A 57,671-nucleotide genomic window follows, 5' to 3' on the forward strand; every position below is an offset into this window, starting at 1 on the left:
TGCTAATGAAGCAAATGGTGCGTCATCTGTTGATGGACGAACTGTTTCTTCATCAGTTTTAGTATCAATACCTTTAATTGCTTCAACGTCAGTTGGAGCTGGTAAATAATCTAAAACAGCATCTAACATTAATTGGACACCTTTATTTTTGAAGGCAGAACCAGCTAAAACAGGGAAGAATTCAACATTGATTGTCGCACGACGAATCCCTTGTTTTAATTCTTCTTCAGTGATTTCTTCACCTTCTAAATATTTTTCCATTAATTCTTCATCAGTTTCAGCAACAGCCTCAACTAATTTTTCACGCCATTCATTAGCCATATCTACATATTCTTCAGGGATATCAGTTTCTTGGATATCTGTACCTAAGTCATTTGTGTAGATTTCAGCTTTCATTTTGATTAAGTCGATAATTCCAGTGAAGTTATCTTCTGCACCAATTGGTAACTGAATTGGGTGAGCATTTGCTTGTAAACGGTCATGGATAGTTTTAACTGAGTATAAGAAATCTGCACCAGTTTTATCCATTTTATTACAAAATACAATACGAGGTACTTTGTATTCAGTTGCTTGTCTCCAAACAGTTTCTGTTTGAGGCTCAACACCTGATTGTGAGTCAAGTACGGTAACAGCACCATCTAATACACGCAATGAACGTTGAACTTCAATTGTGAAATCCACGTGTCCAGGAGTATCAATGATGTTTACACGGTAACCTTTCCATTGTGCAGTAGTTGCAGCAGATGTAATAGTAATACCACGTTCTTGCTCTTGTTCCATCCAGTCCATTTGTGAAGCTCCCTCATGGGTTTCACCTAATTTATGGATTTTACCAGTATAATAAAGGATACGTTCAGTTGTTGTTGTTTTACCAGCATCAACGTGGGCCATAATTCCGATATTACGAGTTTTTTCTAATGAAAACTCTCTTGCCATTCTATTCTAACTCCTCTCAAACTTGATTGATTTAAATACAACTGTATTCTCTTCGTTTTAAAAAGAGGATCTTACCAACGATAATGAGCGAATGCTCTGTTAGCTTCAGCCATTTTATGCACGTCTTCACGTTTTTTAACTGAAGAACCAGTGTTGTTAGCTGCATCCATAATTTCTTTTGCTAAACGTTGTTCCATTGTGTGCTCTCCACGTAAACGTGAATAGTTAACAATCCAACGTAACCCTAAAGTTGAACGACGTTCTGGACGTACTTCAACTGGTACTTGATAGTTAGAACCACCAACACGGCGAGCTTTAACTTCAAGAACAGGCATAACATTTTCCATTGCTTGTTCAAAAACTTCTAATGGATCATTTCCCGTAGATTCTTTAATAATATCAAATGCATCATAAATAATGCTAGAAGCAACACCACGCTTACCGTCAACCATTACGCGGTTGATTAAACGAGTCACTAATTTTGAGTTATAAATCGGATCTGGTAATACATCACGTTTTGCAACAGGACCTTTTCTTGGCATGTGTAACTCCTCCTTCCAAAAATTTTATTTAATCAGTTTAATTATTTTTTAGGTTTTTTAGTTCCATATTTAGAACGGCTTTGTTTACGATCAGTAACACCAGCAGTATCTAAAGCACCACGTACGATATGATAACGAACCCCTGGTAAGTCTTTAACACGACCTCCACGGATTAAAACCACACTATGTTCTTGCAAGTTATGTCCAATACCTGGAATGTAAGCTGTCACTTCAATTAAGTTTGACAAACGAACACGAGCATATTTACGTAACGCAGAGTTAGGTTTTTTCGGTGTCATCGTACCCACACGTGTACAAACACCACGTTTTTGTGGAGAGTTCACGTTAGTTTGAGATTTTTTGAAACTATTATAGCTCTTTCCTAAAGCAGGTGAGCCAGATTTAGTTGTTTTTGATTTACGAGATTTACGTACCAATTGATTAATTGTAGGCATGATAAGTTCCTCCTTCCTTATAAAGCTTTTCTAGAGCCACACATCCAGGTGGTTCTTTTTTAAAGTTAAAAAATTAATGCAAGAATTCCTGCATCATAAAACAGGCTTTAATACAGTCAATACTTTTAAAAAGACTTGTTCTCAAGCACCTTTGTAATAGTAACATACTCTATTCATAATCGTCAATACTTTAATTTACAAAAAAAATTATTTTAGTCTATCTTTTTTTTAAGATAATGCTTACAATAAATTTATGAAATAAATAGGAGGAATATTTTTGTCATGAATTTAAAACAATTAGTGGGAATTGAATCTGCAAACTATGTAAAGGATGGTATGATAGTTGGTCTAGGAACTGGTTCAACTGCTTACTATATGGTAGAAGAATTAGGTCGTCGTGTAAAAGATGAAGGATTAAATATCGTTGGTGTCACTACTTCTAAAGCAACCGAGGTACAGGCACTAGCTCTAGACATTCCTTTAAAAAGCATTGATGACGTGGATTATGTTGATTTAACAATAGATGGAGCAGACGAGATTTCTGAGGATTTCCATGGAATTAAAGGTGGTGGTGCAGCCCTTTTGTTTGAAAAGATTGTTGGTACATACTCAAAAGGAATCATATGGATTGTGGATGAGTCTAAAATGGTCAAAGATTTAGGGGCATTTCCTCTACCCGTTGAAGTCATTCCTTACGGAAACGCTCAACTATTTAAACTATTCAATGAACATAATCTTAATCCTATTTTACGTTTAACTGACGATGGTAATCCTTTGCTAACAGACAGTAAAAATTATATTATAGACTTACACCTAGAAAAAATTGAGAACCCAATAGAATTAGCCGCGTGGTTAGACTCTCAAGTTGGCGTCGTTGAACATGGTCTATTCTTAAATATGGTGAATCGAGTCATTATCGGTACACAACATGAAGGGGTAAAAACAATCGACGTTTCTAGATGAAAATTTATGAAGGGTGATGAAATAAATGAAAACATTAGTTTTTATTAGACACGGACAAAGTGTTTGGAACTCATTAAATTTATTTACTGGATGGGTAGATGTTGACTTAAGTGAACAAGGTGTAAACGAAGCAAAAGAAGCTGGAAAAAAAATCAAAGATGCTGGTATTCTTTTTGACACAGCTTATACCTCATACCTAAAACGTGCCATTAAAACATGTCATTATGTTTTAGAAGAATCAGATCAACTCTCTACTCCTGAAATTAAATCTTGGCGTTTAAACGAGCGTCACTATGGTGCGTTGCAAGGTTTAAATAAAGCAGAAACAGCAGAAAAATATGGTGCTGATCAAGTACAACTCTGGAGACGTTCTTATGATACACTTCCTCCTTTACTTGATCCAGATAGTCCTGAGTCATCTACTCATGACCCTAAATATCGCTATCTAGACAAACGTGCAATTCCTGAAGGTGAAAATTTAAAAGTTACACTAGAACGAGCATTACCATTTTGGAATGATTATATTGCACCATCACTATTAAAAGACGAAGTAGTTTTAGTAGCAGCTCATGGTAACTCATTAAGAGCGTTAGCTAAACATATTGAAAATATTTCTGATGAAGATATTATGTCTTTAGAAATTCCAACTGGACAACCACTCGTTTATGAATTAAATGATGACTTAAGTGTTTCAAAAAAATATTACTTATAAAACAAAAAAACCATCCAGCTTAAATGCTCGATGGTTTTCTTTTACTTCCAATAGTCAGTAATAATGACACCAATATTCCAATACTAGCAAATATGATCCAACTTAACCCGCTAGTAAAAAATGGAATGGATTGTTCAGAAAAACTTAAAATAGTTGAAATAACATGGTTTTCTTTCATTCCATCAGGCAGTACTCTAATAGCATCTAAGATTGATGAAATCATTGTAAAACCCATAGTTATTTTATAACAATTTGGAATTTTATCAGCCCATTTACTAGCTAATGATAATACTATCAATACCATAGCCAAAGGATAAATAAACATTAATACCGGAATAGATGCTGTAATAATCATATTTAACCCTACATTTGAAATCATTAATGAAACAGCTAAACATCCTACAACAAAAGATAAATAATGCTTTTCAGAGAACATTTCTGAATAAGCTTTTCCAAAAGAAGTTGCCAAACCTATCGCCGTTTTCAAACACGCGATAATAACAATTAATCCTAATAAAATACTGCCAGGAACTCCCAGATAAAAATCAGCTAATTGTGACAGAGTAACTCCTCCATTTTTATTCAGAGACAACGTCCCCAAACTCATAGTCCCCATTAAGGATAATAGTGTATAAATAATTCCCATCAGAACAATACCAAACACACCTGATTTCATTGTTTCAATAGCTATTCTAGATTTTTTTTGAATGCCCAATCCTTTAACACTCTCAATAATTATAGCACCAAATGCTAGTCCTGCTAAAGCATCTAGAGTGTTATAACCTCCTAAAAAACCTTCCACAAATGGAGTCGATGCATATGCGGGTTGAATTGGCGCACTTTTAATAGATCCCATAGGTTTGAAAAAACTAACTATGACTAAAAAACTCAATAATAATAGAAATAATGGCGTTAAATATTTTCCAATATAATCTAATATTCTACTTGGTCTAAATGAAAATAATAAAACCAATAAAAAAAATATTACACTAAATATAAATAATGACAAAGTAGCTTTATCTTCCGGAATAAAAGAAGCAAGTGACATCTCATATGAAGTAGTTGCTAGTCTTGGCATGGCAAATACTGGACCTATTATCAAGTATAAAACAATTGTAAAAAAGTAAGCAAAACGCATCGATACTTTTTGTGCCAATTCAAATATTTTATTTGTACCAGTCGCCCCAAAAGAAATAATGGCTAAAAAAGGAATTCCAATAGCTGAAATTAAAAATCCATTATTAGCGAGTAAAACATTGGCTCCTGCTTCTTGTCCCATTTGAATAGGAAAAATCAAATTACCGGCTCCAAAAAATAAACCAAATACCATGATACCAATATACAATTTCTCCCTATATGAAAGTTTTTCTTTCGTACCCATAAATTACCTCCAAACATGTTTTTATGTAAAAAAAAACTTGAAATTGTATACACAATTTCAAGTTTATGACCCGTACGGGACTCGAACCCGTGTTACCGCCGTGAAAGGGCGGTGTCTTAACCGCTTGACCAACGGGCCTTATTTCTTATTATAGTAATAGTAATGGAGAAGGAGGGATTTGAACCCTCGCGCCAGTTACCCGACCTATACCCTTAGCAGGGGCACCTCTTCAGCCACTTGAGTACTTCTCCTATTATAAAACAATGGGCCTAAATGGACTCGAACCATCGACCTCACGCTTATCAGGCGTGCGCTCTAACCAGCTGAGCTATAGGCCCTATTCTTTTAAAGCGGGTGACGAGAATCGAACTCGCGACAACAGCTTGGAAGGCTGTAGTTTTACCACTAAACTACACCCGCTAATTTAAATGGCGCAAGACAGAATCGAACTGCCGACACACGGAGCTTCAATCCGTTGCTCTACCAACTGAGCTACTGCGCCATTATTGACGGTCCCGACGGGAATCGAACCCGCGATCTCCTGCGTGACAGGCAGGCATGTTAACCCCTACACCACGGAACCTATTGCGGAGACAGGATTTGAACCTGTGACCTTCGGGTTATGAGCCCGACGAGCTACCTAGCTGCTCCACTCCGCGATATTAATAAGGAGGATAAGGGATTCGAACCCTTGCGTGCTTTTACACACCTGACGGTTTTCAAGACCGTTCCCTTCAGCCGGACTTGGGTAATCCTCCACAATAAAATGTTACAAATGACCCGTACGGGAATCGAACCCGTGTTACCGCCGTGAAAGGGCGGTGTCTTAACCGCTTGACCAACGGGCCATACTTAAAATATTTTTGATAATGGGCCTAAATGGACTCGAACCATCGACCTCACGCTTATCAGGCGTGCGCTCTAACCAGCTGAGCTATAGGCCCTATTCTTTTTAAAGCGGGTGACGAGAATCGAACTCGCGACAACAGCTTGGAAGGCTGTAGTTTTACCACTAAACTACACCCGCTAATTTTAAAACGGTCCCGACGGGAATCGAACCCGCGATCTCCTGCGTGACAGGCAGGCATGTTAACCCCTACACCACGGAACCTATTGCGGAGACAGGATTTGAACCTGTGACCTTCGGGTTATGAGCCCGACGAGCTACCTAGCTGCTCCACTCCGCGATATTAATAAGGAGGATAAGGGATTCGAACCCTTGCGTGCTTTTACACACCTGACGGTTTTCAAGACCGTTCCCTTCAGCCGGACTTGGGTAATCCTCCATAATATTTTAACAATGGACCTTGTAGGACTCGAACCTACGACCGCCCGGTTATGAGCCGGGAGCTCTAACCAACTGAGCTAAAGGTCCAAAGGTCGTAATTATCGCGGCGGAGGGGATCGAACCCCCGACCTCCCGGGTATGAACCGGACGCTCTAGCCAGCTGAGCTACACCGCGTAAATAAATACTATTAAAACAACGCGCCCAAGAGGAGTCGAACCCCTAACCTTCTGATCCGTAGTCAGACACTCTATCCAGTTGAGCTATGGGCGCTACGTTTGATGCCGAGGACCGGAATCGAACCGGTACGGTGATCACTCACCGCAGGATTTTAAGTCCTGTGCGTCTGCCAGTTCCGCCACCCCGGCTAGAACTTATAAAAGCGGAAGACGGGGTTCGAACCCGCGACCCCCACCTTGGCAAGGTGATGTTCTACCACTGAACTACTTCCGCTTATAGATGCCGGCTAAAGGACTTGAACCCTCGACCCTCTGATTACAAATCAGATGCTCTACCAACTGAGCTAAGCCGGCAAATATAGTAATGCGGGTGAAGGGACTTGAACCCCCACGCCGTTAGGCGCTAGATCCTAAATCTAGTGCGTCTGCCAATTCCGCCACACCCGCATATATGACCCGTACTGGGCTCGAACCAGTGACCCTCTGATTAAAAGTCAGATGCTCTACCAACTGAGCTAACGAGTCAAATCTTATGGAGGTTAACGGGATCGAACCGCTGACCCCCTGCTTGTAAGGCAGGTGCTCTCCCAGCTGAGCTAAACCTCCATCATGATAAAAATAAAAGCACGGCAACGTCCTACTCTCACAAAGGGAAACCCTTCACTACCCTCGGCGCTAAGAAGCTTAACTTCTGTGTTCGGCATGGTTACAGGTGTATCCTTCTTGCCATCGCCACCGCACTTTTTATTTCTGTTGAGTGTTTATTCACTCAAAACTGGATGTTTTGTTAGTATCAATATATTCTTCCACCGCTATCTTGGTTAAGTCCTCGACCGATTAGTACTAGTCCGCTCCATACATCACTGTACTTCCACTCCTAGCCTATCTACCTGATCATCTTTCAGGGGTCTTACTTCCTTAAAGGAATGGGAAATCTCATCTTGAGGGGGGCTTCACGCTTAGATGCTTTCAGCGTTTATCCCGTCCATACATAGCTACCCAGCAATGCCCTTGGCAGAACAACTGGTACACCAGAGGTATGTCCATCCCGGTCCTCTCGTACTAAGGACAGCTCCTCTCAAATTTCCAACGCCCGCGACGGATAGGGACCGAACTGTCTCACGACGTTCTGAACCCAGCTCGCGTGCCGCTTTAATGGGCGAACAGCCCAACCCTTGGGACCGACTACAGCCCCAGGATGCGACGAGCCGACATCGAGGTGCCAAACCTCCCCGTCGATGTGAACTCTTGGGGGAGATAAGCCTGTTATCCCCAGGGTAGCTTTTATCCGTTGAGCGATGGCCCTTCCATGCGGAACCACCGGATCACTAAGCCCGACTTTCGTCCCTGCTCGAGTTGTAGCTCTCGCAGTCAAGCTCCCTTCTGCCTTTGCACTCTACGAATGATTTCCAACCATTCTGAGGGAACCTTTGGGCGCCTCCGTTACCTTTTGGGAGGCGACCGCCCCAGTCAAACTGTCCATCTGACACTGTCTCCCACCACGATAAGTGGTGCGGGTTAGAATGGTCATAACACAAGGGTAGTATCCCACCAGCGCCTCCATCGAAACTAGCGTTCCGACTTCTACGGCTCCTACCTATCCTGTACATATGTCACAAACATTCAATATCAAACTACAGTAAAGCTCCATGGGGTCTTTCCGTCCTGTCGCGGGTAACCTGCATCTTCACAGGTACTAAAATTTCACCGAGTCTCTCGTTGAGACAGTGCCCAAATCGTTACGCCTTTCGTGCGGGTCGGAACTTACCCGACAAGGAATTTCGCTACCTTAGGACCGTTATAGTTACGGCCGCCGTTTACTGGGGCTTCAATTTTGAGCTTCGCTATTGCTAACCCATCCTCTTAACCTTCCAGCACCGGGCAGGCGTCAGCCCCTATACGTCATCTTTCGATTTTGCAGAGACCTGTGTTTTTGATAAACAGTCGCTTGGGCCTATTCACTGCGGCTGAACTTGCGTTCAGCACCCCTTCTCCCGAAGTTACGGGGTCATTTTGCCGAGTTCCTTAACGAGAGTTCTCTCGCTCACCTTAGGATTCTCTCCTCGACTACCTGTGTCGGTTTGCGGTACGGGTCATTTGTTTCTAACTAGAAGCTTTTCTTGACAGTGTGACATTGAGACTTCGGTACTTTATTTCCCTACTCATCACAACTCGTCCTTAAAGATAAAAGCATTTAACTCTTATCAAGACTTGTTGCTTGAACGTGCACTTCCAGTCGCACGATCCCATAGCCTCCTGTGTCCCTCCATTGTTCAAACAAAACAAACGAGTACAGGAATCTCAACCTGTTGTCCATCGCCTACGCCTATCGGCCTCAGCTTAGGTCCCGACTAACCCTGGGAGGACGAGCCTTCCCCAGGAAACCTTAGTCATTCGGTGGACAGGATTCTCACCTGTCTTTCGCTACTCATACCGGCATTCTCACTTCTAAGCGCTCCACCAGTCCTTACGATCCAGCTTCAACGCCCTTAGAACGCTCTCCTACCATAGAACCAAAGGTTCTATCCACAGCTTCGGTAACATGTTTAGCCCCGGTACATTTTCGGCGCAAGGGCACTCGACTAGTGAGCTATTACGCACTCTTTAAATGGTGGCTGCTTCTGAGCCAACATCCTAGTTGTTTGTGCACCCTCACATCCTTTTCCACTTAACATGTATTTTGGGACCTTAGCTGGTGGTCTGGGCTGTTTCCCTTTCGACAATGGATCTTATCACTCACTGTCTGACTCCCGGATATAAATGAATGGCATTCGGAGTTTATCTGAATTCGGTAACCCAAGACGGGCCCCTAGTCCAAACAGTGCTCTACCTCCATCATTCTCAAATCCGAGGCTAGCCCTAAAGCTATTTCGGAGAGAACCAGCTATCTCCAAGTTCGTTTGGAATTTCTCCGCTACCCACACCTCATCCCCGCACTTTTCAACGTACGTGGGTTCGGTCCTCCAGTGCGTTTTACCACACCTTCAACCTGGACATGGGTAGGTCACATGGTTTCGGGTCTACGACAACATACTCATTCGCCCTATTCAGACTCGCTTTCGCTACGGCTCCGCTTCTTCAGCTTAACCTCGCATGCTATCGTAACTCGCCGGTTCATTCTGCAAAAGGCACGCTATCACCCATTAACGGGCTCTAACTTCTTGTAAGCACACGGTTTCAGGTTCTATTTCACTCCCCTTCCGGGGTGCTTTTCACCTTTCCCTCACGGTACTGGTTCACTATCGGTCACTAGAGAGTATTTAGCCTTGGGAGATGGTCCTCCCGGATTCCGACGGAATTTCTCGTGTTCCGCCGTACTCAGGATACTCATAGGTGTGTTGTCAATTTCGTCTACGGGGCTTTTACCCGCTACGGCTGACCTTTCCAAGTCGATTCGACTATCCACAACAGCTACCACAGCTGAGTCCTACAACCCCAACAAGCAAGCTTGTTGGTTTGGGCTGTTTCCGTTTCGCTCGCCGCTACTAAGGAAATCGATTTTTCTTTCTCTTCCTGCAGGTACTTAGATGTTTCAGTTCTCTGCGTCTACCTTCTAATAGCTATGTATTCACTATTAGATAATATCCTATAAAAGATATTGGGTTCCCCCATTCGGAAATCTCCGGATCATAGCTTACTTACAGCTCCCCGAAGCATATCGGTGTTAGTCCCGTCCTTCATCGGCTTCTAGTGCCAAGGCATCCACCGTGCGCCCTTATTCACTTAACCTTTTCTAACCTAACGGTTAGCTTGTTTTTTATTAATAACTACCTAGCGATAGATAATTATTAACACATTTCACAGTTCTTTAAAAGAAACTATTCAACGCGGTGTTCTCGGTTTATATTGATATCTAACTTCAACTATCCAGTTTTCAATGAACAAATACTTTTTGAGAGTAGACCTCTCAAAACTGAACAAAGTAAAGACAAAATGTGTTTTCCGTAATTATCCTTAGAAAGGAGGTGATCCAGCCGCACCTTCCGATACGGCTACCTTGTTACGACTTCACCCCAATCATCTATCCCACCTTAGGCGGCTGGCTCCAAAAGGTTACCTCACCGACTTTGGGTGTTACAAACTCTCGTGGTGTGACGGGCGGTGTGTACAAGGCCCGGGAACGTATTCACCGTGGCATGCTGATCCACGATTACTAGCGATTCCGGCTTCATGTAGGCGAGTTGCAGCCTACAATCCGAACTGAGAACAGCTTTAAGAGATTAGCTAAACCTCGCGGTCTCGCAACTCATTGTACTGTCCATTGTAGCACGTGTGTAGCCCAGGTCATAAGGGGCATGATGATTTGACGTCATCCCCACCTTCCTCCGGTTTGTCACCGGCAGTCTCGCTAGAGTGCCCAACTGAATGATGGCAACTAACAATAAGGGTTGCGCTCGTTGCGGGACTTAACCCAACATCTCACGACACGAGCTGACGACAACCATGCACCACCTGTCACTTTGTCCCCGAAGGGAAAGCTCTATCTCTAGAGTGGTCAAAGGATGTCAAGACCTGGTAAGGTTCTTCGCGTTGCTTCGAATTAAACCACATGCTCCACCGCTTGTGCGGGCCCCCGTCAATTCCTTTGAGTTTCAGCCTTGCGGCCGTACTCCCCAGGCGGAGTGCTTAATGCGTTAACTGCAGCACTGAAGGGCGGAAACCCTCCAACACTTAGCACTCATCGTTTACGGCGTGGACTACCAGGGTATCTAATCCTGTTTGCTCCCCACGCTTTCGAGCCTCAGCGTCAGTTACAGACCAGAGAGTCGCCTTCGCCACTGGTGTTCCTCCATATATCTACGCATTTCACCGCTACACATGGAATTCCACTCTCCTCTTCTGCACTCAAGTCCTCCAGTTTCCAATGACCTTCCTCGGTTGAGCCGAGGGCTTTCACATCAGACTTAAAAGACCGCCTGCGCTCGCTTTACGCCCAATAAATCCGGACAACGCTTGCCACCTACGTATTACCGCGGCTGCTGGCACGTAGTTAGCCGTGGCTTTCTGGTTAGATACCGTCAAGGTGATAACAGTTACTCTATCACTTGTTCTTCTCTAACAACAGAGTTTTACGATCCGAAAACCTTCTTCACTCACGCGGCGTTGCTCGGTCAGACTTTCGTCCATTGCCGAAGATTCCCTACTGCTGCCTCCCGTAGGAGTCTGGGCCGTGTCTCAGTCCCAGTGTGGCCGATCACCCTCTCAGGTCGGCTATGCATCACGGTCTTGGTAGGCCGTTACCCCACCAACTAACTAATGCACCGCGGGCCCATCCACCAGTGACACCCGAAAGCGTCTTTTATACTTTTGCCATGCAGCAAAAGCAATTATGCGGTATTAGCACCTGTTTCCAAGTGTTATCCCCCTCTGGTGGGCAGGTTGCCCACGTGTTACTCACCCGTCCGCCACTCATTTCTTTTCGGTGGAGCAAGCTCCGGTGAAAAGAAATGCGTTCGACTTGCATGTATTAGGCACGCCGCCAGCGTTCGTCCTGAGCCAGGATCAAACTCTCAATAAAAAGTTGATTAACATCTTACGATGTTTAAGCTCATTTGTTTAAAACTTGCTAGCGAATATTATTCACTAAATATGGTTTGTTTCTACATAGTAGAAACGCCCTACACATTTGGTTTGTCTTACTTTGTTCAGTTTTCAAAGGTCTAAACTTCGTTGCCGTAACAACTTTTATATCATACCAAGTTGTTATCTTATTGTCAACAACTTTTTTTAATTTTTTGAGAAAATTCTCAAAATCGGGAAGACAGGATTCGAACCTGCGACCCCTTGGTCCCAAACCAAGTGCTCTACCAAGCTGAGCTACTTCCCGTATTAAATTAAACGCGCCCAAGAGGAGTCGAACCCCTAACCTTCTGATCCGTAGTCAGACACTCTATCCAGTTGAGCTATGGGCGCTATGTTTGATGCCGAGGACCGGAATCGAACCGGTACGGTGATCACTCACCGCAGGATTTTAAGTCCTGTGCGTCTGCCAGTTCCGCCACCCCGGCTAGAACTTATAAAAGCGGAAGACGGGGTTCGAACCCGCGACCCCCACCTTGGCAAGGTGATGTTCTACCACTGAACTACTTCCGCTTATAGATGCCGGCTAAAGGACTTGAACCCTCGACCCTCTGATTACAAATCAGATGCTCTACCAACTGAGCTAAGCCGGCAAAATTTAATACGAATGCTTTCCCTTCGTATTATAGCTTATTATAGTAATGACCCGTACTGGGCTCGAACCAGTGACCCTCTGATTAAAAGTCAGATGCTCTACCAACTGAGCTAACGAGTCAAATCTTATGGAGGTTAACGGGATCGAACCGCTGACCCCCTGCTTGTAAGGCAGGTGCTCTCCCAGCTGAGCTAAACCTCCATCATGATAAAAATAAAAGCACGGCAACGTCCTACTCTCACAAAGGGAAACCCTTCACTACCCTCGGCGCTAAGAAGCTTAACTTCTGTGTTCGGCATGGTTACAGGTGTATCCTTCTTGCCATCGCCACCGCACTTTTTATTTCTGTTGAGTGTTTATTCACTCAAAACTGGATGTTTTGTTAGTATCAATATATTCTTCCACCGCTATCTTGGTTAAGTCCTCGACCGATTAGTACTAGTCCGCTCCATACATCACTGTACTTCCACTCCTAGCCTATCTACCTGATCATCTTTCAGGGGTCTTACTTCCTTAAAGGAATGGGAAATCTCATCTTGAGGGGGGCTTCACGCTTAGATGCTTTCAGCGTTTATCCCGTCCATACATAGCTACCCAGCAATGCCCTTGGCAGAACAACTGGTACACCAGAGGTATGTCCATCCCGGTCCTCTCGTACTAAGGACAGCTCCTCTCAAATTTCCAACGCCCGCGACGGATAGGGACCGAACTGTCTCACGACGTTCTGAACCCAGCTCGCGTGCCGCTTTAATGGGCGAACAGCCCAACCCTTGGGACCGACTACAGCCCCAGGATGCGACGAGCCGACATCGAGGTGCCAAACCTCCCCGTCGATGTGAACTCTTGGGGGAGATAAGCCTGTTATCCCCAGGGTAGCTTTTATCCGTTGAGCGATGGCCCTTCCATGCGGAACCACCGGATCACTAAGCCCGACTTTCGTCCCTGCTCGAGTTGTAGCTCTCGCAGTCAAGCTCCCTTCTGCCTTTGCACTCTACGAATGATTTCCAACCATTCTGAGGGAACCTTTGGGCGCCTCCGTTACCTTTTGGGAGGCGACCGCCCCAGTCAAACTGTCCATCTGACACTGTCTCCCACCACGATAAGTGGTGCGGGTTAGAATGGTCATAACACAAGGGTAGTATCCCACCAGCGCCTCCATCGAAACTAGCGTTCCGACTTCTACGGCTCCTACCTATCCTGTACATATGTCACAAACATTCAATATCAAACTACAGTAAAGCTCCATGGGGTCTTTCCGTCCTGTCGCGGGTAACCTGCATCTTCACAGGTACTAAAATTTCACCGAGTCTCTCGTTGAGACAGTGCCCAAATCGTTACGCCTTTCGTGCGGGTCGGAACTTACCCGACAAGGAATTTCGCTACCTTAGGACCGTTATAGTTACGGCCGCCGTTTACTGGGGCTTCAATTTTGAGCTTCGCTATTGCTAACCCATCCTCTTAACCTTCCAGCACCGGGCAGGCGTCAGCCCCTATACGTCATCTTTCGATTTTGCAGAGACCTGTGTTTTTGATAAACAGTCGCTTGGGCCTATTCACTGCGGCTGAACTTGCGTTCAGCACCCCTTCTCCCGAAGTTACGGGGTCATTTTGCCGAGTTCCTTAACGAGAGTTCTCTCGCTCACCTTAGGATTCTCTCCTCGACTACCTGTGTCGGTTTGCGGTACGGGTCATTTGTTTCTAACTAGAAGCTTTTCTTGACAGTGTGACATTGAGACTTCGGTACTTTATTTCCCTACTCATCACAACTCGTCCTTAAAGATAAAAGCATTTAACTCTTATCAAGACTTGTTGCTTGAACGTGCACTTCCAGTCGCACGATCCCATAGCCTCCTGTGTCCCTCCATTGTTCAAACAAAACAAACGAGTACAGGAATCTCAACCTGTTGTCCATCGCCTACGCCTATCGGCCTCAGCTTAGGTCCCGACTAACCCTGGGAGGACGAGCCTTCCCCAGGAAACCTTAGTCATTCGGTGGACAGGATTCTCACCTGTCTTTCGCTACTCATACCGGCATTCTCACTTCTAAGCGCTCCACCAGTCCTTACGATCCAGCTTCAACGCCCTTAGAACGCTCTCCTACCATAGAACCAAAGGTTCTATCCACAGCTTCGGTAACATGTTTAGCCCCGGTACATTTTCGGCGCAAGGGCACTCGACTAGTGAGCTATTACGCACTCTTTAAATGGTGGCTGCTTCTGAGCCAACATCCTAGTTGTTTGTGCACCCTCACATCCTTTTCCACTTAACATGTATTTTGGGACCTTAGCTGGTGGTCTGGGCTGTTTCCCTTTCGACAATGGATCTTATCACTCACTGTCTGACTCCCGGATATAAATGAATGGCATTCGGAGTTTATCTGAATTCGGTAACCCAAGACGGGCCCCTAGTCCAAACAGTGCTCTACCTCCATCATTCTCAAATCCGAGGCTAGCCCTAAAGCTATTTCGGAGAGAACCAGCTATCTCCAAGTTCGTTTGGAATTTCTCCGCTACCCACACCTCATCCCCGCACTTTTCAACGTACGTGGGTTCGGTCCTCCAGTGCGTTTTACCACACCTTCAACCTGGACATGGGTAGGTCACATGGTTTCGGGTCTACGACAACATACTCATTCGCCCTATTCAGACTCGCTTTCGCTACGGCTCCGCTTCTTCAGCTTAACCTCGCATGCTATCGTAACTCGCCGGTTCATTCTGCAAAAGGCACGCTATCACCCATTAACGGGCTCTAACTTCTTGTAAGCACACGGTTTCAGGTTCTATTTCACTCCCCTTCCGGGGTGCTTTTCACCTTTCCCTCACGGTACTGGTTCACTATCGGTCACTAGAGAGTATTTAGCCTTGGGAGATGGTCCTCCCGGATTCCGACGGAATTTCTCGTGTTCCGCCGTACTCAGGATACTCATAGGTGTGTTGTCAATTTCGTCTACGGGGCTTTTACCCGCTACGGCTGACCTTTCCAAGTCGATTCGACTATCCACAACAGCTACCACAGCTGAGTCCTACAACCCCAACAAGCAAGCTTGTTGGTTTGGGCTGTTTCCGTTTCGCTCGCCGCTACTAAGGAAATCGATTTTTCTTTCTCTTCCTGCAGGTACTTAGATGTTTCAGTTCTCTGCGTCTACCTTCTAATAGCTATGTATTCACTATTAGATAATATCCTATAAAAGATATTGGGTTCCCCCATTCGGAAATCTCCGGATCATAGCTTACTTACAGCTCCCCGAAGCATATCGGTGTTAGTCCCGTCCTTCATCGGCTTCTAGTGCCAAGGCATCCACCGTGCGCCCTTATTCACTTAACCTTTTCTAACCTAACGGTTAGCTTGTTTTTTATTAATAACTACCTAGCGATAGATAATTATTAACACATTTCACAGTTCTTTAAAAGAAACTATTCAACGCGGTGTTCTCGGTTTATATTGATATCTAACTTCAACTATCCAGTTTTCAATGAACAAATACTTTTTGAGAGTAGACCTCTCAAAACTGAACAAAGTAAAGACAAAATGTGTTTTCCGTAATTATCCTTAGAAAGGAGGTGATCCAGCCGCACCTTCCGATACGGCTACCTTGTTACGACTTCACCCCAATCATCTATCCCACCTTAGGCGGCTGGCTCCAAAAGGTTACCTCACCGACTTTGGGTGTTACAAACTCTCGTGGTGTGACGGGCGGTGTGTACAAGGCCCGGGAACGTATTCACCGTGGCATGCTGATCCACGATTACTAGCGATTCCGGCTTCATGTAGGCGAGTTGCAGCCTACAATCCGAACTGAGAACAGCTTTAAGAGATTAGCTAAACCTCGCGGTCTCGCAACTCATTGTACTGTCCATTGTAGCACGTGTGTAGCCCAGGTCATAAGGGGCATGATGATTTGACGTCATCCCCACCTTCCTCCGGTTTGTCACCGGCAGTCTCGCTAGAGTGCCCAACTGAATGATGGCAACTAACAATAAGGGTTGCGCTCGTTGCGGGACTTAACCCAACATCTCACGACACGAGCTGACGACAACCATGCACCACCTGTCACTTTGTCCCCGAAGGGAAAGCTCTATCTCTAGAGTGGTCAAAGGATGTCAAGACCTGGTAAGGTTCTTCGCGTTGCTTCGAATTAAACCACATGCTCCACCGCTTGTGCGGGCCCCCGTCAATTCCTTTGAGTTTCAGCCTTGCGGCCGTACTCCCCAGGCGGAGTGCTTAATGCGTTAACTGCAGCACTGAAGGGCGGAAACCCTCCAACACTTAGCACTCATCGTTTACGGCGTGGACTACCAGGGTATCTAATCCTGTTTGCTCCCCACGCTTTCGAGCCTCAGCGTCAGTTACAGACCAGAGAGTCGCCTTCGCCACTGGTGTTCCTCCATATATCTACGCATTTCACCGCTACACATGGAATTCCACTCTCCTCTTCTGCACTCAAGTCCTCCAGTTTCCAATGACCTTCCTCGGTTGAGCCGAGGGCTTTCACATCAGACTTAAAAGACCGCCTGCGCTCGCTTTACGCCCAATAAATCCGGACAACGCTTGCCACCTACGTATTACCGCGGCTGCTGGCACGTAGTTAGCCGTGGCTTTCTGGTTAGATACCGTCAAGGTGATAACAGTTACTCTATCACTTGTTCTTCTCTAACAACAGAGTTTTACGATCCGAAAACCTTCTTCACTCACGCGGCGTTGCTCGGTCAGACTTTCGTCCATTGCCGAAGATTCCCTACTGCTGCCTCCCGTAGGAGTCTGGGCCGTGTCTCAGTCCCAGTGTGGCCGATCACCCTCTCAGGTCGGCTATGCATCACGGTCTTGGTAGGCCGTTACCCCACCAACTAACTAATGCACCGCGGGCCCATCCACCAGTGACACCCGAAAGCGTCTTTTATACTTTTGCCATGCAGCAAAAGCAATTATGCGGTATTAGCACCTGTTTCCAAGTGTTATCCCCCTCTGGTGGGCAGGTTGCCCACGTGTTACTCACCCGTCCGCCACTCATTTCTTTTCGGTGGAGCAAGCTCCGGTGAAAAGAAATGCGTTCGACTTGCATGTATTAGGCACGCCGCCAGCGTTCGTCCTGAGCCAGGATCAAACTCTCAATAAAAAGTTGATTAACATCTTACGATGTTTAAGCTCATTTGTTTAAAACTTGCTAGCGAATATTATTCACTAAATATGGTTTGTTTCTACATAGTAGAAACGCCCTACACATTTGGTTTGTCTTACTTTGTTCAGTTTTCAAAGGTCTAAACTTCGTTGCCGTAACAACTTTTATATCATACCAAGTTGTTATCTTATTGTCAACAACTTTTTCAAAATTATTTTTTAACAAAAGTTATTGACGAAGCAACTAAATCAGAATACCATGCAGAAGATTAAAATGTCAACACATTTTTTAAAATAAATAAAAAAAGATGTTATTAAACTGTTTACCTTTTAAAAAAAGGTAAACATAGATGACTAAAAGTTCTTTCTTTATAAAAATTTGATACAATAAACAATAGTTAATAGATAATTACTATTCTTAGGAGGAATATCTCAATGAAAATATTAGTCGCAGACGATGATAAAGAAATTGTTGAATTATTAAGCATCTACATAAAAAATGAAGGCTATGATGTAATTAAAGCATATGATGGAAAAGAAGCTTTGAGTAAAATTATTACCAACCCTGATATTTCACTATTAATTTTAGACATAATGATGCCTAAAATGGATGGTTTAGAAGTCGTGAAAGAATTAAGAAAAGACTCACAGATTCCTATTATTATGCTAACAGCAAAAACAACTGATATGGATAAAATACAAGGTTTAATCACTGGGGCGGATGATTATGTTACCAAACCTTTTAATCCTCTTGAAATCATGGCTCGTGTTAAATCATTACTCAGAAGAACAAACATGCAAGTTCAAACCGAAATTCCTGATTTATTGGAAGTAGGTCCACTCATTATAAAAAAAGACTCACATGAAGTTGAAACTGATCAAGGAGTAAAAATTCAACTGACCGCATTAGAATTTGGCATATTATACTTACTAGCTAGCCACCCTAACCGTGTATTTAGTGCGGAAGAAATCTTTGAGCGAGTTTGGCAACAAGAAAGTTTAGTTTCTGCTAAAACGGTTATGGTTCATGTTAGCCACCTAAGAGACAAAATTGAAGAAGCAACTAATGGGGAAAAAGTTATTCAAACAGTTTGGGGAGTAGGTTACAAAATTGAAGGATGATGAAAAAAAAAATCGTATCAAACTAACCTCTAAAGAAACAAGTGAATTAATTATTGAAGGTATAATCACAATCATCCTACTTATACTTTTAAACTTAGCTTTATATATTCTCATTGACCAAATTGTTAATACATCTTTACCTATCGACAGATTTATGTGGAATATTCAATATAATATTTTTTATGATCCTAGACCTCCAATGTTCTGGCAAAAACCTTTAATTTTCCTTATGGTTATTGCTGATATTATTATATTATATTGGCGTTTAATTCGTCGTTATAAGCAAATGCAACAGCAACATATCATTAGTGAACTCCATTATATATCTAACGGTCATTACGATCACAGAATTCCTTTTGAATTAAAAGGGGATCTTGGACGATTAATTACAAGTATTAATGCTTTAGTCGATAGTACAGTAGAAGCTCTTGAAGAAGAGCGTCGTATTGAGCAATCTAAGGATGAACTTATTACCAATGTGAGTCATGATATTAGAACTCCTCTAACATCTATCATTGGCTATTTAGGCTTAATAGAAGAAAGAAAATATCACAATGAAGAAGAATTATTAAAATACACTCACACAGCTTATTTAAAATCAAGACAGATGAAAGTATTAGTTGATGATTTATTTGAGTACACAAAAGTTAGACAATCAAACGTTCCTCTTAATGCTATGACATTTGATATGAATCAACTCATTGAACAATTAACCGTAGACTATGAACTGGAAGCATCAAAAAAATCGCGTGTGATTGACTTTCTGCCGCAAGAAGATTCATTGGTAATGGTCGGAGATACAGAAAAATTAGTTCGTGTTTTTGACAACCTTCTATCTAATGCACTAAAATACGGTACAAATGGGACACAAATTATTATTACTTCTGAAAAAATTGGCAGTGAAGCTGTGATTGTTGTTAAAAATGACGGTGATTCAATACCTCAAGAAGCTTTAGACCATTTATTTGATCGTTTTTATCGTGTAGAAGAATCTCGTTCTCAACAAACTGGGGGAACTGGGTTAGGCTTAGCAATTGCACAAAGCATTATTGCATTACATGGTGGATACATATATGCAACATCAAATAATGATTGGACATCATTCACTATACACTTACCTATTGATGCTACAAATCGTTCTTAAATTTTTTGTGCATTTTAAAGAATACTATTGTTTTCTATACAGTAATTTGTTAAGTTAGTTGCAGTAAAAAATTTTAGGAGATTTGTTAATGAAAAAAATAAACCGGTACCTCGTACACATCGTTATTTCGCTAATCTCTATTATTTTCATTTTTCCTTTGACCAATTATGCTGAAGAAGCCGATTTCACTATACCCGCTCGGGCTGCAATTGCAGTTGATTTTGATACTGGAAAAATTCTTTATGAAAAAAATAGCACATCTTCTCTTCCTATAGCTTCTATGACTAAATTATTATCAGCATACCTTGTTTATGAAGCTGTTGAAGACGGAAAAGTTAATTGGAAAGATAGCGTGCCTTTTGATGATGCTTTAATAAAATTAACTGATGATCCAAACTTATCTAATATTCCAATTCATAAAAATCAGACATATACTGTTGAAGATAATTTAAAAGCAATGCTTATTTCTTCATCTAATGTCTCTACAACTGCTTTAGCTCGTTTCATTTCTGGGAGCGAACAAAAATTTGTTGATGAAATGAATCAAAAAGTGAAAGATTGGGGAATTAAAGATGCTCAATTTATTTCTGCATCAGGTTTAGATACTCAAGATTTATTAAAAGAAGATCGCTATCCTGAATCAAAAGATGAAGATAGTAATATTATGTCAGCAAAGGATATGGTTATTGTTGCAAGACACCTAATAGCTGATTACCCACAAGTTTTAGAAATTACCAAAGAACCTCACTTTACTTTATTTGCAGGGACAGATAAAGAAGAAACTTTTTGGTCTTCTAATTTAATGCTACCTGAAATGTATTATTACACTAAAGGAGTTGATGGATTAAAAACAGGAACAACACCCAATGCAGGTGCTTGCTTTATCGGATCAACTGTTCAAAATAACCATCGGATTATAACTGTCGTGATGAATGTTGATGAAAATTATAATCGCTTCGAGGTCACTAAAAATCTTTTAAACTATGTTAATGATACTTGGGAATATCAAGCAGTCAATAAACAACATAATCCCTCTGTTGTCGCAAAAGTTAACGTAAATAAAGGTAAGACAGAAACCGTTCCTCTAATAATAAAAGATGACGCTTATCTGTGGGTCAATAAACAACAAAGCGATTTAAAGCAATTGTACATTTCAAATTCTGAAACTTTGTCAGCACCATTAAAACAGAGAGAAGTAGTTGGTAAACAAGTGACTACAGATACAAATGATTCATTAGGATATCTCGAAAAGACAGATAGTAATAAAGCAACAAGCAAAGTGATTACCAAAAACAATGTCGAAAAAGCAAATATTTTTGTGAGGGTATGGCGCTCCATAAAAAACAGCATAAAATAATGCTGTTTTTTTATTTCAAACATCTTATTAACAGAAACAGAGGGATAATATATGAAAAAATCACGTATAGAATACGACCGATTAAAAAGAAAACAAAAATGGTTAAGTTTCTTATTTTTTTTAATAGGCATACTAGCAACACTTAGTTTAGTTGTTACTATATTTATTTTGTATCCAAATAAAATTATCGGCTTGGCAGATCAAACAAAGAAAGAAGAGATGACATTCTCTTCTTCATCTGCTGAGCAAAGTGAAACAAGCTCTTCGTCTGACATTAGTACAGAGGCATCTTCTTTTGTACCAAGAACTAATTTTGATACTTCGGCAGAAACTCCTCTATTACTAAAACCATTGAAAGACAAGTTAGAACAAGACATTGCTTCTAGAGAACTTTCAGGTACATTGCTAGCAATAAAAAATAATCAAGTCGTCATGTACAATTCATTTGGCTACGCAACGGACGTACCTTGGAAAGCACAAGAAAGCACATACATGATTGCTTCTATCCAAAAATTTTATACGGCGATATTGGTTTCAACTCTTATTTCAGAAAACAAACTTACATTAGAAACCACACTCAATAAATTTTATCCTGAAATCCCTGGAAGTGATCAAATTACTATAGATAGTATGTTATCTATGACATCAGGATTAAAATTAGATACTGGAAAAGCACCAACTACCATTAAAACCCAGAAAGACTGGGAACAGTATATATTAAAAACCACAACACATCAAAATTCAACAGACTGGGATTACTCACCTGTTAATTTTGGTTTACTAGCCATGATTATTGAAAAAATAACTGGACAATCATATGAAGATTATTTTAATAAAGTAGTCAAGGAACCTCTTAATTTAAAACAAACTGGATTTTACACAGAGCTTTCAAACACTACACATCTTGTTCCCGTGTATGAAGAAAATGGCACACCTAAAAAAAGTGATATACCTGATTATGCCTATACAAGAGAATTAGGAACAGGAAACATGTATGTATCACCTAAAGACTTTGCTATAGTTGTTCAAGCACTCATGGATGGACAATTTGAAGATTTAAATAATATAAAAATGACGTGGATAAAAGATCTTCCATATGGTACTACTTATTATAAATCAGGTGTTTATAGAAAAGTAATCAATCAAAATGAACCTGCTATTTTCTGGGGACATGGTATTTTTAGAGGTTATGAGCCTACTGTTATTTTCAATGATGATGCTAGTGATATGATTATTTATTTTAGCAACCAGTACTTAACGAACAAATCAAATACTATCGCTACTCAAGAATTTTATAACATTATATCTTCACCTGTCACATTCAATGAGGGGAATTATTAATCTTGAATCTAAATAAACTAATTTCACTATCTCAAAAAGAGCCTAAATCGATTGAAGAAATGGGTTTAAAACTAAGTGAAGAATCTGGAGAGGTTGCTGAAGCTATTTTAAAATATAAAGAAGCAAGTGGCAGCCAATATAAACATGGTACTCTAGATGGTTTAAAAGAAGAGTGTGCAGATGTTCTACTGGTAGCATTGTCCTTATATTTTCAACTCGACAGTAGTTCCAAAGAAGAATTGCAAGATATCATCACAAAAAAAGCTATCAAATGGGAAAAACATATGCAACCTAAGAAAAGTTGACAGACTGATAAAAACTAGCTATAATTCCTTTTAAATAGACTAAATATGAGAGAATAGTATTTATATTGTTTGTTTTAAGAGAGTTAGCGGTTGGTGTGAGCTAATAGCAACAGATAAAGAATCCACTTTCTATAATTATCTAGCGAATTCAATGAACGAAGCTAGATCGGCAAATGAGCAACCCGTTAAAAATTGCTATTAGGGACAACTAGCTTTGTCTAAAATTTGGGTGGTACCGCGATTTCAAACTCTCGCCCCAGAAAATCTACGGATTTTCTGGAGTGAGAGTTTTTTTATTAAAAAAATTTAGGAGGAAATATAAATGTTAGATTTAAAATTTATACGTCAAAATACCGAATTAGTAAAAGAAAAATTAATGACTCGTGGAGTAGATAGTGCAAAAATTGATGAATTTATTCGTCTTGATCAAGAACGTCGAGATAATTTAGTAAAAGTCGAAACGTTAAAAAAACATCGTAACGATGTGTCTCAAGACATTGCAAAACTAAAACGCGAAAAACAAAATGCTGATGATAAAATCCAAGAAATGAAGCAAGTTGGTGAAGATATCAAAATCTTAGATGACCGTATCAATGTCATCGATGAACAACTAGAATATATCGCCCATACTTTACCTAACTTACCTGCTGATGATGTTCCTGTTGGGGCAGATGAAGATGAAAATATTGAACTTAAAAAATGGGAAACTCCTAGACAATTTAACTTTGAACCTAAACCACATTGGGAAGTAGCTGAAAACTTAGATATTTTAGATTTCGAGCGTGGAGCGAAAGTATCTGGTAGTCGTTTTCTTTTCTATAAAGGTGCTGGTGCTAGATTAGAACGTGCGGTCTATAACTTAATGTTAGATACGCATATCTATGAACATGGCTATACAGAGATGATTCCACCATATATCGTGAACGATAAATCTATGTTTGGAACAGGACAATTCCCTAAGTTTAAAGAAGATGTTTTCCAACTAGAAAATTCAAATTATACACTTATCCCCACAGCTGAAGTACCATTAACAAACTATTACCGTGATGAAATACTAGATAATGATACTTTGCCAGTTTACTTTACTGCTCTTAGTCCAGCATTTCGTTCTGAAGCTGGTAGTGCTGGTCGTGACACTCGTGGACTAATAAGATTACATCAATTCAATAAAGTTGAAATGGTTAAATTCAGTAAACCTGAAACATCTTATGAAGAGTTAGAAAAAATGACCAATAACGCTGAAGCTATTTTACAAAAATTAAATTTACCTTATCGTGTGATTGTTTTATGTACAGGAGACATGGGATTCTCTGCAGCAAAAACATATGATATCGAAGTTTGGATTCCTGCCCAAGAAACGTATCGTGAAATCAGCTCTTGTTCTAACTGTGAAGATTTCCAAGCTAGACGTGCAAAGATCCGATACAGAGATGAAGAAGAAAAAGTTCAATATGTTCATACATTAAACGGTTCTGGATTAGCTGTTGGACGTACTGTTGCGGCTATTTTAGAAAACTATCAAAATGAAGACGGAAGTGTAACCATTCCTGAAGCACTTGTCCCTTATATGGGTGGACTGACAAAAATCACTAAGTAACTATCCACCCGTGAAAACGGGTGGCTTTTTAATAGCCCTAGAAGGGCTCACTACTCGCATACCCTCTAAAGAGGGCTTTTAAAAGACTGACAACCGCTATTTGAGAAGACTTTTATTTTTTAAATGGATCCATATATTCTCGTTTACTTATACTATCTCTTACTCTGTCATCTGCTTCTTGTTCTCGAATATATTTTTGTATTGTCTTTTGATTTAAACCTACTGTGCTAACATAATAGCCTTTCGACCAAAAACTTCTATTTCCATACTTATATTTCAAATTTCCATGTTGCTCATGAATTAGCACAGCGCTTCTTCCTTTTAGAAATCCCATAAATCCTGAAACTGATTCCTTTGGTGGAATTCTTACTAGCATATGTATATGATCTGGCATTGCATGAGCCTCTATTATTTCGACATTTTTCATATCGCATAATTTTCTTAAAATTTTACCTATATATTTTCTCAATTCCCCATATATCACTTTTCTTCTATATTTTGGGGTAAAGACTAAATGATACTTACAATTCCATCTTGTATGTGATAGAATTTTATCGTCATTAGACATAAAGAAACTCCTTTCGGTTCTCTTATAGCGGTTGGTAGCCACTATTTAGTATATCGAAAGGAGTTTCTTAACGCTAAAGCTATTTCCTCCACGCGCATTACGCGTGGTTTTTTTGTTGAACACTACTTCGTGTTCAACTGACTAAAGTCATTAATAAAGATTAAAAAGACAACTCATCAGCTTAATTTGATGAGTTGTCTTTTTATTGTTCTGTATATTCTTTGACTTTATCAATTGATTGTTTAAATAATATTTTTTCTTGACTATTTAGATCTAGTGATAATGGCTTAACAATGCCGCGTTTCCCTAAAATAGCAGGGTAGCCAATATGAATATTATCTTTTTCATGATAAATTGATAAAGGATAAATGTTATTTTCATCTTTTAAAATAGACTGAATTAAACGTGATGCTGTTGTGGCAATACCAAAACTTGTCCAACTTTTACGTTGATGTATGTGCCAACCACCTAAACGAGTAGCCTCTTTCATTTCTTCTAATTCGTCTTCTGATAATGACACAATATCTAATAATTTTTGCGTGCCTACCATCACTGTAGACCATGCAACAAACTGACTCTCCCCATGCTCACCTAATACATAACCATGAACTGATTGCCCTGAAACACCTACTTTTTCTCCAACAATACGTTTCATACGATTTGTATCTAAACTAGTGCCTGTTCCAATTACTCGATACGCCGGAAAACCACTTTCTCTATGAACAAGTGTTGTGATGACATCACATGGATTAGTTATAACTAAAAATATTCCTTTAAATCCACTAGAAATAACTTGTGGGATAATTTCTTTCACTGCCTGCTTATTATCTTTTAACTCAGATACCCTATCTTCATTATCAATAGATTGACTTCCCACACTAATAACGATAATGTCTGCGTCACTTAAATAGCGATATTCATGTAATAATATAGTTGTTTTGACCTCTGTCATCATCATACTATCAGTCAGTTCTAAATATTCTGCTAGCACTTTCTCTTTATTTTTATCAATCAACACTAACTCATCGACTTGCCCTTTTGTACATAATGTATAAGCAACATCCGATCCAACATGGCCTAATCCAATAATTCCGACTTTACTCAATTTTATTCCTTCTTTCTTTCTAAAAAAAGAGGTAGGACATTTCCTAACCTCTTTGAATCATTTTATGAAATTGAATAGTTTGGTGCTTCTTTTGTAATTTGTACGTCATGAGGATGAGATTCTCTTAAACCAGCACCACTCATCTCAACAAATTGAGCGTTGTCTCTTAATTCTTTTAAGTTTCCAGCTCCTACATAACCCATTCCAGCACGTAATCCACCTAGCATTTGGAAGATGATATCTTGCACACTACCTTTATAAGCTACTCGTCCTTCAATACCTTCTGGAACTAATTTGTTTGCTTCATTAACAGAACTTTGGAAATAACGATCGCTTGATCCTTTTTCCATGGCTCCTAAAGAACCCATTCCACGATAAGTTTTAAAACGACGACCTTGGAATATTTCAAATTCACCAGGAGATTCATCTGTCCCAGCTAACATAGAACCTAACATCACGACATAGCCACCTGCTGCTAATGCTTTAACAATATCTCCTGAATATTTGATTCCACCATCAGCAATAATCGTACGACCGTACTCACGAGCGACACTTGCTGCATCGTAAATGGCTGTTAATTGTGGCACACCCACACCTGCAACAACACGTGTTGTACAAATTGAACCTGGTCCAATTCCTACTTTTACAACATCCACCCCAATGTCATATAAGGCACGCGTTGCTTCAGCTGTCGCAACGTTTCCTGCAATTAATGTCACATCTGGGAAAGCATCACGAATTTCTTTAATTTTACGGATTACACCTGCACTATGTCCATGAGCAGTATCAATAACTAACGCATCGACACCAGCTTCAATCAAAGCTCCAGCACGTTCAAATGTATCACTCGTTACGCCAACTGCCGCTGCAACTAACAAGCGACCATGCTCATCTTTAGCAGCATTAGGAAATTCAATCACTTTTTCAATATCTTTGATAGTAATTAACCCACTTAAACGACCTTTAGCATCCACTATAGGTAATTTTTCAATTTTATGTTGTTGTAAAATCATTTCCGCATCTTTTAAAGATGTTCCAACAGGTGCTGTTACTAATCCTTCTTTAGTCATAACATCTTTAATCATTAAATTATAATCTGTGACAAAACGTAAATCACGATTGGTTAAAATACCAACCAAAGTTCTATTTTCTAATGTATCAACAATAGGGACACCACTAATACGATATTTAGCCATTAAATGTTCTGCATCACTTACTTTATGTTCCGGAGTTAAGAAAAATGGATCAATAATAACGCCACTTTCAGAACGTTTTACTTTTCTCACTTCATCTTTTTGCTGCTCTACACTCATGTTTTTATGAATAACTCCTAAACCACCCTGTCTAGCCATGGCAATAGCCATTTTACTATCAGTCACTGTATCCATACTGGCACTCATAATTGGAATATTTAATTTAATCTTAGATGATAGTTCAACACTTAAATCAACATCATTTGGTAATACATGACTTTCTGCTGGAATTAATAGAACATCATCAAATGTATACCCTTTTTTTGAAAATTTAGTTTCCCAATTTGACATTAGAAATTCGCACTCCTTTAATTTTGTTTTATTAACAAACTTACCAAATAATTCTACTTTCGTCAATGTCATCAATCAAAAAAGCTAAAAACATTTTTTCTATCGAAAACTGTTTCTAGCTTGAATTATTTTAAGGTCGTAAAAATAAACTTCCTTGAATATTGTATTTTTTCTTTAATAAATAGCGTACACCAAATGCTATCACACCTAAAATAATCGTTACCACTGGGTTAAGAGATGGATTAATAGCATGGGGTATAAAATTAGATAATGAAAAAATCATCAACCACGGTATAAAGCATAGTGCCATGATTCCACCTGTTTTCCATACACCTGGTCTCTTACTTCTATCTGCTCCTGGCATATCATATATATAAATATAACGATAGATTAGATAAAATGATAAACCACCAGACATTGCACCAATTATAATACTTAGTATTCCTTGTGTTGGTTGTGGTGATTTAGATATCATTGTAAGGACACCCATCATAACAGATAAAAAGGTAAACAGTAACAAACTATTATCTAACCACATTGAGCCAAAGTTAGTTTTTGGTGGTGTAGCAGGTTTAGTGGTGATAAAAACAACTGCCTCGGTGGGCGTACCATATAAATGTTTAGCAGTGATACCTGTTTTTTGCCCTTCAACTAGCTCTTTTAACATCGTGTTAAAAGCTTCTATTTTTTGGCGCTCATCCACCTCAACGCCTTCATCCAATATTTTTTTTAAATCAAACATAAACTGATCATTTTTTTTGGTCAATTGTTTTTCTAATTCTCTATTTTCTGCGACTTTTTGTTGTAATTCTTCATTTGTTAACTCAGTCATTATTGTCACCCATTCTTTCCATTAAACATTAAAACGGAAAAGCATTACATCCCCATCTTGAACAACGTAATCTTTTCCTTCTAAACGAACTCGTCCGGCTTCTTTGGCTGCACTCATACTACCGTATTCTTTTAAATCTGTGTAAGATACAGTTTCTGCACGGATAAATCCACGCTCAAAGTCAGTATGAATGATCCCTGCACATTCTGGTGCTTTCATTCCAACTTTAAATGTCCAAGCACGCACTTCTTGTTCTCCAGCTGTAAAATATGTGGCTAAACCTAGTAAATGATATGCAGCACGAATTAATTTATCTAATCCGGATTCTTCAATTCCAAGCGCTTCAAGAAAATCTTTTTTATCATCTTCATCTAACTCTGCAATTTCTTCCTCAGCTCTGGCACATACTGTGATAACTTCTGCATTTTCAGTTGCTGCAAACTCTTTAACCTGTTTAACATAGTCGTTGTTTTCAGTATCTGCTATCTCATCTTCTGCCACGTTTGCTACATACAATACTGGCTTAGTCGTTAATAAGAATAAACCTTTAACAATCGGCAATTCATCATCTGTAAATTCTATTGATCTCGCTGATTTTCCTTCTTCTAAAACAGGCTTTATTTTTTCTAACACAGCCAATTCTGCCACTGCTTCTTTATCTTTTGTTTTCGCAATTTTAGATACACGAGATAAGCGTTTATCAACAGACTCTAAGTCAGCTAAGACAAGTTCTAAATTAATGGTATCAATATCTGCTAATGGATCTACTCTACCTTCGACGTGAGTAATATTGTCATCATCAAAACAACGAACAACATGACAAATCGCATCAACTTGACGGATGTGACTTAAAAATTTATTTCCAAGACCTTCCCCTTTGCTTGCCCCACGTACAATACCTGCAATATCAGTAAATTCAAATGTAGCTGGTACTGTTTTTTTAGGTTTTACTAATTTTGTTAATTCTTCTAAGCGGTAATCAGGAACTTCCACCATTCCCACATTAGGATCTATTGTAGCAAAAGGATAGTTTGCTGCTTCTGCCCCTGCTTTTGTAATTGCATTAAATAAAGTTGATTTTCCAACGTTAGGTAACCCAACGATTCCTGCCGTCAATGCCATAGTTATTTTCACTCTTTCTTTGATAATTTATAGGTCTACTTATGCTTTTTTTCTAATGCTTTTTTTCTAATGCTTTTTTTCTAATACTTTTTTCATTTTTTTCTCAAACTCTCGCCGAGGCATCATCACAATATGCTGACAATTTAAGCATTTAATCTTGATATCCATCCCCATACGAATAATCTCCCACCTATTTGTTTGACAAGCATGTGGTTTTTTCATCTCAACAATATCACCTAAGTCATACATATAAACGTCCCTCCTCGATTATGCTACTACCTGATATATCTTAACATAAATCTATTGTCTTTATACTTTTTTATTGGCTAGTCAAATTGTATATCTAATAAGTCTAAAATCCTTGTTAAGTCAGATTCAGATAAGTATTCAATTTCTATTTTCCCTTTGCCTTCTTTTTCTTGAATGTGGACACTCGTTCCAAATTTATCCATTAATCGCTCTTCACTTTCACGAATATAGTATGGTTTAGGTTCCTGTTCTTTTTTCTTAATTGGCTCTTTTTTAGTAGATTGATTCATCTCACTAACAATTTGTTCTAACTGTCTAACTGTTAGTCCCTCTTTAATGGCCCGATTTGCCACAACTAATATATCTTCTTTTTTCTTTAGCCCTAACAATGTTCTTGCTTGTCCAGTAGATAGCGATTCTTTTTGTACTAAATCTTTTACCACCTTAGGTAAGGTTAACAACCGTAAATAATTAGCAATGTAAGGACGACTTTTCCCTAATTTTTCTGATAACTCTACCTGTGTTAAACCCAGGTTTTTCATTAACATTTCATATGCTTCAGCTTCTTCTAGAGGATTCAAATCTTCTCGTTGTAAATTTTCTAAAACAGCAACTTGCATCATTTGTGCTTCATCAAATTCTCTCACAATAGCGGGAATCTGCTCTTTACCTGCTAGTTTTGAGGCACGAAATCTTCGTTCGCCAGCAATAATCTCATAACCTTTGACAGATGACTGACGAACAATAATCGGTTGAAAAACACCTGATTGTTTAATTGAATCTGCTAGTTCTTCTAATGCTTTTTCATCAAATGTTTTACGTGGTTGATAAGGGTTTGGTCTTAAATCTGTTAACGGAATTTCTTGAACAGTCTCAGATTGAATGTCCACTTCCTCTAGTGTTGATAAATCTTGGAATAGCGCATCAATTCCACGTCCTAATCCTTTATTAGGCTTGTTCACGATTCATCACTTCCTTTGCTAATGCTTGGTATACTTCTGCACCTCTTGATTTTGGATCATAATCAATAATCGCTTTTCCATGACTTGGTGCTTCTGATAATCTAACATTTCTAGGGATAATGGTGTCATAAACGCGCTCTCTAAAATAAGTGCGAACTTCTTCCACGACTTCTGAACCTAGATTTGTTCTCGCATCATACATTGTTAACAATACTCCTTCAATCCTTAAATCTGGATTGAAATGTTTTTGTACTAAACGAATAGTATTCAATAACTGACTTAACCCTTCTAACGCATAGTACTCACATTGTACGGGAATTAAAATTGAATCACTTGATGTAAATGAATTAATTGTTAAATGACCTAATGATGGAGGACAATCAATTAATATATAATCGTATTTATCCTCTACTTCTTGTAAAGCTAATTTTAATCGTGATTCTCTTGCCATCATAGATGTTAACTCAATTTCTGCACCTGATAACTGGATTGTTGCAGGAGCAATGTCCATTCCTTCTCTATTAGTCGATAATATTACCTCTGTAATAGGTACTTCATTAACTAAGACATCATAAATATCTTGTGACACATCTGCCTTTCTAATACCTATACCACTTGTAGCATTCCCTTGAGCATCCATATCAATTAATAAAACTTTTTTTCCTGAATAGGCTAAACATGCACCTAAATTTACTGTTGTCGTTGTTTTACCAACGCCACCTTTTTGATTTGCTACAGCAATTATTCGAGCCATAATAAGTTCCTCCAACTCTTCTTCATTGTGTTTCATGGTTATAAAATCCCATATTTTTACACTAATGGTTTTTTATTAGGTAATCCTGCCTTGCGTGGGTATTTATTTGGCGTCTCTTTCTTTTTATCAATTTCAATAATAAAACGTTTATCATGTGTAATTGGTAAGCTCACTTCTCTTTCCTCTACCACTTTTCCACCTAATGTCGCTATAGCTTTTTTTGCTTCCAATAACTCCTCTTCACTTTTAGCTGCCTTCATAGCCAAAAATTGTCCCTCTTTCTTAACTAAAGGTAGGCAAAGTTCTGCTAGCACATTTAGTCTAGCAACTGCCCGAGCAGTCACTAAGTCATAAGATTCACGAAAGATTTTATTTTGCCCAAAATCTTCCGCTCTTGAATGATATAAGTCTACTTTTTCAAGGCCTAATTCCTTTGTTAATTCCTTCAAAAAATTAATTCTTTTATTTAATGAATCTATAATTGAAATAGAGATATTTGGAAAGGCAATTTTCAATGGAATACTTGGAAACCCTGCTCCAGATCCTACGTCACACAATTTCAAGTGTTCTCCAGTCATATCCCGTTCAAAAGCTAATGTTAACGAATCATAAAAATGCTTTAAATAAACCTCATTTTTATCAGTAATGGCCGTTAAATTTATTTTTTCATTCCATTCAATGAGTTTTCTAAAATAGATGTCATATTGTTCCATCTGTTGTTCACTTAACATGATACCATGTTTTTCCAAGTTACTTTTAAATTCTTCTGGTGTCATTTTTAATCTCCTTCATGTGAAACATATAGTGTTTCACGGATAAGTACACTTTATCGTATCTATCATAAAAATTCAATGTCATACACTCTATTTTAACAAAAAAAGCAAACTAGAATAACACACAAGTTTGCTTTTCATCTATTTTTATTTTATAAATGTTTCACGTGAAACATTTTAACTAACTATCGTATTTTTAAATTTCTTTCTTAAAAAACGTACTATTTTCATTCTGTTTTTTTCAACGTTATCAAGCGTAGTATCAATATCTGCTATAAAATTTTCTATTGAATCATTTGAAACTGTTTCATAGCTAAAATAATTAAATCGTCGCTGTTGAAATCCTCGTAAATCTTTGACTATCAACTTAAAACAATCAAATAATTTCTTTTGAATAAAAGGTTCATACTGATTTAACAGATTATCTAATTCATTTAATAGTTCACTGCTCTTAATGATACTTTCTTGAATCAATTTAATGTACGTTTCCTCTAAACTATCCTCACTGTTATCCCTTAGCAATTGTAATGTACCACGAATACTCATTGTTTTATCGATGGTTTTTTGCAATAAATCAAATACATTCCAGTAAAGATTATATTCTTTTTCATACTGTTTTTGAGTCATAAATATAAAACTTTCTATTTTAGCCGATAGTTTGCTTATTTCTGTAACCTGTTTAGTCATTTTTTTATTTATTTTATAAATCATGTAAATAGACAAAACACTTAATATAAACGCTATAATACCGATAAAAATTGATAAATTAATCATATGAATCACCTCTAAAAGCATTATATCAAAATATGATACCTTTGTTGATTTATTTACATAAAAAAAGACCCATATTAGGCCTTTTCACTGTCTATCTTTGCTATTTTTCCTTGTTCGATATACACCATTAAAATGCTTATATCAGATGGGTTGACCCCACTAATACGACTTGCTTGAGCTATCGTTTCCGGTCGGATTTTTTCTAATTTCTGTACTGCCTCTGTTGCTAAACTATTAATCGCACGATAATCGATATTTTCTGGAATACGTTTTGCTTCCATACGTTTTAATTTTTCTACTTTGTCTTTAGCTTTTTTTATATACCCTTCATACTTCACTTGAATTTCGACTTGTTCAATCACATAACGAGGCAAGTCTTTTTCTAATTTAGGAATAAACTGACTTAAATCACGATAAGTAATTTCTGGACGTCTTAAAAAATCTCGTGCTAAAATACCATCTTTTAATGGTGCTAGTCCTTTTTCTTCTAAAAATGATTGAATTTCTGGAGTTGGTTTCAAACGAATTTTTTCTAATCTTTCTAGTTCATTTTCTACCATCTTTTTTTTCTCTAAATATTGATTAAATCTTGTATCATCTACTAAACCAATCTCGTGTCCCATCTCTGTCAAACGCAAATCTGCGTTATCATGACGTAGCAATAAACGATACTCTGCCCGAGAAGTTAGCAGTCGATAAGGTTCGTTTGTCCCTTTAGTAACTAAATCATCGACTAATACACCAATATACGCATCACTTCGTTTTAATATAAACGGATCTTTTCCTTGAATTTTTAATGCAGCATTTATCCCTGCCATTAATCCCTGACAAGCAGCTTCTTCGTAACCTGATGTTCCATTCGTTTGACCTGCTGTATAAAGCCCTGAAATTTTCATCGTTTCAAGCGTTGGTCTTAACTGATGAGGAACAACGACATCATACTCAATAGCATATCCGCTACGCATAATTTTAGCTTGTTCTAATCCTTCGATACTTTGAACCATCTCTTTTTGGACATCTTCTGGTAACGAAGTAGATAATCCTTGAACATAAACTTCCTCAGTATGCTCTCCTTCTGGTTCTAAAAAGATTTGGTGACGAGGTTTATCACTAAAACGAACGATTTTATCTTCAATCGAAGGGCAATATCTTGCTCCTACACCTTCAACAATTCCAGTAAACATTGGAGCTCGGTGTAAATTATCACGTATGACAGTGTGTGTATCTAAATTCGTATAAGTTAGCCAACAAGGTAATTGATCTCTACGATAATTATCATCTGAGCTCTCAAAACTAAAATGATTAGGTTGTTTGTCACCTGGTTGTTCTTCTGTCACTGAATAATCAATCGTGCTTGATTTTACACGTGGCGGTGTTCCTGTTTTAAATCGTTCTATCTCTAGTCCAATTTCTTTCAAATGGTTTGCCAATCCAATTGATGGCAATGAATTATTCGGTCCTGAGGAATACTTCAATTCACCAATAATAATTTCGCCACGTAATGCCGTTCCAGCAGTAATAATAACTGCCTTGCTAGTGTATTGTGTCCCTGTACTAAGTTCAACGCCATAACAAACATCATCTTTCACTAATAATTTTTCAACAATTCCTTGTTTTACGACTAGGTTATCTTCTTTTTCTAATGTATGTTTTAATTCTGATTGATAAGCATGCTTATCTGCTTGTGCACGTAATGCTCGTACAGCAGGTCCTTTACCAGTATTAAGCATACGCATTTGAATATAGGTTTTATCAATGGTACGGCCCATTTCTCCACCAAGTGCGTCTATTTCACGGACAACCACACCTTTAGCAGGTCCTCCTATTGATGGGTTGCAAGGCATAAAACCAATCATATCTAAATTTAACGTCACAAGTAATGTACTCATCCCCATTCTAGCGGCAGCTAAAGAAGCTTCTGAGCCAGCATGTCCGCCACCCACTACAATGACATCATAATCTCTTTTTTCCATATTTTCCATCAATGTTAATCTCCTTATTTTCCTAAACAGAACTGGCTAAATAATTGTGTAATCAATTCATCTTGAATATTCTCACCCATAATCTCACCTAATAAATCCCATGCTCTTGTCATATCAATTTGTAATAAATCTACTGGCATCTCTGACTCTATTCCCTCTAATACCTCATCAAGAGCCATATCAGCTTGTTCTAGCAATGCAACGTGTCTTGTATTAGAAATATATGTTGCATCCCTTTCAGACGTATTAGAAGCGAAAAATGTATCTTTAATCAGCTGTTCTAATAAATCAATGCCTCTACCTTCTAACACTGAAATTGGTAAGAAAGGTGTGTCTCCTAGCATTTTTTGTAACTCATCTCTATCTAACTTGCTTGGTAAATCATTTTTATTTAATAACACAATTCGCTGCATATCTTTGGTTAATTCAATTAATTCACGATCCATCTCTGTGAGATTCTCACTTTGATTTAACACTAGCAACACTAAGTCTGCTTCTGATAATGCTTTTCGACTTCTTTCCACTCCAATTTTTTCAACAATATCTTCTGTATCACGAATACCTGCTGTATCAATCAGTTTTAATGGTACACCACGTACATTGACAAATTCCTCGATAACATCTCTTGTTGTTCCCTCTATGTCAGTCACAATCGCTTTGTCTTCACGTAGCAAGTCATTTAATAAACTTGATTTTCCAACATTTGGTCGCCCAATAATCGCTGTGGCGAGTCCTTCTCGCAAAATTTTACCTTGAGTCGCGGTTTCTAGTAAGTGTGCAATATCTTCTTTGACTTCTAATGCTTTTTCCTTCATCAGTTTTGTTGTCATTTCCTCTACATCATCATATTCTGGATAGTCTATATTAACCTCTACTTGTGCCAATGCTACTAATAACTTTTGCCTTAATGACTGAATCAGTTGAGATAAGCGTCCATCTAGTTGTCCAAGAGCTAAATCCATCGATTCGCTTGTTTTCGCTTGTATTAAGTCCATGACAGCTTCTGCTTGAGAGAGATCCATACGACCATTTAAAAATGCCCTCTTTGTAAACTCTCCAGGTTCAGCTAAACGAGCACCTTGTCTTAATAATAATTGTAATACTTGATTAGCTACGACCATTCCTCCGTGACAATTTATTTCGACAATATTTTCACGAGTAAATGTTTTGGGTTCTAACATGACAGAATACATCACTTCATCCAATACTTGATTTGTTTTAGGATCTTTAATGTGCCCATAATGGATAGTATGAGTAGGAACTTCTGTTAAATCTTTTTCTTTATAATTTGTCACACTTTGAGCAATTTTTACCGCATCATCACCACTCAAACGAACAATGCTGATAGCTCCTTCACCAGGAGGCGTTGAAATGGCGGCAATCGTATCAAACTCTTTGGTTATATTCATTTTTACCATCCTTTCTTAAAAAATGCATATAAAAAAGCGCCCACTCCACCCCTTTACCTATGCAAAAAGGTAGATAAGCACTTTGACTGCTATCTTATTCATTTCTTAATCATAAAAATGATAGCATATTCTTAATCCATTGACAATGTATAAAGAGTGAAAAAAAATAAGCCAGATATCTTTTGTCTGGCTTATTTTTCCTCTTATTCTGAAATTGAAGCTGTTCTTAAATTAAAGTAATCGCCATATAAATGGTAGCTAATTCCTTTGATTTTAGGGTTAATTAAATAATTTGAAGCACTTTGATAAAGTGGTACTTGAGCGGCATTATCTTTAATTAATATTTCTTCTGCTTTTTTGTAATCATTAAATTGTTTGTCAGGGTCATTTGCATTAACAGTCTTAGCACTATTAATTAACTCATCATACTTCTCGTTCTTATATGAACCATAATTATAAGAAGAATCACTCTTATAAAGATTAAAGTAAGAATCTAAATCACTACTCCCTGCAATCCAACCAGATAATGACAACTCAAAATCTTTCTTTGTTCTAGACTCTAAAACATTATTTCTTGGTTGAGCTTTTATTTCCACTTTTAATCCGTCTAAGTTTTCTTCTAGCTGACTTTGAACATACTCTGATATTTTTTTACCATTATCATCATCGGATACTAATAATGACAATGTAACTTTATCCCCTAAATCTTCTTTTGCCAATTTCCATTCTTTCTTTGCCTCATTAACATTATATTCTAAATAATTCCCACTATATTCACGGAAATCAGTTGATGTATTGGGATTAGCATATAAATTTTGAGGAATTAACCCATTTAATGGTTTTGAACCGTCATTCAATACACTATTCGTTAATGTTTTTTTGTCGATAGCTTGTGCAAAAGCTTTACGTAAATGCTCATTCGCTGTAGGTAACCCACTCGCCTTATTAAAATCTAAATAATAGTTAGCAATGTCAGAATGAGTCACGTAACCTCTATCTTCCTTATTTTGTGCTACGTATTGACCATTAATACGGACTAAATCTAATTCTCCTGATTGATACAAATTAATACCCGTATTATCATCTTTAATTGTGCTAACTTTTACTTCTTCTAATTTCACAGCATCTGCATCATAATACTCTTTATTCTTTTTCAAAGTCCATGTGTCTGATGTGCTATCCCAGTCTGTAATCACAAATGGTCCACTATAGATTAAGTGTTCACTGTTGATTCCATAATCTTTTCCTTGTTCTTCCACATATTTTTCATTTTGTGGTGCAAGCCATCCAATAGATACAACTGTTAAAAATGACGGTTGTGCTTGAGATAATTCCACAACAAATTCTGTTTCACTTGGTGCAGATATTCCCATCTCTGACACATCTTTTTTACCGTTTCTAATATCTTGACTATTTTTTACATTGTCCAACAAATAAGCATTTGGACCAATAGTATCTGGATTGACTAACTTTTTCCAAGAATAAACAAAATCATTCGCAGTAATTGGTTCACCATTACTCCATTTGATATCTTTTCTTAAAGTGAATTTGTATGTCAAACCATCATCACTAATATCTACCTTTTCAGCCAAACCTGGAATAGGTGTACTATCATCATCAAAACGATATAACCCTTCAAATAAATGTTGTACCATCGTAAACGTATTTTTATCCGTTGTTTGAGTTGTATCTAGTGTTGAGATAGGTGCTGGTGAACTGATTTCTATCACTTGGCTGACATCACCCTTTGATTTTTTATTGTCTTTTTCTTTTGTTTCTCCCCCACCACAAGCAGTTAATACTAATGTTGTTAAAGCTAAACCTAATACCCATTTCTTTTTCATTGATTTTCCTCCTATTTTTTCACTAATAAAACAAAAATATGACAAATATTGAACAAATCATGCTAATACCCTATAAAAAGCTAAACAAAAAAAGCCCTCATCCTTATTAAAAAGGACGAGAGCTTGTCATTTAGCTATCGCGGTACCACCTTATTTGACTTAAAAAAGTCCACTCATCAGCACAATCATGCCTAAACGCTATAACAGGCGTACCTGAATTGATCTTAACTAATTCAATCAATTTGTTCAAAGGCCATTTTCCTTTTTTCTTCACTATCTCTTCCCACCAACAGAGACTCTCTAAGAGCTATCAAAAAAGTACTTCCCTTATCATCACATTTTATTGTTAATTATTATAAAAAGATTATAACATGATTAGAAAAAGACATCAACAAATCTATATAAAAATAAGCCACACAAAAGCTGCATGGCTTAAACAATATTATTTTTTTAATTCAACGACTAAATAACGATGAGGTTCGTTGCCTTCAGAGTGCGTTTTGATATCTTTTTCACTAGATAAAATCGAATGAACTTGCTTTCTTTCAAATGCCGGCATCGGTTCTAAAAATACAGGTTGCGATGTTTCTCGTACTTTTCTAACAGCTTGATGAGCCAGTCTCTTAACGATAGCCTCTCGTCGCTCTCTATAGTCACCTACATTTACAATAATTGTCAAACGATTTTTTACTAAGCGATGAATGTAAACCTGCGATAAATACTGAATAGCATTTAACACTTTCCCATGTTTACCAATCAGTAAGCCTTTTTTTTCGGTATCTAGATGAAATACTACATGATTATCATCTCGTTGTACTCTTACCATAGCTGGAGCACCTAAAGATTGAGTTATTTCTGTTAAATACAATGACAGTTGAGTAATTGCCTCATCTAAGGACACATCTTCAGACTTATTAAAAGTATTATCATAGGTTACTTTTTCAATTGGTTCTTGATATTCTTCTACTACTTCAGAGGGTTTTTCTCGTTCTTCAACTATTGCTGCTACCACTTGAATGTCTTCAATAGGTTTTACGACTGCTTTTTCTTTAATGTCAACAGAAACAACAGCCTCTTTTTTTCCAATACCTAAAAAACCTTTCTTACCCTCTTCAATAACAGAGATATCCGCATCAACACGGTTTATTCCAAGTGAAGTTAAACCGACTCTTATAGCTTGATCCACTGTTTCTCCTGTAAATACTGGCATGATACGAACCCCCTCAATTTATTTTTTTCGTTTTTTTGGTGCATTTGCTTTACGCAATGCTTTTTCTAACTCTTTTCTTTTTTGTTCCTCAGCTTCCTGCTCACGTTTAATTTTAAATGGATTATTTATTAATAAAGTTTGAATCACTTGGAAAGCATTTGATATTACCCAATATAATGACAAGCCACTTGCCAAATTAATCCCCATGAACAAAATCATAACTGGCATCACATAATTCATTGCTTTCATGGTACCTTGAACATTCGTTTGACTCATTGTTGTCAATCTAGTACTAATGAACGTAAAAATTGCGGCTAGTACGGGCAAAATGAATGTTGGATCTGGTTTACCTAGTTCTAACCATAAAAATGTTCCTTCTGTTAAAGCCGGAATACGTGAAATAGCTTGCCACAAAGCCATCATTATCGGCAGTTGAACTACTAATGGCAAACAACCTGATAATGGATTCACTCCAGCTTCACTGTATAGACGTTGTTGCTCTTCTTGAAGTTTTCTAACGGTTTCTGAATCCTTTGAAGCATATTTTTCTTGTAATTCTTTTATTTTCGGTTGTAAGTCTTGCGTTTTACGCATACTTTTTGTTTGATAATGCATTAATGGTAATAAGATAATTCTAACAATAATAGTAAATAAGATAATCCCTATACCCGGATGACCAAAAGATAACGCTTTTATCGCTTGTCCAAAATAATAGACAATATATCGATCCCATAAACCTGTGCTACTTTGATTAATATTTCCTGTGCCACATCCTGTCAAAACAAAAACAAGAACAAACATCGACAGAATAAAAAGCCATTTTTTCTTATTTTTCACTGATTAACCCTCTCTTATTTTATTAGATTAGCTAATTTAAAAACATGTTGAATGTTTTTTTTGGTTTCTTCTAAAGATAATTTTGCTGCTTGAGGTCTTGCAATTAATACAATATCGTAATGATGTTTTATGTTCTTTTTCATATCATACAGAGATGTCCTTACTAATCGCTTGACATGATTTCGAGTCACTGCATTACCCACTTTTTTCCCAACAGATAAACCTACTCTAAAATGCGTATTGCTAGGTGATTCACAGACATAAACAATAAAATTTCTATTTGCAAAAGATTGCTTTTCCTCAATAATTTGTTGAAATTCCTTTTCTTTTTTTATTCGGTACGCTTTTTTCATTCTAAATCACTCTTATCATAGCATAATACACGCTTTTTTTTAATTTTTTATAAAAAAAAATCACTGATTCGTAGAGTCAGTGATTTATGCTGCTAATACTTTTCTTCCTTTACGACGTCTACTTGCTAATACACGGCGACCGTTTTTAGTACTCATGCGTTTACGGAATCCATGAACTTTTTGACGTTTACGTTTTTTTGGTTGATATGTTCTTTTCATTATTATCCACCTCCTATAAACAAATATGCTTTCTAAATAATCACATTAGACAGACTATGACATTATACAAATAATTTAAGCGTTTTGTCAACTTTATTTAAAACCTTTCTAACAAATAGTTTTCCACAATTAATTTTTTTTAATCACATTCCTGTTAAAAGTTATATACACAAAAAAAGAAACTATGAGATAAAACGCTAGTTACCCACAAGATAACATCCTGTAAAATAGTTTTCCACAAACTTAAAAAACGTTGTTAATAACTACTTTAAAGTATTGACCTAACTTCATTTAGTTTTGTGTATAAGTTGTGGAAATATATTTTTTATCTGAGCATATTCACAATTTTATTTCACCTGTGGAAAAGTTTTGTTAAGAGTTGATGACAAACTATCCACAATTAAAAAAATCAGTGGAAAACTTATTTTTTTAGTGCTAGAATATAAAAGACTATAAACGTTAGGGGGATAACTATGCCCGATTTTAATTTTATTTGGAATGAGCTTGTTGAAAACTATAGAAAATCGCTCACGCCTCCAAGTTTTAGTGCTTGGATTGATCCTGCAAAACCAATTACTTTGCAAGACAACATATTAACAATCGAATTACCATCAGATTTACATAAAAATTATTGGGAAAAAAATTTAGCTGCTAAAATTGTAGAAACAGGTTTTGAATTAACAGGTGAAGAAATTACGCCTGTTTTTATTATTCAAGAGGACGAACCACGTATCTCGGAAAAAAGAAAAGAACCAACAGTAGAATTGCCGAATATTGTTAAGAAAAATAGTAAAAAAGCTTTACTAAATTCCAAATACACCTTTGATACTTTTGTCATCGGTAAAGGAAATCAGATGGCCCATGCTGCAGCTCTCGTTGTATCAGAAGATCCCGGTGCAACATACAATCCACTGTTTTTCTATGGAGGAGTTGGATTAGGTAAAACACATTTAATGCATGCTATAGGACACCAAATGTTATCAAACAACGTGGATGCAAAAATAAAATATGTTACAAGTGAATCATTTGCCAATGATTATATTAATTCTATAAAAAATAATAAATCAGAAGACTTTAGACAAGAATATCGAAATGTTGATCTTTTACTTGTTGATGATATACAATTTTTTGCTGATAAAGAGGGAACTCAAGAAGAGTTTTTCCATACTTTTAATACCCTCTACAACGAGGGACACCAAATTGTCTTAACAAGTGATAGGCTACCTAATGAGATTCCTAAGCTTCAAGAACGTTTAGTTTCCCGATTTGCTTGGGGGCTATCCGTTGATATAACACCACCTGATTTAGAAACTAGAATAGCCATTTTAAGAAAAAAAGCTGATGCTGAAGGGTTAGAAATCCCCGACGATACGCTATCTTATATCGCTGGACAAATTGATTCAAACATACGTGAACTGGAAGGTGCTTTAGTCCGCGTACAAGCTTTTTCTACAATGAAAGGCCAAGATATCACTACAAGTCTTGCCGCAGATGCTTTAAAAAGTCTAAAACCAATCAAAGAAAAAAGTGAATTATCTATTTTGGGGATTCAAGAAGAAGTTTGTAAATACTATCATTTACAATTAAAGGATTTAAAAGGAAAAAAACGTGTAAAAACAATAGTAGTACCAAGACAAATAGCAATGTATCTCTCAAGAGAACTAACAGACAATTCACTTCCAAAAATTGGAGCAGAATTTGGTGGCAAAGACCATACAACTGTTATACACGCCCATGAAAAAATTCAACAATTACTAGAAAAAGACGTTACTATAAAAAAAGAAGTCAACGATATAAAGCAAAATCTTCTTTAAAAACATGTGGATAACTATAAAATTTATTTTCGACTTATACACATGTTATTAACAGGTGTAAATTCTTTTGATTTATCATTCAAATCGATTTATCCACAGTACTAACAGCACCTACTACTACTACTTATTTATATAATATTAATTAAAAGGAGATTATCTAATGAAAGTCACACTAAATAGATCAGCATTTTTAGATGAACTAGCAACAGTCCAACGTGCCATATCTGGAAAAACGACAATACCAATTTTAACAGGAGTTAAACTAACTATTACAGAATCAGGTCTAACATTAACTGGTAGCAATGCTGATATATCAATCGAAACATTTTTAAGTGTAAACAATGAAAAAGCAAGCATGCTCATTGAATCAACTGGTTCAATAGTAATACAAGCAAGATTTTTTAATGAAATTATCAAAAAATTACCAGAATCTACATTAACACTAAAATTAGTAGAAAATAATCAAGTCATTATTACGTCTGGAAAAGCATTATTTAATGTAAATGGATTAAACGCAGACAGTTATCCTCAATTACCTGTTATAAATGATCAAACTAACTTTAAATTACCTGCACGGGTATTGAATAAATTGATTAGTGAAACTGTTTTTGCTGTGTCATCGCAAGAAAGCAGACCAATACTCACAGGGGTACATATGACTCTTCAAGATAATGATTTGCTTGCTGTCGCTACAGATAGTCATCGTTTAAGTCAACGTAAAATGGAATTAGAGGGCGTCAATAAAATATTTGATGTGGTTATTCCAGGGAAAAGCTTACAAGAATTAGCAAGATCTTTTAAAGATGAAGAAGAGTTAGTTGATATTTCCATTATGGATAATCAAATTCTATTTAGAACAGAGACAATGAATTTTTATTCACGTTTACTAGAAGGAAATTATCCTGATACAAATCGCTTAATACCGACTAACTTCAGTACAGAAATTAGTTTTAACGTAGCTAGTTTGTTAGCAGCTATTGATAGAGCATCTTTACTTTCGCATGAAGGACGAAATAATATTGTTAAATTATCTATTGATTCAGAACAAGTTACTATCTATGGAAATTCACCTGAAATTGGTAATGTAGAAGAAAAATTATCTTATATTGAAGTAGAAGGTGAACCAATCACGATATCTTTTAACCCTGATTATATGAAAGCATCACTAAAATCATTTGGAGATATAGAGATTACAATACGTTTCATTTCTTCAATTCGTCCGTTTACCTTGCAACCTAAAGATGGGGATATTGAATTCATTCAATTAATCACGCCAGTAAGAACTAATTAAGATGTGCCTTTCACTTTATATGTATTATATAAGTGAAAGGATTTTTTATATTTCGCCGATTGTAAAATTAAGCTAGACAAATAAAAAATCATTTGTGATACACTCAAATTGTAATTCCGACAAAAGAAAACAAGGAGAGTGCTCACAAATGACCTATACACATCTTACTACAGATGAACTCGTTTTAATAGAATCTTATTATCATATACATAAAAAAGGAATAATTGTTGCTAAGTTATTAAAACGATCAAAACAGACTATTTATAATGTTTACAAAGCTTTTGATGACGGGTTATCTGCACTAGATTACTATAAAAGATATAAAAACAATAAAAAGAAGTGTGGTAGACGTCCTATTTCTTTACCTGATGATGAAACAGAATATATTCAAAAGAAAGTGGTTCAAGGGTGGACTCCAGATGTCATTATTGGTCGTGCGGAGTTTCCTATTTCATGCTCTGTTAGAACTCTTTATAGATTATTTAAACAGGGAACATTTGACGTGTCATCGTTACCTATGAAGGGAAAAAGAAAATCAAATGGTCATAAAGAAAAAAGAGGAAAACAAGCCTTTAAACGAACTATCCATCAACGTAATGAGGACTATCAACACTTTAATCATGAGTTTGGTCACCTCGAAGGTGACACTATTGTTGGAAAAGATCATAAAAGTGCTATCATCACACTCGTTGAAAGACTCTCAAAAGTAATTATTACACTAAAACCAACGGGTAGAAAGGCAGTAAACATTGAAAATAGTCTAAATAATTGGTTTGATAACGTGCCCAATCATCTTTTTAAATCCATCACATTTGATTGTGGAAAAGAGTTTTCTAACTGGAAATCAGTTAGTAACTTGAATGATATTGATATCTATTTTGCTGATCCAGGAAGACCGTCACAACGAGGTTTAAACGAAAATTCTAATGGATTATTACGTAAAGATGGATTACTGAAACATATGGATTTCAACAGCGTTGATGAATCTTTTATTCAATCAATTGCATCAAAAAGAAATAAGATTCCGAGAAAATCACTAAATTACCTAACACCATTAGAAGTATTTTTGAGTTATGTCGATCATGATATTTTGTCCAACTTAATTTGACAATTAAAATTTTTATAAAAATAAAATGACTCAAAGCGACTTTTAGTGAAAAAATAACAATTTTGTTGTTTAATATATAGTATAAATGTAATAAGGAGTGAAATTATGACAATTTATGATTACACTGCAACATTAGATAATGGGGAAACCTATTCTTTAGAAAAGTATAAAGGACAAGTCATAATCATTGTTAATACAGCAACAAAATGTGGGTTAGCTCCACAATTTAAAGAATTAGAACAAATTTATCAAACGTATAAAGATCAAGGTTTAGTAATTTTAGGATTTCCTTCTGATCAATTTCATCAAGAGTTAAAAGATAACGCTGAAATAAGTCAAGTTTGTCAGATGGACTATGGTGTCACTTTCCCAATGCATGAAATATCAAAGGTTAATGGGGCATATGCTAATCCTATTTTTAGTTATTTAGTTGGTGGTACGTTTGGTTTTATGGGCAATAAAATAAAGTGGAATTTTACGAAGTTTTTAATTAATCGAGAAGGAAAAGTAGTTAAACGACTTGCCCCCATGGATAAACCAAACAAAATGATTCCTTATATAGAACAGCTACTTTAATAATCGATAACAGAGTGATTGTTTTATCAATCATTCTTTTTTTATCTATTAAAACAAGAGTGTCATCTTAAAAAACAAAAAATATTCGTTATTTTACGTTCTAAGAGATTTTAAGTTAAAAATGATAAAACTATCGATTTATTATAATAATGCTTAAAAAACGATTTTACCAAAGAAAATTTGTTTTTAGCGCACAAAAAGGGTATAATGTAAGTAATGGTAAATTGAAACGGAGAAGGTGAAAATTTGTGAAAAAAGCATTTATATTAAAAACAGAATATATAACTTTAGGTCAATTTTTAAAAGAGGTTAACGTTATTTCTAGTGGTGGTATGGCCAAGTGGTATTTACAAGAAAATATAGTATTTGTTGATGGCGAACCAGAAAATAGACGAGGTCGAAAATTGTATGCTGAAATGATGATTGAAATACCTGAACTGGGTACTTTTTTTATGGAAAAAAGTTCATCAGATGATAAATAATCATGCAACTTAACCAGATTACTCTAACAAACTATCGTAACTATAATCATTTAACATTAAACTTTTCACCTAAATTAAACGTGTTTGTTGGAGACAATGCACAAGGAAAAACAAATTTACTGGAAAGCATCTATGTTTTGTCACTCACTAAGAGTCATCGAAGTAATCATGAAAAAGAATTAATTCAATGGGAACATGATTTTTCTAGGATTGAAGGGAATATCAGTAAAAAAAATGGCGATATTGATTTAACTATGATTGTTTCTAATAAGGGAAAGAAAACAAAAGTTAATGGTTTGGAACAATCAAAATTAAGTCAATACGTTGGTTATCTTAATGTCATCTTATTTGCCCCAGAAGACTTATCTTTAGTAAAAGGCTCACCACAACATCGTCGAAAATTTCTCGATATGGAGATAGGACAGATCAATTCTCATTATCTGCATCACTTAAGCAATTATCAAACTATTTTGAAACAGCGTAATCAATTTTTAAAAAAATCTGCTCTTACTCATTCTCTTGATTCAGTCTATCTTGGTGTCTTAAATGAGCAGTTGGCTCAAGAAGGAAGTTTCGTTCTTTTTTCTCGTATAAAGTTTACAAAGTTACTTGAAAGATGGGCTAACACTATACATCAGAGCATATCTCATGGTAAAGAAGAATTGACAATTTCTTACAAAACATCTTTGGATTTATCTCAGAATGAAACACAAGAAGAATTATATCAACTCTTGTTAAATGAGTTAAATCAATCTGAAGCTAGAGACTTATCCCAAATGACAACAAGTATTGGTCCACACAGAGATGATTTAATCTTTATGGTAAATAATCAAAATGTTCAGACTTATGGTTCACAGGGACAACAACGAACGACTGCATTAAGTGTAAAACTAGCTGAAATAGAGTTGATTAATGAAGAGTTAGGTGAGTACCCTATTTTATTACTTGATGATGTATTGAGTGAGTTGGATGATGACCGACAAGTACAGTTGATGGAATTTATTGATAATAAGCTTCAAACATTTTTAACAACAACAAGTATCACTCATCTTGGTGATAAATTAAAAATAAAACCTGAAATCTTTTATGTATCAAATGGAGAAATAGAAAGGACGAGTGAAGACGTTGACGGATAAACAAATTAATGACGGACAAGCTTCCGCATATGATGCGAGTCAAATTCAAGTTTTAGAAGGATTAGAAGCAGTAAGAAAGCGACCAGGTATGTATATAGGGTCAACAGGACCACAAGGATTGCACCATTTAGTATGGGAAATCGTTGATAATTCAATTGATGAAGCATTGGCTGGTTACTGTACAGAAATTAATGTCACAATTGAAGAAGATAATAGTATTACTGTAAAAGATAATGGGCGTGGAATCCCGGTTGGTATACAAGAAAAAACCGGCCGACCTGCAGTTGAAACAGTATTTACAGTGTTACATGCCGGAGGGAAATTTGGCGGTGGCGGATATAAAGTTTCTGGTGGACTTCATGGTGTAGGATCTTCTGTTGTTAATGCGTTATCGGAATCTTTAAATGTTAAAGTTCATGTAGATGGAAAAATTCATCATCAGGAATTTAAACGCGGAAAAGTAGTTGATGACTTAGAAATCATTGGAGAAACGGATCATCGTGGGACAGTAGTTAACTTCAAACCAGATGCTGAAATTTTTCAAGAAACAACTGTGTTTGAATATGATAAATTAGCGACACGTATTCGTGAGCTAGCTTTCTTAAACCGAGGATTACGTATTAGTATTTCAGATAAACGTGTCAGCCCAGCAAAAGAAGAATCATACCACTATGAAGGTGGAATTAAGAGCTATGTTGAATATCTAAATTCAGGGAAAACAGTTCTTTTTCCAGATCCTATTTATACAGAAGGTGAGCAACAAGATATTAGCGTAGAAGTAGCTATTCAATATACAGATGACTACCATACAAACCTATTGAGTTTTGCTAACAACATCCATACTTATGAAGGTGGAACACATGAATTTGGTTTTAGAACAGCTCTAACTCGTGTGATTAATGATTATGCCAAACGTCAAAAATTGTTAAAAGAAAATGATGAAAATCTAGGTGGAGATGATGTTCGTGAAGGAATGACAGCTGTTATTTCTATCAAGCATCCAGAACCACAATTTGAAGGGCAAACAAAAACAAAATTAGGTAATTCTGAAGTAAGAACGGTTACCGATAGATTATTTTCTGAAGCTTTTAACAAATTTTTGTTAGAAAATCCAGATGTAGCTAAACGTGTAGTAGAAAAAGGAATTTTAGCTTCTAAAGCCCGTTTAGCAGCAAAAAGAGCACGTGAAGTAACGCGACGTAAAGGAGCGCTTGAAATTAGTAGTTTACCTGGTAAATTAGCTGATTGTTCAAGCCGTGAACCTGAGAAAAGTGAGTTATATATCGTCGAAGGGGATTCTGCGGGAGGATCGGCAAAAACTGGCCGTGATCGTAAGTATCAAGCTATTTTACCAATTCGTGGGAAAATATTGAACGTAGAAAAAGCAAGTATGGAAAAAATATTAGCCAATGCTGAAATTCGTTCATTATTTACAGCTATGGGAACAGGCTTTGGTGGCGATTTTGATGTTTCTAAAGCTCGTTATCATAAATTAATCATTATGACTGATGCCGATGTCGATGGTGCACATATTAGAACACTTTTATTAACGCTATTTTATCGTTACATGCGTCCAATTGTGGAAGCAGGATATGTGTACATAGCTCAACCACCATTGTATGGGGTTAAACAAGGAAAAAATATTACTTATATCCAGCCAGGGAAAGATGCTGATGAACGTTTAGCTCAAGCAGTAGCTGATCTTCCAGCGACACCAAAACCAAGTATTCAACGTTACAAAGGGTTAGGTGAGATGGATGACCATCAATTATGGGATACAACGATGGATCCAGCAAAACGCACTATGTTACGTGTAACAGTAGAGGATGCGGCAAAAGCAGACGCTGTATTTGATATGTTGATGGGGGATAAAGTAGAACCTCGTCGTGAATTTATCGAGGCCAATGCACATTATGTTAAGAATTTAGATATTTAAGTAAGGGAGATACGTTCATGTCTGAAGAAATCAGAGAAAATATTCAAGATGTTAATTTGACACAGGAAATGGAAGAATCCTTTATTGATTATGCCATGAGTGTTATTGTGTCTCGTGCGTTACCTGACGTAAGAGACGGGTTGAAGCCTGTGCATCGTCGTATTTTATATGGAATGAATGAAATGGGTGTGACACCTGATAAAGCACATAAAAAATCAGCACGTATTGTTGGGGACGTTATGGGTAAATACCATCCTCATGGTGATAGTGCGATTTATGAATCAATGGTACGTATGGCTCAACCGTTTAGTTACCGTAATATGTTAGTAGATGGTCATGGTAACTTTGGTTCTGTCGATGGAGACGGAGCAGCTGCGATGCGTTATACTGAAGCGCGTATGAGTAAGATAGCTGTAGAAATGCTACGTGATATTAATAAAAATACTGTTAATTTCCAAAAAAACTACGATGAAACAGAAAAAGAACCAGAAGTATTACCTGCTAGATTTCCTAACCTTTTAGTGAATGGAACAACAGGGATTGCGGTTGGTATGGCAACAAATATACCGCCACATAATTTATCTGAGGTCATCGATGCTTTAAAATTATTGATGGAAAATAAAGAAGTGACAACAAACGAATTGATGGAAGCTCTACCTGGACCAGACTTTCCAACAGGTGGACTTGTTATGGGAAAATCAGGTATTCGTAAAGCTTACGAAACTGGTAAAGGATCTATCATTGTTCGTGCGAAAGTCGATATTGAAGAAAAATCAAATGGTCGTGAACGTATTATTGTGACGGAAATTCCATATATGGTAAATAAAGCCAAATTGGTTGAACGTATTGCTGAGTTGCACCGTGAAAAGCGTATTGAAGGGATTACTGATTTAAGAGATGAATCATCACGCGAAGGTATGCGAATTGTTATAGAAATCCGTCGTGATACAAGTGCATCTGTTGTGTTAAATAATTTATATAAATTAACATCACTGCAGACAAGTTTTGGCTTTAATATGTTAGCGATTGTTAAAGGTGTACCAAAAGTTTTAGGTTTAAAATCTATTTTGGAATATTATTTAGAGCATCAAGAAGAAGTTATTGTTCGTCGGACAGAGTTTGACAAACAAAAAGCAGAAGCTCGTGCGCATATCTTAGAAGGTTTAAGAATAGCATTAGATCATATTGATGAAATTATAAAAATTATTCGTGCGTCAGCTTCTGATGATGTCGCAAAAGCTACTTTGATGGAAAAATTTGAGTTATCAGATAGACAATCTCAAGCAATTTTAGATATGCGTTTGCGTCGTTTAACAGGCTTAGAACGAGAAAAAATCGAAGCTGAATATCAAGATTTATTGGTATTAATTGCTGATTTAAAAGATATATTAGCTAATCATCATAGAGTGCTTGAAATCATTTCTGAAGAACTTGATGAAGTTCAGCGTAAATATGGTGATGCAAGACGTACCGAATTACTTGTAGGTGAAGTACTTAGTCTAGAAGATGAAGACTTAATTGAAGAAGAAGATGTGGTTATTACATTAACTCATAATGGTTATATCAAACGATTACCAAGTACTGAGTTCCGCACTCAAAACCGTGGTGGGCGTGGTGTTCAGGGAATGGGCGTTCATGACGATGACTTTGTAGAGAATTTATTATCATGTTCGACACATGATACGTTATTATTCTTTACAGATACTGGAAAAGTATACCGTGCTAAGGGATATGAGATACCTGAATATGGTCGTACAGCTAAAGGGATCCCAGTGATTAACTTATTGGGTATTGATTCTTCTGAAAATATTGAAGCGATTATCAATGTTGAAGGAAAAGCTGACTCTAATCAGTATTTATTCTTTACAACTAAGCTAGGAACGGTAAAACGTACTTCAGTTCAAGAGTTTGCTAATATTAGGACAAATGGATTGAAATCTATTGGCTTAAAAGATGGGGACTCATTAATCAACGTAGCTTTGACTAATGGTGATGATACAATCATTATTGGAACTAACTTAGGTTATTCAGTTACCTTTAAAGAAGAAGCAGTGCGTTCAATGGGACGTAGTGCTGCTGGAGTTCGTGGTATTCGTTTAAGAGAGAATGATTATGTTATTGGCATGGATATTTTAAAACCAGACATGGAAGTATTAGTTATTACTGAAAATGGTTATGGTAAGAGAACACATGCTAAAGAATATCCAATTAAAGGTCGTGGCGGTAAAGGGATCAAGACCGTCAATATTACTGAAAAAAATGGTCATCTTGTCGGCTTAACAACTGTTAGTGGCGAAGAAGACATCATGTTAGTAACGAACAAAGGTGTTATCATCCGTTTTGAGTTGAATTCTGTTTCTCAAACAGGTCGTTCAACACAGGGAGTTCGATTGATTCGTTTAGAGGAAGATGCCTTTGTATCAACCATGGCTACGATTGAAGTTGAAGAAGAAATTGAAGAAGTTATTATTACAGAAGATATAGAAGTTGATGTAGCAGTGACAGAGGATTTAGAAAATAATCAATCTGAAGAATAAAAGATATCCACTCAATTTTTTGATATATTGAGTGGATTATTTATTAACTTTTGTTCAATTAAGGAGGTAAACAGATGGATGAGTTGTTGTTTATCGTTTTGGTTTGTATCATTATTTTGATTTCTATTATTTTTATAACAATCAAAGAGCGTAAAAAAGCGAAACAAATGATTCAAAAGCAATGGAATCAAGATCCTTCAACCTATTACGAACTAAATGAGGATGATTTGATTGAGGCTAGTAATAGTATTTTGAAAATGATGGATATAGAAGAAACTGTTAATCAGGCTACATGGCAAGATTTAGATATGTTTGACGTTTATAAAAAAATCAACTTAACATATAGCAAGTTTGGAGAAGATATGCTTTATGCGTCGTTAAAATCGGTTGATGTATCAAATCAACCAGACTTGTTGGTTGATGAAAATTGGCAAAAATATTTAACTAGTCACATTAATGATAGAGAGAGGATTCAGTATCAGTTAAATCAATTAGGAAAAAAATTAAAAACAAATAGTATCTATCGTTATTTTTTAGATGAAATAGAAACAAAGACAATTTTATCTAGTCCATTAATTAAATTATTTGCAATTTTACCAATTTTATCATTTCTTTTTATGTTATTCTTTCCCGTTATTGGAATAGGACTATTTATTGCTTCAATTTTCTTTAATGTTGTTTTTTATTTAATTTATAAAACAAAATTGGAAATAGAATTATCTATGCTATCATACTTTGTTCAAACAGTGAGCGTATCTGGTCAATTATCAAAAATATCATTAGTTGAAAGAGAAGTAAAACAACTGACAAAGTATTTAAATCCGGTATTAAAATATGGCTTTTTCTTTCATATTAAATCAGGTAGCGATGTTGAGGTATTAGTGGAATCACTATCTGCTATGTTTTTGTTGCCTTTTGTCTCTTTTCAAATGGTAAATAAAGCATTCAAAAACTACCAGAAAGAACTAAAAGAGTTGTGCTTATTATTAGGACGATTAGATGCAAATTGCGCTGTGTTAAATTTTAGGCAAATGAATGAAACATTATGGTGTTATCCAATGTTTCATAAGGAAGCAACTATTGAGATAGAACAATTAATACATCCACTAATAGAAGAAGCAATAGCTAATTCATTTGTTTGTCAAAAAACAGTCCTTATAACAGGCTCTAATGCATCCGGAAAGTCTACCTTTATAAAATCATTAGCTATCAGTTGTTTGCTCTCACAGACGCTAAATATGGCATTAGCCAGTAGTTTTAAACTAAAAAGAGGATTAGTTATCTCGTCTATGGGGATTAGTGATAGCATTAGTAAAGGTGATAGCTATTTTATGTCAGAGATAAAATCACTAAAAGAGATGATAACCCAAGTAAAAATGGGACAGTTTGTTTATTGTTTTATTGATGAGATTTTAAGGGGAACAAACACAATTGAGCGAATAGGTGCATCAGCTAATACAATAAAATGGCTGAGCGAAAGACATTGTTTGTTATTTGTCGCAACACATGACGTAGAGTTACCACATATATTATCTAATTATTGTGAAATGGTTTATTTTTCAGAAATTATTAAAAATGATACATTCGAATTTGATTACAAGTTAAAATATGGAATTAATACAAGTCGCAATGCGATTAAATTATTAGAATTAGTCAGTTTTCCAAAAGAAATTACTGATAATGCAACAAAAGATATCAAAGAATTTGAGAAGACACATCATTGGGATAAAATAGATTAAATGAATAAAAAACATCTTTTTATTGCAATAGAATATAAAAAAGTGTATAATTTAATAATGTGAGTAAATGAAAGTTTACTCTCCTTGTTCCTTATAATTAAGGAACCTTTTAGTCCATAAGGAGGTGAAAATCAATGAGTCAGGTATCAAATTATGAAATCATGTATATAATTCGTCCTAACATTGATGAGGAAGCAAAAAATGCTCTAGTAAATCGTTTCGATTCAATCTTGAAAGATAACGGAGCAGAAGTTTTGGAATCTAAACAATGGGAAAAACGTCGTTTAGCTTACGAAATCCAAAATTTCCGTGAAGGTATCTACCATATCGTTAAAGTTTCTTCTACAGATGCTGCAGCAATCAACGAGTTTGATCGTTTAGCTAAAATCAATGATGACATTTTGCGTCACATGGTTGTTAAGGAAGAAAACTAATAATGTTTCACGTGAAACATTTATAACGAGAGGAGATTAACCAATGATTAATAATGTTGTATTGGTAGGTAGACTTACTCGAGACCCTGATTTGAGATATACTTCAAATGGTTCAGCAGTTGCTACGTTTAATTTAGCTGTTAATCGTAACTTCACTAACGCAAGTGGAGATCGCGAAGCAGATTTTGTTAATTGTGTGATTTGGAGAAAACCAGCTGAAACATTAGCAAATTACGCTAAAAAAGGTACCTTGCTAGGAGTGACTGGACGTATTCAAACAAGAAACTACGAGAATCAACAGGGACAAAGAGTGTATGTGACTGAAGTGGTTTGTGAGAATTTCCAATTATTAGAATCTAAAAATGCATCGAGTCAAAGACAACAATCTGGTGGATTTGATAACAATGCTGGTGGTTTTAATGATTTTTCTCAAAGTAATCAAAATACACAATCATCATTTGGCCAATCTTCAAGTAATGACACACCGAACTTCGATCGTGATAACAGTAATCCATTTGGAAACTCATCATCGATAGATATTTCGGATGACGATTTACCATTCTAATATAGAGGAGGGCATAAAATGGCAGCTCAACAAAGAAGAGGCGGACGCCGTCGTCGTAAAGTATGTTACTTTACAGCTAACCATATTGACCATATCGATTACAAAGATGTTGAATTATTATCACGCTTTGTTTCAGAACGTGGTAAAATTTTACCACGTCGTGTAACAGGAACTTGTGCTAAACATCAACGTAAATTAACGATTGCAATTAAACGTGCAAGAATTATGGGATTATTACCATTCGTTGGTGAAGAGTAGAAATCCAAGAGACATTCATTTGAATGTCTCTTTTTGTTTCACGTGAAACAAATAAGAATAGTTTAGTATTGATATGTATTATGTTAGAATAAAGAGAGTATATAACTAGAATCATTAGGAGAGTGGATTATAGATGAAAGTTATCTTTTTAGAAGATGTAAAAGGAAAAGGCAAAAAAGGTGAAGTAAAAGATGTTGCAGTTGGTTATGCACAAAACTTTTTAATTAAAAAAGGTTTAGCTAAAGAAGCAACATCTCAAAGTCTAAGTGAACTTAAAGGGAAAGAAAAAGCAAAGGCTAAAGAAGATGCTGAAATTTTAGAAGAAGCTAAAAAATTAAAAACAACATTTGAAACAGAAGGATTTGAAGTCGTTATAAAATCAAAAGCTGGTGAAGATGGTCGGCTGTTTGGATCAATTCCATCAAAACAAGTAGCTGATGGTTTACAAAAACAACATAAAATTAAGGTAGATAAACGTAAAATAGAGATGGAACAACCGATTAAAGCACTAGGCTATACAACAGTTCCAGTGAAACTACATAAAGAAGTGGTTGCAAAACTTCGAGTTCATGTGGTTGTTGAGTAATTAGAAAATGAGGATTGGAATCTATGGAATTAATGCAACAAGATAGAGTGCCACCTCAAAGTATCGAGGCAGAACAAGCAGTGTTAGGTTCTGTCTTTTTAAATGCAGATGCTTTGGTAGAGGCTATGGAATATATTGATGCTTCCGATTTTTATCGACGCTCACATCAATTACTTTTCCAAATAATGTTAGATTTAAATAATCGTAATGAAGCCATTGATGTCATTACAATGAAAACAGAATTGGAACAAAAACAGTTGTTAGAAGATATTGGTGGCATTAGCTACTTATCAGAGTTAACAACAAGTGTTCCTACAGCAGCTAATGTTGGGTATTATGCAAAAATTGTGGAACAAAAATCGTTGTTACGTCGCTTGATTCAAACAGCAACAGATATTGTTACTAAAGGGTTTGAGCAAGATGAAGATGTTGAATTCATTTTAGATGAAGCTGAGAGACAGATACTTGAGGTTTCTGAAAAAAGAAATAGAAGTGGCTTTTTAGCTATATCTGATGTATTAAGTGACTCAATTGCTCAAATAGAGCAATTATCACAACAAGGTGATGACATTACTGGGTTACCGACTGGTTATCATGCACTTGATAAAATGACAGCAGGTCTTCAATCAGAAGAGTTAATTATTTTAGCAGCTCGTCCTGCGGTAGGTAAAACCGCCTTCGCATTAAATATAGCACAAAATGTAGGAACAAAAACAGATGAGTCTGTTGCAATTTTCAGTTTAGAAATGAGTGCTGAATCTTTAGTTAATCGTATGCTCTGTTCTGAGGGTTCAATAGAAGCAAGTCATTTAAAAACAGGACAGTTAACAGATGAAGAATGGAATAGCTTAATTGTCGCTATGGGGAGTCTATCCAGAGCCAATATTTTTATTGATGATACTCCAGGAATAAAAATATCTGAAATTAGAGCCAAATGTCGAAAATTAGCCCAAGAACAAGGTGATTTGGGACTTATTTTAATCGATTATTTGCAGTTGATAGAAGGAACTGGACGAGAAAATAGGCAGCAAGAAGTCTCAGAAATTTCTCGTCAATTAAAAAAATTAGCTAAAGAATTAAAAGTACCAGTTATAGCGTTGTCTCAGTTGTCGCGTGGGGTAGAACAACGTCAAGATAAGCGCCCTGTATTAAGCGATATCCGTGAATCAGGGTCGATTGAGCAAGATGCAGACATTGTTGCCTTTTTATATCGAGATGATTACTATCAACGTGATGGAGAAGATGGTGACGATGAACCAGCTCAAGAATCGAATAACATTATAGAAGTGATTATTGAAAAAAATAGAAGTGGTGCTAGGGGTACTGTAGAATTGATGTTTATTAAAGAATATAACAAATTTACATCGATTTCATCAAGGGAAGAATTCTGATGTTCGTGATTTGTGTTTAAAAAAAGATTTTTTTGTTTTAATGTTCCGATTTAGTTGTTTTGTTAGCTTTTTTTTGATAATATAGTCAAGTAATGAATAAAAGAGAAGAACGGAGTGTTCGTATGTCATCAGTTGTAGTAGTAGGAACTCAGTGGGGAGACGAAGGTAAAGGGAAAATCACTGATTTTTTAAGTGAGAATTCAGAAATTATTGCAAGATACCAAGGTGGAGACAACGCAGGCCACACTATTCAATTTGATGGAACAACTTATAAACTTCACTTAATTCCGTCAGGCATTTTTTATCAAGATAAAATTAGCGTGATTGGTAATGGTGTGGTTGTTAACCCCAAATCATTGATTAAAGAATTAAATTATTTAAAGGAACACAATATTCCAACAAAAAATTTAAGAATATCAGATAGAGCACACGTTATTTTACCTTATCATATTTTACTTGATAGACTTCAAGAAGAATCAAAAGGTGAGCAAAAAATTGGAACAACTATTAAAGGAATCGGTCCAGCATATATGGATAAAGCAGCACGTGTTGGTATTCGTGTGGCTGATTTATTAGATAAAGAAATTTTTGAAGAACGATTAAAGACTAATCTAGAAGAAAAAAATAAATTATTTACTAAAATATATGAAGTTGATCCTATTTCATTTGAA

The 57,671-nt window shown here is 36.8% G+C and carries 43 protein-coding genes, 30 tRNA genes, 6 rRNA genes, 2 pseudogenes and 2 other annotated features (2 of these 83 running past the window's edge); of the genes and pseudogenes, 24 read left to right on the forward strand and 57 right to left on the reverse strand.

Translation table 11 applies throughout. The annotated features are described in order from the left end of the window. The 3 genes from fusA to rpsL all read right to left on the reverse strand — a co-directional run. Window positions 1–936, reverse strand: the 5' end (the start) of a protein-coding gene (gene fusA, locus JNUCC83_RS10050) for an elongation factor G (protein ID WP_454459880.1). It extends 1,152 nt beyond the left edge of the window; only the first 936 of its 2,088 coding nucleotides appear in the window; its start codon is at window positions 934–936; its stop codon lies off the left edge, out of view. 71 nt (window positions 937–1,007) lie between these two features. Continuing rightward, window positions 1,008–1,478, reverse strand: coding sequence for a 30S ribosomal protein S7 (gene rpsG / locus JNUCC83_RS10055; RefSeq protein ID WP_071457770.1), 471 nt, complete (start codon window positions 1,476–1,478; stop codon window positions 1,008–1,010). A 41-nt stretch (window positions 1,479–1,519) separates the two neighbouring features. After that, the gene (gene rpsL, locus JNUCC83_RS10060; RefSeq protein WP_071457771.1) at window positions 1,520–1,933 is read right to left on the reverse strand and encodes a 30S ribosomal protein S12; all 414 of its coding nucleotides are present in this window, start codon (window positions 1,931–1,933) and stop codon (window positions 1,520–1,522) included. A gap of 282 nt (window positions 1,934–2,215) precedes the next feature. Here rpsL and rpiA point away from each other — a divergent pair, with 282 nt between their 5' ends. Further along, window positions 2,216–2,896: a ribose-5-phosphate isomerase RpiA gene (rpiA, locus tag JNUCC83_RS10065; protein WP_454459881.1), complete on the forward strand. Its 681-nt coding sequence runs from the start codon at window positions 2,216–2,218 to the stop codon at window positions 2,894–2,896. Window positions 2,897–2,921: 25 nt separating this feature from the next. Then, window positions 2,922–3,608: a 2,3-diphosphoglycerate-dependent phosphoglycerate mutase gene (gpmA, locus tag JNUCC83_RS10070; protein ID WP_454459882.1), complete on the forward strand. Its 687-nt coding sequence runs from the start codon at window positions 2,922–2,924 to the stop codon at window positions 3,606–3,608. A gap of 19 nt (window positions 3,609–3,627) precedes the next feature. Here the strand turns inward: gpmA and brnQ are convergent, their stop codons facing one another. The 37 genes from brnQ to JNUCC83_RS10255 form a co-directional block, all read right to left on the reverse strand. Further along, entirely contained in the window at window positions 3,628–4,989 is a 1,362-nt protein-coding gene (brnQ, locus tag JNUCC83_RS10075) for a branched-chain amino acid transport system II carrier protein (protein ID WP_454459883.1), read from the reverse strand. A gap of 66 nt (window positions 4,990–5,055) precedes the next feature. Further along, a tRNA-Glu gene (locus tag JNUCC83_RS10080) sits at window positions 5,056–5,127 on the reverse strand. A gap of 25 nt (window positions 5,128–5,152) precedes the next feature. Continuing rightward, window positions 5,153–5,240, reverse strand: a tRNA-Ser gene (locus tag JNUCC83_RS10085). A gap of 13 nt (window positions 5,241–5,253) precedes the next feature. Next, window positions 5,254–5,327, reverse strand: a tRNA-Ile gene (locus JNUCC83_RS10090). Between the two features lie 11 nt (window positions 5,328–5,338). Continuing rightward, a tRNA-Gly gene (locus tag JNUCC83_RS10095) sits at window positions 5,339–5,409 on the reverse strand. A gap of 9 nt (window positions 5,410–5,418) precedes the next feature. Further along, window positions 5,419–5,491 (reverse strand) — tRNA-Phe (locus JNUCC83_RS10100). A gap of 8 nt (window positions 5,492–5,499) precedes the next feature. Then, window positions 5,500–5,572: transfer RNA gene (locus tag JNUCC83_RS10105), tRNA-Asp, on the reverse strand. Window positions 5,573–5,574: 2 nt separating this feature from the next. Next, window positions 5,575–5,648: transfer RNA gene (locus JNUCC83_RS10110), tRNA-Met, on the reverse strand. A 9-nt stretch (window positions 5,649–5,657) separates the two neighbouring features. Continuing rightward, window positions 5,658–5,747, reverse strand: a tRNA-Ser gene (locus JNUCC83_RS10115). An 18-nt stretch (window positions 5,748–5,765) separates the two neighbouring features. Further along, a tRNA-Glu gene (locus JNUCC83_RS10120) sits at window positions 5,766–5,837 on the reverse strand. Between the two features lie 22 nt (window positions 5,838–5,859). Then, window positions 5,860–5,933 (reverse strand) — tRNA-Ile (locus JNUCC83_RS10125). Between the two features lie 12 nt (window positions 5,934–5,945). Then, window positions 5,946–6,016: transfer RNA gene (locus tag JNUCC83_RS10130), tRNA-Gly, on the reverse strand. Between the two features lie 11 nt (window positions 6,017–6,027). Continuing rightward, window positions 6,028–6,100 (reverse strand) — tRNA-Asp (locus JNUCC83_RS10135). 2 nt (window positions 6,101–6,102) lie between these two features. After that, window positions 6,103–6,176 (reverse strand) — tRNA-Met (locus JNUCC83_RS10140). Window positions 6,177–6,185: 9 nt separating this feature from the next. Continuing rightward, window positions 6,186–6,275: transfer RNA gene (locus JNUCC83_RS10145), tRNA-Ser, on the reverse strand. A gap of 15 nt (window positions 6,276–6,290) precedes the next feature. Next, window positions 6,291–6,364 (reverse strand) — tRNA-Ile (locus JNUCC83_RS10150). 14 nt (window positions 6,365–6,378) lie between these two features. Next, window positions 6,379–6,452 (reverse strand) — tRNA-Met (locus JNUCC83_RS10155). Between the two features lie 22 nt (window positions 6,453–6,474). Continuing rightward, a tRNA-Arg gene (locus tag JNUCC83_RS10160) sits at window positions 6,475–6,548 on the reverse strand. A 9-nt stretch (window positions 6,549–6,557) separates the two neighbouring features. Next, window positions 6,558–6,643, reverse strand: a tRNA-Leu gene (locus JNUCC83_RS10165). A 13-nt stretch (window positions 6,644–6,656) separates the two neighbouring features. Then, a tRNA-Gly gene (locus JNUCC83_RS10170) sits at window positions 6,657–6,728 on the reverse strand. A 7-nt stretch (window positions 6,729–6,735) separates the two neighbouring features. Continuing rightward, window positions 6,736–6,808 (reverse strand) — tRNA-Thr (locus tag JNUCC83_RS10175). Between the two features lie 11 nt (window positions 6,809–6,819). After that, a tRNA-Leu gene (locus JNUCC83_RS10180) sits at window positions 6,820–6,901 on the reverse strand. A 5-nt stretch (window positions 6,902–6,906) separates the two neighbouring features. Then, a tRNA-Lys gene (locus JNUCC83_RS10185) sits at window positions 6,907–6,979 on the reverse strand. Window positions 6,980–6,987: 8 nt separating this feature from the next. Then, a tRNA-Val gene (locus JNUCC83_RS10190) sits at window positions 6,988–7,060 on the reverse strand. Window positions 7,061–7,078: 18 nt separating this feature from the next. Further along, a 5S ribosomal RNA gene (gene rrf, locus JNUCC83_RS10195) occupies window positions 7,079–7,194 on the reverse strand. A gap of 77 nt (window positions 7,195–7,271) precedes the next feature. Beyond that, window positions 7,272–10,183 (reverse strand): 23S ribosomal RNA (locus tag JNUCC83_RS10200). Between the two features lie 229 nt (window positions 10,184–10,412). Then, a 16S ribosomal RNA gene (locus JNUCC83_RS10205) occupies window positions 10,413–11,972 on the reverse strand. Between the two features lie 235 nt (window positions 11,973–12,207). Then, a tRNA-Pro gene (locus JNUCC83_RS10210) sits at window positions 12,208–12,281 on the reverse strand. Between the two features lie 12 nt (window positions 12,282–12,293). Continuing rightward, window positions 12,294–12,367 (reverse strand) — tRNA-Arg (locus JNUCC83_RS10215). Window positions 12,368–12,376: 9 nt separating this feature from the next. Next, window positions 12,377–12,462, reverse strand: a tRNA-Leu gene (locus JNUCC83_RS10220). 13 nt (window positions 12,463–12,475) lie between these two features. Next, a tRNA-Gly gene (locus JNUCC83_RS10225) sits at window positions 12,476–12,547 on the reverse strand. A gap of 7 nt (window positions 12,548–12,554) precedes the next feature. Continuing rightward, a tRNA-Thr gene (locus JNUCC83_RS10230) sits at window positions 12,555–12,627 on the reverse strand. Between the two features lie 49 nt (window positions 12,628–12,676). Then, window positions 12,677–12,749 (reverse strand) — tRNA-Lys (locus JNUCC83_RS10235). An 8-nt stretch (window positions 12,750–12,757) separates the two neighbouring features. After that, window positions 12,758–12,830 (reverse strand) — tRNA-Val (locus JNUCC83_RS10240). An 18-nt stretch (window positions 12,831–12,848) separates the two neighbouring features. Continuing rightward, a 5S ribosomal RNA gene (rrf, locus tag JNUCC83_RS10245) occupies window positions 12,849–12,964 on the reverse strand. A gap of 77 nt (window positions 12,965–13,041) precedes the next feature. Further along, window positions 13,042–15,953 (reverse strand): 23S ribosomal RNA (locus JNUCC83_RS10250). 229 nt (window positions 15,954–16,182) lie between these two features. Continuing rightward, window positions 16,183–17,742, reverse strand: a 16S ribosomal RNA gene (locus JNUCC83_RS10255). The 16S, 23S and 5S rRNA genes sit together here with 30 tRNA genes alongside, the layout of an rRNA operon. A gap of 437 nt (window positions 17,743–18,179) precedes the next feature. Here JNUCC83_RS10255 and croR point away from each other — a divergent pair. The 7 genes and pseudogenes from croR to serS all read left to right on the forward strand — a co-directional run bounded on the left by croR (window position 18,180) and on the right by serS (window position 24,610). After that, window positions 18,180–18,866: a response regulator transcription factor CroR gene (gene croR / locus JNUCC83_RS10260; RefSeq protein WP_454459884.1), complete on the forward strand. Its 687-nt coding sequence runs from the start codon at window positions 18,180–18,182 to the stop codon at window positions 18,864–18,866. A gap of 70 nt (window positions 18,867–18,936) precedes the next feature. After that, window positions 18,937–19,077: pseudogene (locus tag JNUCC83_RS12465) on the forward strand (hypothetical protein); the annotation flags it as partial. A gap of 30 nt (window positions 19,078–19,107) precedes the next feature. Beyond that, a pseudogene (locus JNUCC83_RS10265) lies at window positions 19,108–20,010 on the forward strand (sensor histidine kinase); the annotation flags it as partial. A gap of 88 nt (window positions 20,011–20,098) precedes the next feature. Beyond that, entirely contained in the window at window positions 20,099–21,367 is a 1,269-nt protein-coding gene (locus tag JNUCC83_RS10270; RefSeq protein ID WP_454459886.1) for a serine hydrolase, read from the forward strand. Between the two features lie 51 nt (window positions 21,368–21,418). Continuing rightward, window positions 21,419–22,708, forward strand: a complete 1,290-nt coding sequence (locus JNUCC83_RS10275; RefSeq protein WP_454459887.1) for a serine hydrolase domain-containing protein — start codon at window positions 21,419–21,421, stop codon at window positions 22,706–22,708. 2 nt (window positions 22,709–22,710) lie between these two features. Then, complete coding sequence (locus JNUCC83_RS10280; protein WP_454459888.1) at window positions 22,711–23,013, forward strand: MazG-like family protein; 303 nt, start codon at window positions 22,711–22,713, stop codon at window positions 23,011–23,013. Window positions 23,014–23,047: 34 nt separating this feature from the next. After that, window positions 23,048–23,275: a binding site (T-box leader), on the forward strand. A gap of 60 nt (window positions 23,276–23,335) precedes the next feature. Next, window positions 23,336–24,610, forward strand: a complete 1,275-nt coding sequence (gene serS, locus JNUCC83_RS10285) for a serine--tRNA ligase (RefSeq protein ID WP_454459889.1) — start codon at window positions 23,336–23,338, stop codon at window positions 24,608–24,610. Window positions 24,611–24,722: 112 nt separating this feature from the next. Here the strand turns inward: serS and tnpA are convergent, their stop codons facing one another. The 17 genes from tnpA to rpmH form a co-directional block, all read right to left on the reverse strand. Then, window positions 24,723–25,178: an IS200/IS605 family transposase gene (tnpA, locus tag JNUCC83_RS10290; protein ID WP_454459335.1), complete on the reverse strand. Its 456-nt coding sequence runs from the start codon at window positions 25,176–25,178 to the stop codon at window positions 24,723–24,725. Between the two features lie 202 nt (window positions 25,179–25,380). Further along, entirely contained in the window at window positions 25,381–26,283 is a 903-nt protein-coding gene (locus JNUCC83_RS10295) for an L-lactate dehydrogenase (protein WP_454459890.1), read from the reverse strand. 62 nt (window positions 26,284–26,345) lie between these two features. Further along, window positions 26,346–27,827 (reverse strand): IMP dehydrogenase, encoded by a 1,482-nt coding sequence (guaB, locus tag JNUCC83_RS10300; protein ID WP_454459891.1) that lies wholly within the window; start codon window positions 27,825–27,827, stop codon window positions 26,346–26,348. A 130-nt stretch (window positions 27,828–27,957) separates the two neighbouring features. Next, window positions 27,958–28,659, reverse strand: coding sequence for a DUF1129 domain-containing protein (locus tag JNUCC83_RS10305; RefSeq protein WP_454459892.1), 702 nt, complete (start codon window positions 28,657–28,659; stop codon window positions 27,958–27,960). 21 nt (window positions 28,660–28,680) lie between these two features. Further along, on the reverse strand, window positions 28,681–29,781 hold the full coding sequence (gene ychF / locus JNUCC83_RS10310) for a redox-regulated ATPase YchF (protein ID WP_454459893.1): 1,101 nt from the start codon (window positions 29,779–29,781) through the stop codon (window positions 28,681–28,683). Window positions 29,782–29,847: 66 nt separating this feature from the next. Next, window positions 29,848–30,030 carry a DUF951 domain-containing protein gene (locus JNUCC83_RS10315; RefSeq protein WP_454459894.1) on the reverse strand — a complete coding sequence of 61 codons (183 nt, stop codon included), beginning with the start codon at window positions 30,028–30,030 and terminating at the stop codon, window positions 29,848–29,850. Between the two features lie 77 nt (window positions 30,031–30,107). After that, window positions 30,108–30,992, reverse strand: a complete 885-nt coding sequence (locus tag JNUCC83_RS10320) for a ParB/RepB/Spo0J family partition protein (protein WP_454459895.1) — start codon at window positions 30,990–30,992, stop codon at window positions 30,108–30,110. Continuing rightward, on the reverse strand, window positions 30,979–31,746 hold the full coding sequence (locus JNUCC83_RS10325) for a ParA family protein (RefSeq protein ID WP_454459896.1): 768 nt from the start codon (window positions 31,744–31,746) through the stop codon (window positions 30,979–30,981). Before JNUCC83_RS10325 ends, JNUCC83_RS10320 begins: the two co-directional genes overlap by 14 nt. Before the next feature lie 56 nt (window positions 31,747–31,802). Then, window positions 31,803–32,522, reverse strand: coding sequence for a 16S rRNA (guanine(527)-N(7))-methyltransferase RsmG (gene rsmG / locus JNUCC83_RS10330; protein ID WP_454459897.1), 720 nt, complete (start codon window positions 32,520–32,522; stop codon window positions 31,803–31,805). Between the two features lie 174 nt (window positions 32,523–32,696). Beyond that, on the reverse strand, window positions 32,697–33,293 hold the full coding sequence (locus JNUCC83_RS10335) for a hypothetical protein (RefSeq protein ID WP_454459898.1): 597 nt from the start codon (window positions 33,291–33,293) through the stop codon (window positions 32,697–32,699). Window positions 33,294–33,367: 74 nt separating this feature from the next. Beyond that, complete coding sequence (gene mnmG / locus JNUCC83_RS10340; protein ID WP_454459899.1) at window positions 33,368–35,275, reverse strand: tRNA uridine-5-carboxymethylaminomethyl(34) synthesis enzyme MnmG; 1,908 nt, start codon at window positions 35,273–35,275, stop codon at window positions 33,368–33,370. A 14-nt stretch (window positions 35,276–35,289) separates the two neighbouring features. After that, complete coding sequence (gene mnmE / locus JNUCC83_RS10345) at window positions 35,290–36,684, reverse strand: tRNA uridine-5-carboxymethylaminomethyl(34) synthesis GTPase MnmE (protein WP_454459900.1); 1,395 nt, start codon at window positions 36,682–36,684, stop codon at window positions 35,290–35,292. 203 nt (window positions 36,685–36,887) lie between these two features. Beyond that, the gene (locus JNUCC83_RS10350) at window positions 36,888–38,528 is read right to left on the reverse strand and encodes a peptide ABC transporter substrate-binding protein (protein ID WP_454459901.1); all 1,641 of its coding nucleotides are present in this window, start codon (window positions 38,526–38,528) and stop codon (window positions 36,888–36,890) included. Window positions 38,529–38,636: 108 nt separating this feature from the next. Continuing rightward, window positions 38,637–38,871 (reverse strand) — a binding site (T-box leader). 99 nt (window positions 38,872–38,970) lie between these two features. Next, the gene (gene jag, locus JNUCC83_RS10355) at window positions 38,971–39,738 is read right to left on the reverse strand and encodes an RNA-binding cell elongation regulator Jag/EloR (RefSeq protein ID WP_454459902.1); all 768 of its coding nucleotides are present in this window, start codon (window positions 39,736–39,738) and stop codon (window positions 38,971–38,973) included. Between the two features lie 18 nt (window positions 39,739–39,756). After that, window positions 39,757–40,539, reverse strand: a complete 783-nt coding sequence (locus JNUCC83_RS10360; RefSeq protein ID WP_454461363.1) for a YidC/Oxa1 family membrane protein insertase — start codon at window positions 40,537–40,539, stop codon at window positions 39,757–39,759. Between the two features lie 50 nt (window positions 40,540–40,589). Next, entirely contained in the window at window positions 40,590–40,928 is a 339-nt protein-coding gene (gene rnpA, locus JNUCC83_RS10365) for a ribonuclease P protein component (protein ID WP_454459903.1), read from the reverse strand. An 84-nt stretch (window positions 40,929–41,012) separates the two neighbouring features. Further along, the gene (rpmH, locus tag JNUCC83_RS10370; protein WP_071457793.1) at window positions 41,013–41,147 is read right to left on the reverse strand and encodes a 50S ribosomal protein L34; all 135 of its coding nucleotides are present in this window, start codon (window positions 41,145–41,147) and stop codon (window positions 41,013–41,015) included. Between the two features lie 473 nt (window positions 41,148–41,620). Between rpmH and dnaA the strand changes: the two genes are divergently transcribed. From dnaA to JNUCC83_RS10445, 15 genes are all read left to right on the forward strand, one after another. Next, a complete protein-coding gene (gene dnaA, locus JNUCC83_RS10375) occupies window positions 41,621–42,961 on the forward strand; it encodes a chromosomal replication initiator protein DnaA (RefSeq protein ID WP_454459904.1) in 1,341 nt (446 codons plus the stop codon). A 160-nt stretch (window positions 42,962–43,121) separates the two neighbouring features. Further along, window positions 43,122–44,252 (forward strand): DNA polymerase III subunit beta, encoded by a 1,131-nt coding sequence (dnaN, locus tag JNUCC83_RS10380; protein WP_454459905.1) that lies wholly within the window; start codon window positions 43,122–43,124, stop codon window positions 44,250–44,252. 148 nt (window positions 44,253–44,400) lie between these two features. After that, a complete protein-coding gene (locus JNUCC83_RS10385; RefSeq protein ID WP_454459906.1) occupies window positions 44,401–45,360 on the forward strand; it encodes an IS30 family transposase in 960 nt (319 codons plus the stop codon). A gap of 105 nt (window positions 45,361–45,465) precedes the next feature. Next, window positions 45,466–45,936 (forward strand): glutathione peroxidase, encoded by a 471-nt coding sequence (locus JNUCC83_RS10390; RefSeq protein ID WP_454459907.1) that lies wholly within the window; start codon window positions 45,466–45,468, stop codon window positions 45,934–45,936. Window positions 45,937–46,184: 248 nt separating this feature from the next. Then, the gene (yaaA, locus tag JNUCC83_RS10395) at window positions 46,185–46,418 is read left to right on the forward strand and encodes a S4 domain-containing protein YaaA (RefSeq protein WP_454459908.1); all 234 of its coding nucleotides are present in this window, start codon (window positions 46,185–46,187) and stop codon (window positions 46,416–46,418) included. 2 nt (window positions 46,419–46,420) lie between these two features. Next, on the forward strand, window positions 46,421–47,554 hold the full coding sequence (gene recF / locus JNUCC83_RS10400; protein WP_454459909.1) for a DNA replication/repair protein RecF: 1,134 nt from the start codon (window positions 46,421–46,423) through the stop codon (window positions 47,552–47,554). Then, window positions 47,544–49,490 carry a DNA topoisomerase (ATP-hydrolyzing) subunit B gene (gyrB, locus tag JNUCC83_RS10405; protein ID WP_454459910.1) on the forward strand — a complete coding sequence of 649 codons (1,947 nt, stop codon included), beginning with the start codon at window positions 47,544–47,546 and terminating at the stop codon, window positions 49,488–49,490. The genes recF and gyrB overlap by 11 nt, the downstream gene beginning before the upstream one ends. Window positions 49,491–49,507: 17 nt before the next feature. Further along, entirely contained in the window at window positions 49,508–52,027 is a 2,520-nt protein-coding gene (gyrA, locus tag JNUCC83_RS10410) for a DNA gyrase subunit A (protein ID WP_454459911.1), read from the forward strand. Window positions 52,028–52,101: 74 nt separating this feature from the next. Next, window positions 52,102–53,766, forward strand: a complete 1,665-nt coding sequence (locus JNUCC83_RS10415; protein ID WP_454459912.1) for a MutS-related protein — start codon at window positions 52,102–52,104, stop codon at window positions 53,764–53,766. A gap of 134 nt (window positions 53,767–53,900) precedes the next feature. Further along, a complete protein-coding gene (gene rpsF, locus JNUCC83_RS10420) occupies window positions 53,901–54,200 on the forward strand; it encodes a 30S ribosomal protein S6 (RefSeq protein WP_071455935.1) in 300 nt (99 codons plus the stop codon). Between the two features lie 43 nt (window positions 54,201–54,243). After that, complete coding sequence (gene ssb, locus JNUCC83_RS10425) at window positions 54,244–54,765, forward strand: single-stranded DNA-binding protein (protein ID WP_454459913.1); 522 nt, start codon at window positions 54,244–54,246, stop codon at window positions 54,763–54,765. An 18-nt stretch (window positions 54,766–54,783) separates the two neighbouring features. Continuing rightward, window positions 54,784–55,023 carry a 30S ribosomal protein S18 gene (rpsR, locus tag JNUCC83_RS10430; protein WP_454459914.1) on the forward strand — a complete coding sequence of 80 codons (240 nt, stop codon included), beginning with the start codon at window positions 54,784–54,786 and terminating at the stop codon, window positions 55,021–55,023. Between the two features lie 133 nt (window positions 55,024–55,156). Then, window positions 55,157–55,609, forward strand: coding sequence for a 50S ribosomal protein L9 (rplI, locus tag JNUCC83_RS10435; RefSeq protein ID WP_454459915.1), 453 nt, complete (start codon window positions 55,157–55,159; stop codon window positions 55,607–55,609). A gap of 23 nt (window positions 55,610–55,632) precedes the next feature. Next, window positions 55,633–57,000, forward strand: a complete 1,368-nt coding sequence (dnaB, locus tag JNUCC83_RS10440) for a replicative DNA helicase (protein WP_454459916.1) — start codon at window positions 55,633–55,635, stop codon at window positions 56,998–57,000. A 122-nt stretch (window positions 57,001–57,122) separates the two neighbouring features. Then, window positions 57,123–57,671 carry the start of an adenylosuccinate synthase gene (locus JNUCC83_RS10445; RefSeq protein ID WP_454459917.1) on the forward strand. It continues 744 nt past the right edge of the window, so 549 of the gene's 1,293 nt are visible here — the first part of the coding sequence; it begins with the start codon at window positions 57,123–57,125; its stop codon lies beyond the right edge, outside the window.

This window comes from Vagococcus sp. JNUCC 83 (assembly GCF_053667615.1).

What these genes read in the sequence shown, in the direction of transcription:
- JNUCC83_RS10325 (WP_454459896.1), bottom strand. Translation starts at nt 31,746, where the DNA reads ATGGCTCGAATAATTGCTGTAGCAAATCAAAAAGGTGGCGTTGGTAAA.
- rpsR (WP_454459914.1), top strand. Translation starts at nt 54,784, where the DNA reads ATGGCAGCTCAACAAAGAAGAGGCGGACGCCGTCGTCGTAAAGTATGT.
- dnaA (WP_454459904.1), top strand. Translation starts at nt 41,621, where the DNA reads ATGCCCGATTTTAATTTTATTTGGAATGAGCTTGTTGAAAACTATAGA.
- rpsF (WP_071455935.1), top strand. Translation starts at nt 53,901, where the DNA reads ATGAGTCAGGTATCAAATTATGAAATCATGTATATAATTCGTCCTAAC.
- gyrA (WP_454459911.1), top strand. Translation starts at nt 49,508, where the DNA reads ATGTCTGAAGAAATCAGAGAAAATATTCAAGATGTTAATTTGACACAG.
- jag (WP_454459902.1), bottom strand. Translation starts at nt 39,738, where the DNA reads ATGCCAGTATTTACAGGAGAAACAGTGGATCAAGCTATAAGAGTCGGT.
- rpiA (WP_454459881.1), top strand. Translation starts at nt 2,216, where the DNA reads ATGAATTTAAAACAATTAGTGGGAATTGAATCTGCAAACTATGTAAAG.
- ssb (WP_454459913.1), top strand. Translation starts at nt 54,244, where the DNA reads ATGATTAATAATGTTGTATTGGTAGGTAGACTTACTCGAGACCCTGAT.
- brnQ (WP_454459883.1), bottom strand. Translation starts at nt 4,989, where the DNA reads ATGGGTACGAAAGAAAAACTTTCATATAGGGAGAAATTGTATATTGGT.
- JNUCC83_RS10390 (WP_454459907.1), top strand. Translation starts at nt 45,466, where the DNA reads ATGACAATTTATGATTACACTGCAACATTAGATAATGGGGAAACCTAT.
- JNUCC83_RS10360 (WP_454461363.1), bottom strand. Translation starts at nt 40,539, where the DNA reads ATGTTTGTTCTTGTTTTTGTTTTGACAGGATGTGGCACAGGAAATATT.
- recF (WP_454459909.1), top strand. Translation starts at nt 46,421, where the DNA reads ATGCAACTTAACCAGATTACTCTAACAAACTATCGTAACTATAATCAT.
- serS (WP_454459889.1), top strand. Translation starts at nt 23,336, where the DNA reads ATGTTAGATTTAAAATTTATACGTCAAAATACCGAATTAGTAAAAGAA.
- JNUCC83_RS10305 (WP_454459892.1), bottom strand. Translation starts at nt 28,659, where the DNA reads ATGACTGAGTTAACAAATGAAGAATTACAACAAAAAGTCGCAGAAAAT.
- guaB (WP_454459891.1), bottom strand. Translation starts at nt 27,827, where the DNA reads ATGTCAAATTGGGAAACTAAATTTTCAAAAAAAGGGTATACATTTGAT.
- JNUCC83_RS10335 (WP_454459898.1), bottom strand. Translation starts at nt 33,293, where the DNA reads ATGATTAATTTATCAATTTTTATCGGTATTATAGCGTTTATATTAAGT.
- JNUCC83_RS10385 (WP_454459906.1), top strand. Translation starts at nt 44,401, where the DNA reads ATGACCTATACACATCTTACTACAGATGAACTCGTTTTAATAGAATCT.
- mnmG (WP_454459899.1), bottom strand. Translation starts at nt 35,275, where the DNA reads ATGGAAAATATGGAAAAAAGAGATTATGATGTCATTGTAGTGGGTGGC.
- croR (WP_454459884.1), top strand. Translation starts at nt 18,180, where the DNA reads ATGAAAATATTAGTCGCAGACGATGATAAAGAAATTGTTGAATTATTA.
- gpmA (WP_454459882.1), top strand. Translation starts at nt 2,922, where the DNA reads ATGAAAACATTAGTTTTTATTAGACACGGACAAAGTGTTTGGAACTCA.
- JNUCC83_RS10315 (WP_454459894.1), bottom strand. Translation starts at nt 30,030, where the DNA reads ATGTATGACTTAGGTGATATTGTTGAGATGAAAAAACCACATGCTTGT.
- rpmH (WP_071457793.1), bottom strand. Translation starts at nt 41,147, where the DNA reads ATGAAAAGAACATATCAACCAAAAAAACGTAAACGTCAAAAAGTTCAT.
- rsmG (WP_454459897.1), bottom strand. Translation starts at nt 32,522, where the DNA reads ATGACACCAGAAGAATTTAAAAGTAACTTGGAAAAACATGGTATCATG.
- JNUCC83_RS10270 (WP_454459886.1), top strand. Translation starts at nt 20,099, where the DNA reads ATGAAAAAAATAAACCGGTACCTCGTACACATCGTTATTTCGCTAATC.
- mnmE (WP_454459900.1), bottom strand. Translation starts at nt 36,684, where the DNA reads ATGAATATAACCAAAGAGTTTGATACGATTGCCGCCATTTCAACGCCT.
- rplI (WP_454459915.1), top strand. Translation starts at nt 55,157, where the DNA reads ATGAAAGTTATCTTTTTAGAAGATGTAAAAGGAAAAGGCAAAAAAGGT.
- dnaN (WP_454459905.1), top strand. Translation starts at nt 43,122, where the DNA reads ATGAAAGTCACACTAAATAGATCAGCATTTTTAGATGAACTAGCAACA.
- rpsL (WP_071457771.1), bottom strand. Translation starts at nt 1,933, where the DNA reads ATGCCTACAATTAATCAATTGGTACGTAAATCTCGTAAATCAAAAACA.
- rpsG (WP_071457770.1), bottom strand. Translation starts at nt 1,478, where the DNA reads ATGCCAAGAAAAGGTCCTGTTGCAAAACGTGATGTATTACCAGATCCG.
- tnpA (WP_454459335.1), bottom strand. Translation starts at nt 25,178, where the DNA reads ATGTCTAATGACGATAAAATTCTATCACATACAAGATGGAATTGTAAG.
- dnaB (WP_454459916.1), top strand. Translation starts at nt 55,633, where the DNA reads ATGGAATTAATGCAACAAGATAGAGTGCCACCTCAAAGTATCGAGGCA.
- JNUCC83_RS10275 (WP_454459887.1), top strand. Translation starts at nt 21,419, where the DNA reads ATGAAAAAATCACGTATAGAATACGACCGATTAAAAAGAAAACAAAAA.
- rnpA (WP_454459903.1), bottom strand. Translation starts at nt 40,928, where the DNA reads ATGAAAAAAGCGTACCGAATAAAAAAAGAAAAGGAATTTCAACAAATT.
- ychF (WP_454459893.1), bottom strand. Translation starts at nt 29,781, where the DNA reads ATGGCATTGACGGCAGGAATCGTTGGGTTACCTAACGTTGGAAAATCA.
- JNUCC83_RS10350 (WP_454459901.1), bottom strand. Translation starts at nt 38,528, where the DNA reads ATGAAAAAGAAATGGGTATTAGGTTTAGCTTTAACAACATTAGTATTA.
- JNUCC83_RS10415 (WP_454459912.1), top strand. Translation starts at nt 52,102, where the DNA reads ATGGATGAGTTGTTGTTTATCGTTTTGGTTTGTATCATTATTTTGATT.